Source organism: Micromonospora sp. NPDC004540 (genome assembly GCF_040610095.1).
Classification (GTDB): domain Bacteria; phylum Actinomycetota; class Actinomycetes; order Mycobacteriales; family Micromonosporaceae; genus Micromonospora.
This window is the reverse complement of record NZ_JBEXLR010000030.1, coordinates 1-53,701: the sequence shown is the minus strand read 5'-3', so window position 1 is coordinate 53,701 and position 53,701 is coordinate 1. Positions and strand designations below refer to the sequence as shown.

Below are 53,701 nucleotides of genomic sequence, written 5' to 3'. Positions count from 1 at the left end.
GGCCTGCAGCGGGTGCAGTCCAACGGCTACAGCTTCCAGGTGGAGATGCACTACCTGGCCACCAAGCTGGGGCACACCATCCTGGAGGTGCCGATCCGCTTCGAGGAGCGCCGCGAGGGCGCCTCGAAGATGACCACCGCCACCAAGATCGAGAGCGCGCTGATGCCGTTCAAGCTGCGCACCCGGCACCGCAACCTGGACAGCTGACCCACCGTCCGCTTCCGCGCGGACACTGGCCTCACGCTGCGTCATGACGACGCAGCGTGAGGCTTTGTCGTCGGGCCGCCCCCACCCCGCGCCGGCTTTGCTCTGCAGCCATCACCGCAGCACCTTCCCCACCTGCGCGGACCCGAGCGGCCCGGCCGCCGCGCCGGCACGGGCCGCTCACCGTGCGTTGGTGCTGCGTATGGGGCTGCAGAGCAAAGCCGGTCGGAGAGGGTGCCGGCCGGCCGGCGTCGGTCACGGGCGGTGACCGAGCGCGCCGTGATCCCCGGGCCGGGCCATCGGGTCAGCGGCAGGACGGTCGAGCGCGCATGGCGCGCGCCGCCCGAGCCGTTCGGTCAGCGGTAGACGCTGCGGTGCGCGGCGCCGATCACGCCCGCGTACAGGTCGCCGGTGAGCAGGCGGTCGCGGGCCAGGGCGGCCCGGGCGGCGTTCGCCCCGGGCGCGCCGTGCACCCCGCCGCCGGGGTGCGCCGAGGCGCTGGCAAGGAAGAGCCGGTCCACCGGGGTGTCCGCGCGCCCCAGGCCGGGAATCGGCCGCAGGAAGAGCTGCTGGTACGCGGCCGCGGTGCCGCCGCCCAGCGCGCCGCCGACCAGGCTCGGCTCGGCGGTTTCCAGGTCGGCGGGGCCGGCCACGTGCCGCCCGACGATCAGCGAGCGGAAGCCCGGGGCGGCCTCCTCCAGCACCTCCTCCGTCCGCTCCACGTGCCCGACGACCTCCTCGGCCCGCCAGTGCCGGCGGAACGGCAGGTGCGTGTACGACCAGAGCGACTCGGTGCCCGGCGGGGAGTGGCTCGGGTCGGCCACCGACATCTGCCCCACGAGCAGGAACGGATCGCGGGGCACCTCGCCGCGGGCCAGCGCCCCCGCGTACGCGGTGAGCCCGTCCAGGTCGGCGCCGAGGTGCACGGTGCCGGCGCCGGCCACCGCCCGGTTCTTCCACGGCACCGGCGCCGACAGCGCCCAGTCCACCTTGAGCGTCGAGCCGTCCCACTTGAAGTGCGCGAGGTCCTCGACCAGCCGGGGCGGCAGCGCCGCGGGGCCGACCAGGTCCAGATAGAGCGCCGGGGCGGGGACGTCGGCGAGCACCGCGCGGCGGGCCCGCCAGTCGGCGCCGCCGGCGGTGCGCACGCCCATGGCCCGGCCGCGCGCGGTGAGCACCCGCTCGACCCGGGCGCCGTACTCGATCCGGCCGCCCCGCTCGACCAGCCGGGCCACCAGCGCGTCGGTGATCCGCTGCGCGCCGCCGACCGGCACCGGCCAGCCGACCTGCTGGCCGAGCATGGCGAGCAGCCAGCCGTACACCCCGGAGCCGGCCTCCTCGGGCGACAGGTCGGTGTGCAGGGCGCAGCCGGCCAGCAGCGCCGGCCCGCCCGCGCCGGCGAAGAGTTCGTCGCCGAGCTTGCGTACCGGCACCACCAGCCGGCGGGCCAGCCGCAGCGCGCCGGAGACCTTGAGCCGCCGCAGCAGGGTCAGCCCGCCGCGCACCGGCGGGAACGGGCTGGTGATGGTGTCGAGCATCGGGTCGGCCACCTGGAGCCAGTCCGCGTAGGCGTGCCGCCAGCGGTCGCCGTCGCCGGGGGCGAACGTCTCCAGCGAGGCCGCGGTGACGTCGAGGTCCCGGTTGACCACCGCCGCGCGGCCGTCCGGCAGCAGGTGGGCCAGCACGTCCGGGGCATGGGTCCAGGACAGCCCGTGCCGCTCCAGACCCAGGCCGCGCAGCACCGGCGAGGCGTAGCCGAGCGGGTAGAACGAGCTGTAGAGGTCGCTGAGGTAGCCGGGGGCGGTCACCTTGGCGGAGCGCACCGCCCCGCCGGGGACCTGCGTGGCCTCCAGCACCAGCACGTCCCAGCCCGCGTCGGCCAGCAGGTTCGCGGCCACCAGCCCGTTGTGCCCGGCACCGATGACGACGGCGTCCGCGGTCGAAATCATCCGATCCGCCTACCCGGCCGGTTACCGGGCGAAACGCGTTTGCCTCGCCGGGGTCGGGGCATCCACTGCCGCATGTACACGGTTGCGCAGCTCATTGGTGGAGTCTGGGGTGCCGGTGGCGAGGGGGGCGAGCTGGTCGTACACGATCCGGCCGACGGCTCCCCGGTGACCACCGTGCCGGTGGCGACGGCGGACGAGGTGGCCAAGGCGGTCGAGGCCGCCCGGGGCGCGGCGGCGGAGTGGGCCGGGACCGCCCCGGCGGAACGGGCGGCGGCGCTGCACCGCGCGGCGGACGCGGTCGAGGCCGCCGCCGACGAGTTGGCGCAGGCCACCACGGCGGAGATGGGCAAGCCGCTGGACGACGCGCGCGGTGGCGTGGCGGCGGGCATCGGCACGCTGCGACAGTACGCCGAACTCGGCCCGATGCGCGGCGGGCGGACCCTGCACGGCGCTCCCTCCGCGCTGGACTTCATGGCCGCCGAGCCGCGCGGCGTCGTCGCCGCGATCACGCCCTGGAACGACCCGGTGGCGGTCTCCTGCGGCCTGCTCGGCGCGGCCCTGGTCACCGGCAACGTGGTGCTCTACAAGCCGAGCGAGCGCACCCCGGCGACCGGCTGGCTGCTGGCCCGGGCCCTGGACCAGGCACTGCCGGCCGGGGTGCTGTCGCTGCTCACCGGCGGCGCCGAGGTGGGCGCGGCGCTGGCCGGCCAGGAGGTGGACGTGGTCGCCCACGTCGGCTCCACGGCCACCGGCCGGGCGATCGCCGCCGCCGGCGCCCGTACCGGCGCGAAGGTGTTGCTGGAGAACGGCGGCAGCGACCCCCTGGTGGTGGATGCCGGCGTGGATCCGATCTGGGCGGCCGAGCAGGCCGCGCTGGGCTGCTTCGCCAACGCCGGGCAGATCTGCGTCGCGGTGGAGCGGATCTACGTGCACCGGGACGTCGCCGAGGACTTCGTCGACGCGCTGGTGGAGCGGGCCGAGGCGCTCGCCGTGGGCCCGGGCCGGGACCGGAAGACCCAGCTCGGGCCGCTGGTCGACCGGCGACACCGGGACCACGTGCACGGACAGGTCACCGCGGCCGTGGCCGACGGGGCGCGGGTGCGCACCGGCGGGACCCTGCCGGACGGGCCGGGCGCGTTCTACCCCGCGACGGTGGTCAGCGACTGCCGGCACGAGATGGCGCTGGTCCGCGAGGAGACCTTCGGGCCGGTGGCACCGGTGGTCGTGGTCGACTCGTTCAGCGAGGGGCTGCGCTGCGCGGCCGACTCCCCGTACGGGCTGGCCGCCACGGTGCTGACCGGCTCGATGAGCCACGCCCACCGGGCCTGGCGGGAACTGCCGGTGGGCACCGTCAAGGTCAACGCGGTGTTCGGGGGCGCGCCGGGCGGCGCCGCGCAGCCACGCCGCGGCAGCGGCCAGGGTTTCGGGTACGGCCCGGAGCTACTCGACGAGTTCAGCACGATGAAGGCGGTGCACATCGAGGCCCCGGGCGGCGGCCACTGGTGAGCGGCACGACAACGGGAGCCCGGGACCTGCGCGGTCCCGGGCTCCCGTGTCGTCTCGGGCGGGTCAGCGGCCGCCGCGCGCCTCGCGGGTGGCCTTGTCGTTCGCCTTCTCGATCGCCTTGACCAGTTCCGGCTTGGTCATCCGGGACCGGCCCGGCACGTCGAGCTTCTTGGCCACCTCCATGAGGTGCTCCTTCTTGGCGTTGGCGTCCACGCCGGCGGCCGTGGGGGCACGCCGGGCGGGGCCGCCGCCGGCCGCCTGCCGGTCGCTCGGGCCCTTGCGCCCCTTCGACTCCCAGTGGTCGCCGACCTTCTCGTACTCGTGCTTCACCGCCGCGAAGGCGGTGCGGTGCGCCCGCTCCCCCTCGCCGTACGTCTCCACCGCCGAGTCGTGCGTCTTCTCCCAGGTCCGCTGCGCCTTCGCCGGGGAGCGCCGCAGCGTGCTGGGCAGTACCTCGCGCCCGGGCATCTCGTCCTCCTCCGTCTGCATGGATCCTCTATCCGTTCCCGCCGGCCCGGAGCGCAAACCGGCAGCCGGTTTGTCGATTTCCGCCTTGGGGTACCGCCGGGGCCACGTGGCGGAGGTGCCCGGTGCGCGGAGGAGGCGGCCATGGCGGCGACGACGGATGGGGCGGTCGGCGGCCGGCAGCGGGCCCGGATCCCCCGCCGGGTACGCCAGTTGAGCTGGGCGACCTGGCGCGGGGTGCTGGTCCGCAGCGCCCGCAACTTCGTCAAGGACAACTGCGCCGACTGGGCCGCCGCACTCACCTACTACGGGGTGCTGGCGCTCTTCCCCTCGACCATCGTGGTGGTCGCCCTGGTCGGGCTGGTCTCCGACGGGCCGCGCACGGTCGACACCGTGATCGAGCTGGCCCGGGAGATCGGCGCCGGGTCGGTGGTCGGCAACGACGCCTTCGTCTCGGTGGTGCGCAACGTGGTGGAGCAGCAGGGCTCGGCGAGGGTGCTGCTCAGCTTCGGCCTGCTCGGCGCGCTCTGGTCGGCGTCCGGCTTCATCGGCGCGTTCACCCGGGCCTCCAACGCCATCTACGGCGTCGAGGAGGGGCGGCCGTTCTACCGGCTGCGGCCGATGCAGATCGGGCTCGCCGCGGTGTCGCTGGTGCTGCTCGCCATGGTGGCCCTCGGGCTGATCGTCAGCGGCCCGGTCACCGACTTCGTGGGTGACCGGCTGCACGCCGGCGGGCTGACCCGCACGGTGTGGACGGTGGCGAAGTGGCCGGTGCTCGCGCTGATGGCGATGACGCTGCTGTCGCTGCTGTTCTGGATCGCCCCGAACGTGCGGCAGCCCCGGTTCCGCTGGCTCACCCCGGGTGGCGCGCTGGCCCTGCTCGCCTGGGTGGTCGCCTCCTTCGGCTTCGGCCTCTACGTGGCCAACTTCGGCTCGTACGACGTGACCTACGGCAGTCTGGGCGCGGTCATCGCCTTCCTGGTCTGGCTGTACCTGTCCAACTGCGCGCTCATGCTCGGCGTGCAGGTCAACGCGGAGCTCCAGCGGGGCCGGATGATGCAGGCCGGCGTCGAGGATCCGGACGAGCCGGTGCTGGCGCCCCGCACCCCCGCCGATTCCTGACCGACTTGGCCCGGTTCGGGGCCGATGACCGAATCGGCCGGCAGTCGTCGGTTTACCGGCGGCCCCCTCGGGCATGTCTGTCGGCATGGAACGAGTCAGCAGCAAGCACTCGCCCAGGGTTGACGACAACATGGCTCAGGATGTCAGCGGCCTGGTCCAGGGGCCGGGGGCCGGTGGCTCGCGCGTCGAGGAGTCCCGCCAGCCGGAGCCGGCCGGCGAGGACCAGCCGGAGCCGAAGACCATGACGGCCGGCGCGAGCCGAGGCGGCAACCCGCAGGGAATGAGCATGGACGACGTCGAGGGACGCAGTCGGCTCGGCCGGTTCATCACCATGACCGCCCTGCCCGGCGACCGCGACACGCTGGTGGCCAACGCGCGCGAGAACCAGGCGCCGGCCGACATCGTCGCCGCCCTGGAAAGCCTGCCTGAGGGCACCCGTTACCAGACGGTTTCCGAGGTGTGGGCCGCGCTCGGGCACAAGAACGAGACGACGCGCTGGTGAGCGGGCCCGCCCACGGTCCGCGAGCAGACACCGGCGGGACAGGAGGAAGACGACATGAGCGGCGTTATGGAACACGTGGACGTGGCCGTCCCGATTCGCACCGCCTATGACCAGTGGACGCAGTTCGAGGAGTTTCCGCACTTCATGGAGGGTGTCCAGGAGGTCCGGCAGCTCTCCGACACGATGACCCACTGGACGGTGGAGGTCGCTGGGGTGAAGCGCGAGTTCGACGCCGAGATCACCGAGCAGCTGCCGGACGAGCGGGTGGCCTGGCGCTCCACCGGGGGCACCGAGCAGGCGGGTGTGGTGACCTTCCACCGCCTGGACGAGGGGAACACCCGGGTCACCCTGCAGATGGAGTTCGAGCCGCACGGCGTGGTCGAGAAGGCCGGCGACAAGCTGGGCGTGGTCGACCGCCGGGCCAAGGGCGACCTGGCGCGGTTCAAGACGTTCATCGAGCGGCGCGGTCAGGAGACCGGCGCCTGGCGCGGCACCGTCGACCGGCCGACCCCCTGACATCGCCCCCCGTACGCGAACCCCGATGGCCGCCGGCGCTCCGGCGGCCATCGCCGTGTCCGGGGGCCGTTTGCGATCATCCGGCCCGGGTACCGCAGGGGAATGACCGACAACGACAGCCACGTGTGGCGCGACGAGGAACGCACTCCCCTGCAGGAGCTGGACCGGGCGATCGCCCGGTCGACCCTCGACGGGCAGGCGGACGACGCCACCGGCAACGACGCCGGCGAGGAGGCCGCGTTCGGCCACGGGCCGGAGGCGGTGGACCGGGGCGCCGGCCCGGAGGCCGAGCGCCGGGAGATGACCGACGCCGACCGGGCGTACCGGCCGTCGACCACCGGACGGACGGGCCCGGACGTCTGAGTCCCCCGGGCGGCCCGAGGACGCGACGCGCGGTGCGGCGGTCGCTCAGGACGCCGGCCGAGCCCGGCGGGCGCCGGCGGCGTGCAGGGCGATGAGCGCCACCGCGAGCACCACCAGCGTCGGGCCGAGCGCGGCCACCGAGACCCGGGCCAGCAGCACCCCGACCGCGGCCGGCACCAGGGCGGCGCCCAGGCCGGCCGCGCCGATCTGGAGGCCGATCGTCCGGTCCGCGTGGTCGCGGCCCACCCGTTCCGCCGTGGTCAGGGTGAGCAACGGGAAGACCGGCGCCGCCGCGAAGCCCACCACCAACAGGCCGGCGACCGCCACCCAGCCCGGCGCGGGCAGCGCGATCAGCACCGCTCCCCCGGCCATGCCGAGCAGGCTGCCGCGCAGCACCCGGGTGCTGCCCAGCCGCTCCGCCACCACCCCCTGCACCACCCGCCCCACGAAGAGGCTCCCCCAGTAGCCGGAGACGCAGAGCCCGGCGACCGCGGCGGAGAGCCCGCGCCCCTCGGTGAGCAGCAGGAACGCCCAGAGCCCGGTGGACACCTCGATCGCCACGTAGACGGCGAAGGCGGCCCCGCCGAGCCAGACGGCCGGCAGTCGCAGCGTCGCGCCGATCGAGCTACGCCGCGCGGCCGGCACGGCCTCGGCGGACTCGCCGGGCACCACCTGCGGGGCGATCGGATCGGGCGGCAGGGTCGCGCCGGCCGGCGGACCGCCCCGCCAGAGCCGCACGGTCAACGCGAACGCGGCGGCCAGCGCGAGCTGGGCGGCGGCCACGAGGGCGTACCCCCAGCGCCAGCTCAGGCCGGCGCCGAGCACCCCGGTCATGATGAGCGGCCCGATCGCCACGCCGAGCCCGAAGAACGCGTGCATCCAGTTCATGTGCCGGGGGCCGAAGGCGGCGGCCGCGTACGCGTTGAGCCCGGCGTCGATCGCGCCGGAGCCGAGCCCGAGCACCAGCGCGAAGCCGACCATGACGGCGAGCGCGGGGGTGGACGCGTACCCGGTCAGGGCGACGCCGGCCAGCAGGGTGCTGCCGGCGAGCAACCAGCCGACGCCGAGCCGGGCCAGGGTGAACCCGGCGAGCACGCTGGAGGTGAGATAGGCCACCGTGCCCGCCGTGAGGACCACCCCGACCGCCTCGGTGGGCACGTCCAGGTCCAGCCGGATGGAGGGCCAGCCGACCCCGATCAGGCCGTCGGGCAGCCCGAGGCTGACGAAGGCGAGGTAGGCCAGGAGCAGCAACGACGGGCGGGGCGGAGCGGGGGTGCGGGACACGAGGCCCCATCCTGCCCAGCCCGCGCCCGGCCCGACGGACCGGGTCGGCCCGCCGGTGACCGGGCACTCAACCGAAGGGACAAAAAGTGCGATACGGACGGTTGGGAAAACGGACAGCCCATCCAGAATCGGCCGAACGGCTGACGGCGATGCCTTGGTCCCGCGCAAGACTTTCGGGATGCAACAGGGCTCCGGTTTCCTCTCCCAGCGTCAGCGCCGCCTGGCGTGGCTCGGCTTCCTGCTCGCCGCCATCCAGGCGCCCGTCGCCGCCAAGCTGGTCGACGACAGCTCCTGGCTGTTCAGCCTCGTGGTGGCGCTCATGGTGGCGACCGTGATCATCGCCGACGACGGCGTACGCCGTCGCCCGGCGGAGGCCCGCTCCTCCGACTGATCAGCCCTCGGCCGGGCGCGCCTCGTGCCCCGGCCGCCCCGGGCTGCGGCGCCGTTCCTTCATCTCCGCCTCGTAGAGGTGGCGCCGGCCGCCCACCAACTCGTCGCGGGCCTGCCGGTCCAACTCCCGGAAGAGCGCGTAGTACCCGTCGTCGAAGTCCTCGACGATCTGGAAGGTCCACCGTCCCGCGATGACGTTACGGCCGAGCAGGTCCTCCTCGACCCGCTCGGCGAGCCGCGGGTGCCCGGCGGAGCGGAACAGCGCCACGGCGTCGTCGAGCATCAGGTCGGCGTGCCCGATCAGCTGGTGCAGCGAGTAGAGGTGCCCGCGGGCCCGCTCGACGCACTCCAGCGCCTCGCTGAGCTTGCCCAGGGCCTCGACCGTGGCGTCACTCACGCCGGCCGGCCGGCGGTGCGCCTGGTCCGGTCCGTCCGCCTGCTGTCCCATTCCGTTCCTCCGCGGGGTCGGCTGCGCGGTCTGCGCGGTTTCCCTTCTGCCCCGCGACGCGCGGCTCAATCCCGGCGGGCGAGGCCCGGCGTCAGCCGGACGACCTGGGCATCGGCCGGTCGGCCGAGGTCGACCCGCTCCCGGCGGCGCTAGCCTCGGTCACCATGCGTGTGCCGAACAAGCGGGTGGTGACCCCTTCCGCGGCCGTGGCCGCGAGGTCCAGCCTCACGACGCTCACCGCCGCCGTCGGCACCGCCGGCCTCGCCGCGGCCGCCGCCAACCCCGGCCTGCTCGCCGCGGTCGACCAGCACGCCGCCGCCGTCCGCGACGCCCTGCACGGCGACCGCCGCCCGCTGACCGTGGCGGCGCTCGCCGGCTACGCCGAGGGCGTGCGCGACGCCGCCCGGGAGCACGGCTGGCAGCCGCCGGTCGAGCCGATCGACTGGTCGGAGCCGGACTGGCTGCTCACCCGCCTGCTCGCGGTCTGCCTGCTGACCCGCGCGCTGGATCCCCGCGACCTGGCCTGAGACGCGGCGGAGGGTGCCCGCGATCGCCCCGCGGACACCCTCGTCGCCCCGTTTCCCTCAGCCGTTCGGCCGGCGGAACTGCTGGGTCTCGTCGCCCACGTTGCCGGACCGGTACGTGCCCTGTGCGCCGGACATCGACGACTGCTGCATGGCCGGGCTGGGCTGGCCGCCCCGGTCGGCCATCTGCCGCTCGTAGTCGCTGCGACCGGCGCCCTGCGCCTGGCGCTGCTCCTTGATCGCCCGGGACTCCTCGGCGGCCCGGTCGAGCCAGCGGTCCCAGCGGTTCTGCATCGGCTTGATGAGACCACCGCCCACGCCGACCACCAGGATGCCGGCGATCGTGCCGAGGAACGCGATCAGCACCGGCGTGGTGACCGTGGTGGCGATGCCCACCTGGTTCAGCGCGGCGATCACGCCGAGCGCCAGGATGAAGACCGCCGTCAGGTCGGCCAGCACCCTGCCGTACGAGAGCCCGCCGAGGGCGCCCGCGACAAGGTCCCGCACCGCGTTGGCGATGGCGGCGGCGATGACCACGATGACGATCGCCACGAAGGCCCGCGGCAGCCAGGAGACCACGCCCCGGATCAGGTCACTGATCGCGTTGGGCCCCCACACCCCGAAGGCGAACTGCAGGGTGAACAGCAGGACCGCGTAGTAGGCCAACTTGGCCAGGATGTCGCTGGCGTCGTATCTCGTGCGTTCGAGCGCGCGTTTGATGCCGCCACGTTCGACGGCGCGGTCGAACCCCACCCGTTCCAGTGCCGCGTCCACGATTTTGAGGACGGCTCGGGCGATGAGCCAGCCCACCACGAGGATCGCGATGAACGCGATGGCCCTCGGGATGAAGAGCAGCACCGACCTCCAGAAATCGGTCAGGGCGTCACCGATGTCGGCCTGCCCGACCGCGAGGGTTTTCGGCATGTTGTCCCTCCTGTCGCGTGAACTGCGTCGCCCGCATACCCGGTGGTTTCGGCGGCACGCCGGGCTGCCCGGGGCAATTTCCCGACATGTCCCGCCGAACCGGCCCTGACCTGCCCCAATGCCCGCGCCCGGACGCGCCGGCGGCCGGCGCGCGCCCACGATCGAAACCTGACCGCCAGGCTCCGGTTAGGCTGCGGTCATGCCAGGCACCGTCGGGCGGGTCCCCACGCCATCAGCCCCCACCCCGGGAGCGTCCGCCGGACCGGGCGCGACCGGGTCCGGCGCGGCCGCCGTCCTGGCCCATCCGTGGTCGGACACGCCGCTCGGCGCGCCCGAGGGCTGGGACCCGGCGGTGCGCGCCGTGGTCGACCTGGTGCTGGCCTCGCCGGTGCCGATGGCGCTGCTCTACGGCGAGGATCTGGTCCTGCTCTACAACGACGGGTACGCCGAGCTGATCGGCGACCGGCACCCGGCGGCGCTCGGCCGGCCGGCGGCCGAGGTGTTCGCCGACCTCTGGCACGACCCCGGCGCCGGCGAGGTGGTCACCCGGGTCTACCGGCGGGGCGAGCCCTACCTGGAGCGGGAGGCGGTGCTGCCGGTCGACCGGCACCGGGGCGCCGCCGCCGAGCCGGCGGTGTTCACCCGCGGCCACTCCCCGGTCCGGGACTCCACCGGCCGGATCATCGGCGTGCTCACCGTGGCCGCCCAGACCACCCAGGTCACCCAGCAGCTGCAGAGCCTCAGCGACTTCGCGGCCGCGCTCTCCGGCACCCTCACCCTGGACGACGTCGCCCGGGTCACGCTCCGCTACTGCCTGCACTCCTTCGACGCCGACCGGGTGGCGTTCCTGGTCGACGAGGGCTCCGCCTGGCGGATGGTCCGCCGGGTCCCGGGCGAGCTGCTGGACGAGGCCGACGAGCGGCTGCCGCCGCTGTGGCGGCGGCTCCCCACCGACTCCCCGGTGGGCGCTGTGGTGACCGCGCGCAGCGGCGTGTCGTCCTTCGTCAGCGACGGCCAGCCGCTGCGGGACACCGCGGCGGACCGGCACGACCAGAAGATCAGCGCGCTCGCGTCGCTGCCGCTGCGCTCGACGGTGATCCGCGGCGCGCTGACCGTCGGCTACCAGGCCGCGCGTCCCTGGTCGCCCGCGGAACGGGCGCTGCTCGCCGCCTCGGCGGAGCTGGTCGGCCAGGCCGCCGAGCGGGCCCGCCGCTTCGAGACCCAGCACGGCACCGCCCAGCTGCTGCAACGCAGCATGCTCCCGGAGCAGCTGCCCGACCTGCCCCGGTTGCGGATCGCCGCCCGCTACGACCCCGGCGTCGACGGCAACGCGGCCGGCGGCGACTTCTACGACGCGTTCGTGCTGCCCACCGGCGCGCTCGGCGTGGTGCTCGGCGACGTGGCCGGGCACGACGTGCAGGCCGCCGCCCGGATGGGCCAGGTACGCGCCGCGTTGCGCGCGCTGGCCCTCGCCGACCCCCGGCCGGACGCGGTGCTGGACGGGCTGGACCGGCTGGTCGCCAGCCTGGGCGTCGAGGGCGGCACCCACGAGCTCTTCGTGACCGTGGTGTTCGGGGTGGTCGAGGTCGACCGGGAGCGGATCACCCTGGCCAGCGCCGGCCATCCCGCGCCCCTGATCCGGCGCTGCCCGGCCGAGGGCGAGCCGGTCGCCGAGTACGTCGAGGTGCCGCCCGCGCCGCCGCTGGGCCTGGGCAGCCGCCCGCGGACGGTCACCGTGCCGTTCCGCCCCGGCGACACCCTGCTGCTGTTCAGCGACGGTGTCGTGGAGCGGCGCTGGCAGGACCTCACCGCCGGGCTGGCCGGGCTGGGCACCGCGGTGACCGCCGCGGGCAGCGGCGACCCGCGGGCGCTCTGCGCGGTGGCGACCGCCGCCGTGCCGGGCGCCACCGAGGACGACGTGGCCGTCCTGGCCGTGGAGCACGCGGTCAAGCCCAGCCGGTCAGCCAGCATGGAGGTGCCGGCGGAGCCGACCGCGCCGAGCCGGGTCCGGCACTGGATGACGGCCCAGCTCACCGACTGGCAGGTGCCCGAGGCGGTGGTCGGCGCGGCGGTGCTCTGCACCAGCGAGCTGACCACCAACGCCCTGCTGCACGCCGGCACCGCCGCCCGGGTCGAGATCGACCTGAGCGCGGAGCGGCTGCTGGTCTCGGTCGCCGACACCGGCACCCGGGGGCAGGTGACCCGGGCGCAGACCGACACGCTGAGCAGCCGCGGGCGCGGGCTGGGGCTGATCGAGGAGCTGAGCGACGCCTGGGGCACCGACCCCACGGTGCGCGGCTCGACGGTCTGGTTCGAAATCCTCCTCCCCGCCGGGTGAGTCGCGCGTCGGCGTCGGCCAGCGGGGGTAGAAGGGGAGCCATGGCTGACGACAACCGTTGCGGCGTCCTCTTCGACGTGGACGGCACCCTGGTCGACACCACGTACCTGCACACGGTGAGCTGGTGGGAGGCGCTGCGCCAGGGTGACCACCGGGTGCCGATGGCGCGGATCCACCGGTCCATCGGGATGGGTTCGGACAAGCTCCTCGACCATCTGCTCGGCGCGGAGCGGGACCGGGCCGCGGACGGCAAGCTGCGCGACACGCACGACGCCCTGTACGCCGAGTACTGGGAGCGGCTGGCGCCGCTGCCCCGGGCGGTGGAACTGCTGCGCGCCTGCGCGGCCCGCGGGCTGCGGGTGGTGCTGGCCACCTCGGCGGCCGAGCACGAGGTGGCCGCCCTGCGGGCCGCCCTCGACGCGGACGACGTGATCGACACGGTCACCTCCTCGGCGGACGCCGAGGAGAGCAAGCCGGCCCCGGACATCCTGGAGGCCGCACTGGCCCAGTCGGGGCTGACCGCCGAGCGGGTGGTGTTCGTGGGCGACTCGGTCTGGGACGTCGCCGCCGCCGGCAAGCTGGACGTGCCCTGCATCGGCCTCACCTGTGGTGGCACCAGCCGCGGCGAGCTGGCGGGCTCGGGCGCAGTGGCGGTCTACGACGACCCGGCCGCCCTGCTGGACGGCCTCGCCGACAGCGCGATCGCCGCCCTCACCGATCCGGCGAGGTCGGTCCGCGCCCCGCGCCGGGCCGGCGACACGGTGACCGGTCCCACCGGGGAGAAGACGGACACGGAGGCATAGCCGACTCCTCCACGGGGCACTGGTGACCACCTGCCCGCACCGCGGGCGGCGGAAGGGTGGTGCCGTGGAACCGGTCGATGTCGCGTTCGCCCTGGTGGGCGTCGGTGCGCTGCTGGCGGGGATCCTGCCCCGGGTGCTGGAACGCCGGCCGCTGTCGATGCCGATCGCGTTCCTCGGCCTCGGCATGCTGGTCTTCCTGGTGCCCACCGGGCTGCCGTCCCCGGACCCGCTGCGCTGGCCGGAGCTGACCACCCACCTCACCGAGGTCGGCGTGATCGTCGCGCTGATGGGCGCCGGTCTCAAGATCGACCGGCCGTTGAGCTGGGCGCGCTGGTCGTCGACCTGGCGGCTGCTGGCCGTCGCCATGCCGCTGTGCATCGCCGCGGTGGCACTGCTCGGCTGGTGGTGGGCCGGTCTGGTGCCGGCCGCGGCGCTGCTGCTGGGCGCCGCGCTCGCCCCGACCGACCCGGTGCTCGCCTCCGACGTGCAGGTGGGCGAGCCGACCGACGTGGAGGACTCGGAGGACGAGGTGCGCTTCGCGCTCACCTCGGAGGCCGGGCTGAACGACGGGCTGGCCTTCCCCTTCGTGTACGCGGCCATCGCGATCGCCACCACGAGCCTCGCCCCGGCGGACTGGCTGGCCCGCTGGCTCGCCGTCGACGTGTTCTACAAGCTCGCCGTCGGGGTGGGCGGCGGGCTGCTCGTCGGCTGGCTGCTCGGGAAGCTCTTCTTCCGGGCCCCGAGCGAGCTCCGGCTGGCCCGGCACGCCGAGGGCTTCCTGGCCCTCGCCGCGACCTTCCTGGCGTACGGGCTGGTCGAGGTGGCCGGCGGGTACGGCTTCCTGGCCGTCTTCGTGGCCGCCCGGGCGATCCGGGCCGCCGAGCGCACCCACGAGTTCCACTCCGTGCTGCACGACTTCGCCGAGCAGGTCGAGCGGCTGCTCACCGTGCTGTTGCTGCTGCTCTTCGGCGGCGCGGTGATCGGCGGCCTGCTCGCCCCGCTGACCTGGCCGGCGGCCCTGGTCGGGCTGGCCCTGGTCTTCGTGGTCCGCCCGCTGGCCGGCTGGTTGTCGCTGCGCGGCGCGCCGGGCCGCCCGGCCGAGCACTGGGTGATCTCGCTGTTCGGCATCCGCGGCGTCGGCTCGTTCTACTACCTGGCGTACGCCACCAGCAAGACGGAGTTCCCGCAGGCCGAGCTGGTCTGGGCCACGGTCGGCCTGGTGGTGGTGGTCTCGGTGGTGGTGCACGGGATCGCCGCCACCCCGGTCATGCAGCTGCTGGACCGGGCCGGCGAGCGGACCCGGGACGCCTCAGAGCGGGGCCGGGCGGACGAACCCGCGCTGGGCGGCGTCCGGGGCTGACCGGGGCACCGGCACCCGGGCGGCCGGCAGCTCCAGGCGCAGCCGCACCGTGGTCGCCCCGTCGGCGACGTGCACGTCCACCAGGTCGCAGAGCCGGTGCACCAGCAGCAGCCCTCGGCCGCGCACGCTGGCCACCGGCGGCGGGATCCGGCCGGCCAGAGGGTCGGACAGCTCACCCGGGCCGCTCACCTCGCAGATCAGCTCGCCCGCGGCGGCCCAGCACCGCGCGACGGCCGGTCCGGTGCCGTGGGTGAGCGCGTTGGAGGCCAGCTCGGTGACGGCGATGCGCAGGTCGTCGACCCGCTCCGCGGCGAGACCGGCGGCCTCGGCGACGGCGGCGACCGCCGCGCGCAGTGCCGAGAGCCGGTCGGGCCGGACCGGCTCGGTGAGCACGCCAACGGGCGGCGGGGGCAGCGGGCGGGCCAGCCGGCGCAGCACCGCCCGGGGCGGCCGGTAGCCGGCGTTGGGCCGGGCCACTCCCCCGCTGACCAGCCAGGGATGGGTCCGGGCGACGTCGTCCAGCGTCGCGGCCGGCAGCCGGGACCGGTCGAACAGGCAGCGCAGGGTGAGCGGCTGGTCGGCGAGGCCGAGGTTGATGATCGCCTCGTGCTCGACGCAGTGCCGGTACGCGGCCGGCCGGCGGCCGGGCCAGAGCGGCTCCCCCACGACGCGGACGCGGCGACCGGGGAACCGGTGGACGAAACTACGCAGCGTGGTGGCGATGATGGCACCCGGATTGCGCCCGATCACCGCCATGTCGGCCAGCTCGACACCGTCGAGCGGGTCGAGCAGTGGCCGGACCAGGGACAGCCGGTCGGTGGGCACGGCGACCAGCACCGGCTCGCCGGCGGCCAGCCCGGCCTCGACGAACTGGGCCACGGCGGCGCGGTAGTCCCGGTCGTCGGCGTAGAGCAGGGCGTCGTGGCGCAGCCCAGCGTCCGGGAACGTCGACCGGTCGCCCCCGGTCGTGCCGTCCCCCGGCCGACCGCCGGCGCCGTTCACTGCTCGTACACCTCCGGGACGAAGGATACCCGTGGGTGACGAGCCGCCTGCGCGCAGTGGCACCGGTCAGCCACGGTCCGCGAGCAGTCGCGCGGCCAGGGCCCGGCCGAGGTCCCGCCCGGAGCGCCAGGCGCCCTGCACCCGGGGCCGCCCGAACGCGTCACCGGCCAGCCCGATCCCGTCGTCGTCCAGGTGGTAGGCGCCGTCGCCGCCGGCGGCGGGCCTGGCGTACGTCCAGCGGTGCACGTGGGTCAGCTCGGCCGGCTCGGGCAGGCCGAACAGGTCGCGGACGGCCTGCTCGATCGCCGGGCCGGCGGCGGTGGGCTGGAGCAGGTGCCCGGCGGCGAACTCGGGGGTGGTGTGCGCGACCAGCACCGGGGCGCCGTCGCCGCGCCGGTCGCCGTCGTCGCAGACCACGCTCAGCACCGGGTGCCCGTTGACGAACGCGCCCCGGAAGTCCGGCCAGCGGCGGGCGGGGAAGCGCAGCACCCCGGCCAGCGCGGAGGACCAGCGCTGGGCCGCCACCGCCCGGGTGGCCGCCGCCAGCGCGGGGTCGAGCAGCAGGGCGGCCTGAGGGCCTGGCATGGCCAGCACCACCGCCTCGGCGGCCCGCCCGTCCACCCGGGGGCCCGGCTCGACCATCATGACCAGCCGGTTGTGCGCCACCGGCAGGTCCCGGGCCAGGTGCTCCACCAGCGAGCGGAGCCCCTGCGGGGCGGCCCAGCGCACCGGGCCGGCCACCTCCTCGCGCCCCCCGGGCCCGTACGCGACCAGCGTGTCGGTCCACTCCCGGGCCAGGCCGGCGGCTCGCCACCCCTCGACCACGGCGGCGAAGTCGGGGTCGTCGAGGGTGAAGTAGGCGGCGCCCAGGTCGGCGGGGCGGCCGTCGAAGCGCTTGGTGGCCATCCGCCCGCCGGTCACCCGGGCCCGCTCGCGGACCTCCACCGGGATGCCGGCCCGGGCCAGCTCCGCCGCGCAGGCCACCCCGGCGATGCCCGCGCCGACCACCACCACACCCGCCCGGTCCGCAGCCACCGGATGATCGTAGGCAAGCGGCCGGCATGAAGACCGCGGGACGGGGGTAGTGGTACACCTGTTCGAGGAGAGGTGATCACGATGGCCGACCGCAGCAACGGCAGCAACAGCCCCGTCAACCCGGACGCCGCCGTCAAGGACCCCGACGACTGGGTCACCGGCGACGAGCCGCCGACCGCGGCGCAGGAGTCCTACCTGCACACCCTGGCCCGGGAGGCCGGCGAGGAGGTCCCGGACGGGCTGACCAAGGCCGAGGCGTCCCGCCGGATCGACGAGCTCCAGGCGGAGACCGGTCGCGGCCGGTGAGTCAGCGCGGGGGCAGGCGGTGCAGCTCGACCCGGTCGAGCCGCCCCGCCGCCACCCGCGCGGTCAGGTAGGTCGCGTGCGGCTGGGCCCGCCGGTCGGTGGGTGAGCCGGGATTGAGCAGCCGCAGGCCGCCCGGGGCCACGCTGTCCCACGGGATGTGGGAGTGCCCGAAGACCAGCAGGTCGCAGTCCGTGAAGGCGGCGGCGCAATGCTCCTCCCGCCGGGTCTTCGGCCCGGTCTCGTGCACCACGGCGACCCGCAGCCCGGCCAGCTCGACCCGGGCCACCTCGGGCAGCCGGGCGCGCAGCTCCGGCCCGTCGTTGTTGCCGTACACCCCGACCAGCCGGCGGGACCGGGCCGCCAGGGCGTCCAGCAGGGACACGTCCACCCAGTCGCCGGCATGCAGCACCACGTCGGCGGCCTCGACCGCCGACCAGAGCGGCGCCGGCAGGTCCCGCGCCCGCTTCGGCACGTGCGTGTCGGCCATGATGACCAGCTCCATCCGCCGATCCTGCCCCGCCGCCCGGCCCGCTGTCGCGCGGGCGCGCTCAGGCGCCCTGGCCCTGGTTCTGCATGAGGCCGCCGTCCATGAAGTACGTCGACCCGGTCACGTAGTCGGCGTCGTCGCTGGCCAGGAAGACGGCCAGCTTGGCGATCTCCGACGGCTGCGCGGCCCGCTTCCAGGGGATGCTCTGCACCTGCTCCTCCAGGTACGCCGGGTCGTCGATGGCCCGCTGGTTGAACGGGGTGAGCACCATCCCCGGCCCGATGTTGTTGACGTTCATCCGCATCGGCGCGACCTCCAGCGCCAGGCTCTTGGCGAACTCCAGCATGGCGCCCTTGCTGGTGTCGTAGTCGGCGCCGCCGGCCCGGGCGACCTCCTGGTGGATCGAGGTGATGTTGATGATCCGCCCGCCGCCGCCCTGGTCACGCCGGTGCCGGACGAAGCGGCGGGAGCAGAAGAAGGCCCCGTAGACGTTGGTCCGGATGCACCGGTCCCAGGTCTCGGTGTCGAGGTCGGCTACCGGGATGCCGGAGGCGTCCACCCCGGCGTCGTTCATCAGCACGTCCAGCCGGTCGAACTCGGCGAGGGCCTCGTCGAACATCGCCTCGACCTGGTGTTCGACGCTGATGTCGCCCTGCACCACCATGGCCCGCCGGCCGACCTTCTCGATCTCGGCCCGGGTGTGGTTGGCTCCGGCGTGGTCGTGCAGGTAGTGCACCACCACGTCGGCGCCCTCCCGGCCGAACTCGATGGCCGTGGCCTGTCCGATGCCCGAGTCGGAGCCGGTGATCAGGGCGGTCCTCCCTGCCAGGCGTCCGGTCATCCGCGTACTCCCTCCGTGGTGGTCGCGCCGGTAGGCACGGCCGGTCGGTCGGTCCGGTCGCCGAACCGCTCGGCGGCCGCGGTGATCCGGCCCGCGGCGTTGATCAGGCCGATGTGCGAGAAGGCCTGCGGAAAGTTGCCCAGCTGCTCGCCGGTGACCTGGTCGATCTGCTCGGCGTACAGGCCGAGATCGTTGACCCGGTCGGCGAGCTGCCCGAACAGCCGTCGGGCCCGGTCCAGCTCGCCGGCCTCGGCCAGGCAGCCGGCCAGCCAGAACGAGCAGATCACGAAGCCCGCCGGGTCGTCGTTCCAGCGACGCAGCAGGCCGTTGCGGGACAGCCGGCGCTCGACCACGTCGATGGTGGCGCGCATCCGCGGGTCGTCGGCGGGCAGGAACCCGACCAGCGGCATGATCAGCACCGAGGCGTCCAGATCGTCGGAGTCGAACGCGCCGGTGTACGCACCGACCCGGTCGCTCCAGCCCCGGTCGAGCACCGCCGCGCGCACCTCGTCGCGGGCGGCCGCCCAGCGCGCCACGTCGGCGGGTTCGCCGATCCGGGGCCCGAACCGGACGGCGCGGTCCAGCGCCGTCCAGCACTGCACCTTGGACGACAGGTAGTGCCGCTCGACGTCGCGCGCCTCCCACATCCCGGCGTCGGGCCGGCGCCACTCCCGCGCCGCCTGGTCCGCGAGGGCGTGCAGCAGGTGCCGCACGTCGGCCGACATCGGGTCGAGGTAGTGGCGCATCAGCCACGCCGCGTCGAGGACCTCGCCCAGCACGTCGGTCTGCCGCTGCCGCCAGGCGTCGTTGCCGACCAGGACCGGCCGGCTGCCGGCGTACCCGGCGAGGTGGTCGAGGCGGTGCTCGGTGAGGTCCCGCTCACCCTCGACGCCGTACATGATCGGCACCGGCTCGTCGTCGATCCGGCCCATCGCCCGGGCCACCCAGCTGAACTGCCGATCGGCCTCGTCGGGGCAGGCGGCCAGCCAGAGCGCCTGGAGGGTGAGGCTGAAGTCGCGGAGCCAGACGAAGCGGTAGTCGTAGTTGCGGTCCCCGCCCAGCTCCTCCGGGAGCGAGGTGGTGGCCGCCGCCACCACCGCCCCGCTGGGCGCGTAGGTCATCCCCTGCACCACCATGGCGCTGCGGCGGACCAGGTCGCGGTGGAGGCCGTGGTATTCGTGCAGGTCGGCCCAGGACCGCCAGCCGGCGACGGTGTCGGCCAGCACCTGGTCGGCGTCGGGCAGCGCCGGGGCGCCGGCCCGGTAGGTCGGGGCGTATCCGAGGGTGAAGTGGTGGGTGCTGCCGGCGCGGGCGGTGAACCGCCCGGACGCGCCGCCCTCGCCGCAGGTCAGCGGCACGTTGGCGCGCAGTTCCAGCCGGCACGCGCCGGCCGTCGCCCCGATCACCCCGTCGTCGTCGGTGAGGTAGGCGCGGACGCGGCCGTACTCGAAGCGGGGTGCGTAGTCGACCCGCATCGGCACCTGGCCGGTGAGCCCCTCGACCACGCGGGCGAGCACCCGCGGCGACCGCAGCCCGATGTGGTGCCCGCGCGCGCCGGGCTCCAGCGCCAGGGCGTCGGTGACGGCCGCCGTCCCGGTCGCGGTGCGGAAGACGGTACGCAGCACGAGCGCGTCCTCCAGGTAGGACCGGGTGCTGGTGAACTCGCCCGCGGGCCGGATGCTCCAGTGCCCCGCGTCATCGTCGAGCAGCCGCCCGAACACCGACGGCGCGTCGAAGCGGGGCGGGCACCACCAGTTCACCGAGCCGGTCCGGTCCACCAGGGCCGCGCTGTGCCCGTCGGCGAGGAACCCGTGCTCGCTGATCCGTCCTGTCCGCACGGCGATGGCTACCCGGCCCGGCGGCCCCCATGCGCGCCGCCATCCGTAGGCGCCGGCGTGTTACCCGCCGACGGCGGTGGGAACGCGACGGGCTGACGAAGGAGGATGCTCATGACCAGACCCTCGAGTCCGACCGCGGCCTGGCGGCCCGGGATGCCGGGCAGCGACAACCTCCCGTCCGGTCCGAGCGGTCGTCCGTTGCCGCCGAGCGGGGACGGACACGGGCCGCAGGCCGGCGCGCCGACCGTCACGATCGGGTCGTACCCGGACTATCCGTCCGCCCAGCGGGTCGTGGACTATCTGGCCGACAACCGGTTCCCGGTGGAACGGACCGCGATCGTGGGGACCAACCTCACCCTGGTCGAGACCGTGATGGGCCGGCTCACCACGGCCCGGGCGGCCCTGGTGGGCGCCGGCACCGGCGCCTGGTTCGGCCTGTTCATCGGGTTGCTCTTCGGCATCTTCACCGCGGGGAACTGGGTCGCGGTGATCCTCGTGGGCCTGGTGATCGGCGCGATCTGGGGCGCCGTCTTCGGCGCGGTGGCCCACGCCATGACCGGGGGCCAGCGGGACTTCACCTCGGCCAGCTCGCTGCGGGCCAGCCAGTACGCGGTCACCGTGGACGCGGACGTGGCCGACCAGGCCCGGCAGCTGCTCGGCCGGATGCACCTGACCCCGACCGGCGCCACCGCCCGCTGACCGGTCGGTCCGAACGCCCCGGCGCGCCCGTCGCGCCGGGGCGCCACCGGTTCAGTGGTAGGACCGCTCGCCGGCGCGGATGGGGACGTCGACCCGGTTCTCCGGCGGGGCCAGCGGGCAGGCCCACCGGTCGTCGTAGGCGCAGCTCGGGTTGTAGAGGTAGTTGGCATCGAGTCGGACCCGGTTGCCGGGCAGCACGGTCAGGCCGCGCCCGAAGGTCCCCTTCACCGTGTCGGTCAGGTAGCGCCCGCCGCCGTACGCCTCGGTGCCGCAGGTGGCGTCGCGCAGCGGAAGGAACAGCCCACCCCCGTACGCCTCGATCCACCACAGCGTGAGCGGCCCCCACGGCGTCTCGGCGACCGCCACCCGCCGGTACCGGACCACTCCGTCGGGGCCGCCGGTGTCGATCGTCTCGGTGCCCGAGGCGGGGCGCAGCGGGGCCTCGACCACGGCGGCCGGGTCGGGCGGGAACCAGCGCAGCCCGGTGAAGCCCGGGCGGTCGGCGGGCGGCAGCGGGCTGCTGGGATGGCTGCGGAACAGCTCGTCCCGGGCGGCCCGGAAGCCGGCCAGGTCGAGGTCGGAGAGGTAGAGCCGGGCCACCCGCTCCCGCCAGTCCTGCACGTCGAGATCTTCCACTCCCCGACCCTATCCGGGATGCGCGCTTCAGATTTCAATGTCACCGCCATCAAGCATCGCTGTTGCGCGGCTCACCACCGAGGCAGACCACTTGTTTAAATTTTAAATAGTGCTACTGTCTTGGCCATGACCGAGAGCCTGGATCCCGAGCGGATGGCGTGCTGGCGGGCCTACATCGAGGCGAGCCAGCGGCTGTTCACCCAGCTCGAGGACGACCTGCGCGCGGACAGCGAGCTGAGCTTCGCCGACTACCACGTGCTGGTGCTGCTCTCCGAGGCGCCTGGGCAGCGGCTGCGGATGGGCGAGCTGGCCGGCCGGCTGGTGTTCTCGCCGAGCCGGCTGACGTACCAGATCTCCTCCATGCAGAAGCGCGGCCTGGTGGCCCGGGAATCGTGCCCGGACGACCGGCGCGGCAGCGAGGCGGTGCTCACCGCGGCGGGCCTGCTGACCCTGCGCGAGGCCGCGCCGCACCACCTGCGCTCCGCGCGCACCCACCTGATGGACGACCTCGACGACGCCGAGGTCGCCTGCCTCACCCGGGTCTTCGAGCGGCTCGGCCGGCGCCTGCGCGCCGACCGCGACGCGTCGTCCACCCCGGCCGACAAGTAAGGAGCCCGAGATGCCCGCGATCACCGTCGACGACGTCCTCGTCCTGCCCCGCCTGCCGGAGCTCGCCGAGTCCACCAGCTACCGCCCGGTCCGCCGGGTGACCACCGCGCCGAGCGGCTACGAGGGCGAGGGCTTCCCCGTCCGCAGGGCCTTCGCCGGGGTCTCGATGACCGACCTGGACCCGTTCATCCACCTCGACCAGATGGGCGAGGTCGACTACGCGCCGGGCGAGCCGAAGGGCACCCCGTGGCACCCGCACCGGGGCTTCGAGACGGTTACCTACATGATCGACGGGATCATGGACCACCAGGACTCGCAGGGCGGCGGCGGCACCATCACCGACGGCGACACCCAGTGGATGACGGCGGGTCGCGGCCTGCTGCACATCGAGGCGCCGCCGGAGCACCTGGTGATGAGCGGCGGCCTCTTCCACGGCCTCCAGCTCTGGGTCAACCTGCCGCGGGTGGCGAAGATGAACCCGCCGCGCTACCAGGACATCCGCGGCCGGGAGTCGGCGCTGCTCACCACGCCCGACGGCGGCGCGCTGATCCGGGTGATCGCCGGCGAGATCGCCGGGCACCGGGGCCCGGGCTCGACCCACACGCCGATCACGATCGCGCACGTGACGCTCCAGCCCGGGGCCGAGCTGAGCCTGCCCTGGCGGCCGGACTTCAACGCGCTGGTCTACGTGCTGGCCGGCCGGGGCACCGTCGGCACCGACCGGCGGCCGATCCACCTCGGCCAGCTCGCGGTGCACGGCGCGGGCGACGCGCTGCGGGTCACCGCGGACGCACGGCAGGACGCCAACACCCCGGCGCTGGAGCTCTACATCATGGGCGGCCAGCCGATCCGCGAGCCGGTGGCGCACTACGGCCCGTTCGTGATGAACACCCGCGCCGAGCTGATCCAGGCGGTCGAGGACTACCAGGCCGGCCGGCTCGGGGTGATCCCGGCCGGGCGGGTGCCGCACAGCGGCGGCGAGGGTGACCGCCCCTGACCGCGCGATCCGACGGGCGTCCCGGTTCTCCGGGGCGCCCGTCGCCGGTCTCAGGAGACGGCGAAGATGCCGGCCACCCCGAGGATCACCATCAACAGGACCGCCACCAGCGCACCCCGTTCCCCCTCCACCGCCTGCTCGCGGTATTCGGTCACGGTGTTCGTCGTCTCGGCGGGCATGCTATGGCCTCCTCGGTTTCGCGATCCAGGGGTCCGGCGCACCCCCACGCGAGCACCCCGCCGACCTGGGGCGGTCGGCGTGCAGGGCCGTGCCGGGGGTCCTACCGTGAGGACGTTGTCGACCTCGGGAGGTTGGAACGTGACGATGCGGCACTGGTTCCTCTCCGCACAGGAACGCGCCAACCCAGGGTCTGAGTTACCCGTCTGGACGAGCGGAAACCTCGTCGAGCCGTTAATTCACGGCGGCGCGTACTTCGACCGGCTGGTCAGTGAGGTCGAGCAGCTCCGGGCCGGCGACCACATCTTCTTCACCGACTGGCGCGGCGACCCGGACGAGCGGATGCGGCCGGACGGCCCGACCGTCGTGCAGCTCTTCGCCCAGGCCGCGCAGCGCGGGGTGGTCGTCAAGGGCCTGATCTGGCGCTCCCACCTCGACGCGCTCTCCTACAGCGAGGAGGAGAACCGCGACCTGAGCGAGGCGATCTGCGCCGCCGGCGGCGAGGTGCTGCTCGACCAGCGGGTCCGCCGCGGCGGCTCGCACCACCAGAAGCTGGTGGTGCTGCGCCGCCCCGGCGCACCGGAGCGGGACATCGCGTTCGCCGGCGGAATCGACCTCTGCCACAGCCGGCGGGACGACGCGGCGCACGCCGGCGATCCGCAGCCGGTCGCCATGTCCCCGCGGTACGGCCCGCGCCCGCCCTGGCACGACGTCCAGCTCGCGCTCCGCGGCCCGGTGGTCGGCGCGCTGGACACCACCTTCCGGGAGCGGTGGACCGACCCGATGCCGCTCGACTCGGAGAACCCGATGGCCTACCTGCGGGACCGGCTGCGCGGCGCGGACCTGAGCCCGGACCCGCTGCCCGACCAGCCCGCCGATCCGCCGCCCTGCGGGCCGCACCACGTCCAGGTGCTGCGCACCTACCCGGCGGTGCGCCCGCGCTACTCGTTCGCCCCGGACGGCGAGCGGACGGTGGCCCGCGGCTACACCAAGGCGGTCCACCGGGCCCGCCGGCTCATCTACCTGGAGGACCAGTACCTCTGGTCGACCGAGGTGGCCGACCTCTTCGCCCGGGCCCTGCGCGAGCAACCGGAGCTGCACCTGGTGGCCGTGGTCCCCCGGCACCCGGACGTGGACGGGCGGCTGGCGCTGCCGCCGAACATGGTCGGTCGCGCGCAGGCCCTCGAGCTCTGCCACCGGGCCGCCCCGGACCGGGTGCACGTCTTCGACGTGGAGAACCACGAGGGCACCCCGGTCTACGTGCATGCGAAGGTCTGCGTGGTGGACGACGTCTGGGCCAGCGTGGGCAGCGACAACTTCAACCGCCGCTCGTGGACCCACGACAGCGAGCTGTCCTGCGCGGTGCTGGACGAGACCCGCGACGAGCGGGCGCCGACCGACCCGGCGGGGCTGGGCGACGGGGCCCGGGTGTTCGCCCGCGACCTGCGGCTGCGGCTGTGGCGGGAACACCTGGACCGGGACCCGGACGGCGAGGCGGACCACGACCTGCTCGATCCGGCGGACGCGGTCGCGGCGATCACCTCGGCGGCCGAAGAGCTGGAGCGGTGGCACGGATCGGGGCGCACCGGGCCCCGCCCGCCGGGGCGGCTGCGACCGCACCGGCCCGAACGGTTGTCCTGGCACACCCGGCTCTGGGCGCTGCCGGCGTACCGGCTGGTCTACGACCCGGACGGCAGGCCGCTGCGGGCCCGGCGCGCCGGCACCTGGTGAACCTCCGGGAGGGCGTCGCCGGTGGGCAGCGGCTCGTCCAGCGCGTTCGGCCGGGCCGGGTACGCGAACGACACCCGGGGCGAGTAGAAGCCCCAGCAGACCTGTAGCGGGTTGGCCGGCCGGAGCGCGTAGACCGGGTGCTCCGGGGCGAGGAACTCCACCGACTCGACCTCGAACGGCGACACCGGCTCGGCCACGTACGGGTAGTCCGCGACGATCAGCTCGCCGTCGCGGGCGGTCAGGTAGCGGTGGTGGCCGTTGTACGCCTCGGTGCCGGTGTGCCCGACCCCGGCGGTGACCTGGATGAGCGGCCGCCCGTCGGCCCAGGTCTCGGCGGTGAGCCGCCCGCCCCGGACGTCGACCAGGGTCTGCCCCGGCGCGGCCGGGGCGCCCCGGGCGGACGCGTACTGCCGGACCCGCGGGCTGGACGCGAGGTAGTGGGTCCACCAGCCGCCGGGTGTCTCGCCGTCGGGCGGCTCCATGTCCGCGAGCGAGACACCGAGGAAGGTGAGCGAGTACGCGTCGAACCCGGAGGTCTGGGTCTCGTCGTCCACCACGTACTGGCAGAGGAAGACCTGGCGGTCGGGGTGCGGGCGGAGGCCGGCCGGAACGAGCGCCGCGACCGCGTCGGGGTCCGCCGGGAGCCAGCTGAACAGCAGGGTCCGGGCGTTGACGACGAGTTGCGGAGCGGCGGGATCCAGCAACGGTGCCTCCGTAGACGTGTACACCTGACGCTACGGGCGGTCCCATCGGCGGGACAACGACGGAAAGGTGACAGTGTGAGCCGACTGTCGGGTTTCATGTTGACCGGTCGGCCCCGGGATCCATCCGTCCGGCCAGCCGGGCCCGACCGCCTCGCCCCGCGCTGCGGGTCGGGCGCACGAGGGGTTTCTGCCCCGATTCAGGCCCTTGAGGGCGTGACGCGGCATAAGTACATCGTACTTTCGGCTAGATTTCCTCCGGCCGATCGGGCTAAGGTGGCTTCCGAACGGCTTAACTGAAGCTAAACCGAAGCGTCACGTCTTTTTGTTTCGCGGACGAGGTGCAGGGAGGACCACCCATGACCGCGCACACGATCAGCGAGCCGGCGACGACAGCGACCACCTCCGAGAAGCTCGACCCGCGAGCGCTCACCGACAGCGCCGCGGACCTGCTCAACGCCATGGCGGCGCTGCCCGCCCAGCACCCGTCCCGCGCCGCGCTGCGCGACAGGGCGATCGAGGCCTGGCTGCCGCTCGCCAACCACCTCGCCCACCGCTACAGCGGCCGGGGCGAGCCCACCGACGACCTGGCGCAGACCGCCGCCGTCGGCCTCATCAAGGCGATCGACAAGTTCGACCCGTCCCGCGGGGTCGACTTCGCCGGCTACGCCATCCCGACCATCATCGGCGAGCTGAAGCGGCACTTCCGCGACCGCACCTGGGACATCCGGGTGCCGCGCCGCCTCCAGGAGCTGCGGCTGGCCATCTCCGATGCCAACAGCACCCTGTTGCAGACCCTCGGCCGCTCGCCGACGGTCGCCGACATCGCCGCCCACCTCAACCTCACCGAGGAGGAGGTCCTGGAAGGCCTGGAGGGTGCCCGCGCCTACAACGCGGTGTCGCTGTCCACCCCCACGGGCGACGGCGACCGCGCCACCGAGCTGGGCGACATGCTCGGCGGCGAGGACGGCGAGTTCGAACTGGCCGAGCTGCGGGTCGCCCTCGGGCCGGCGCTGGCCACGCTCGACGAGCGCGAGCAGAAGATCCTCACGCTGCGCTTCTACGGCAACCTGACCCAGTCGCAGATCGCCGAGCAGATCGGCGTCTCGCAGATGCACGTGTCCCGGCTGCTGGCCCGGGCGCTCACGAAGCTGCGCGGGCAGCTCGACGGAACGTACTAGGGGGGTGGCGACGGTGGCCGGGTCGGCGGGCCCGGCCACCGTCAACGTCACGCAGGCCCGGTCGGCGGTGCGCCGGCCGGGCCGTTCCGTGCTCAGCGCAGCACCAGCAGGTCCAGCGCGTCGACCACCGGGGCGTCCGGGGCCAGCCGCGCCGCCGCCCGCAGCCGGCGTAACCCCCGGTCGTAGTCGGCGTCGTCGAGCAGCGCCAGCGGCGTGTGCGCGGCGCGCCGCAGCCCGTCGGCCGCCGCCCGCAGCGAGGGGGCGCTGACCTGCGGCACCGGCTCCAGCGCCACCGGGGCGAACCCGGCCGGCTCGAACGCCGCGCAGACCTCGGCGACCGACGGATAGCCGTCCACCACCCGCAGCGCCTCCGGGAACCAGCGGAACAGGCTCACCCCGCCGCCCCGACCGGCGAAGACCGACCGGATCAGCACCGGCGCGCCGGGCCGCAGCACCCGGCGCAGCTCGGCGGCGACCGCCGGCAGGTCGGGCAGGTGGTGCACCACCGTGGAGAGCCACGCGCCGGCCAGGCCGGCCGCCGCCAGGGGCAGCGACTCCGCCCGCCCGGCCACCATCCCCGGGTACGCCGAGCGGGCCCGCATCGCCGCCGCCGGCTCGACCGCCACCACGTCCACCCCGTACCAGGCACGGAAGGCGGTCGCCCAGGCGCCGGTGCCCGCGCCCAGGTCGAGCACCCGGTCCCCGGGTCCGACGGGCAGGTGCCGGGACACCGCGGCGCGCCAGCTCGCCAGGCCGTCGGCCGGCAGGTGCCGGGTCGCCGCGAAGGCGGCGGCCGAGGCGTCGTCGTACGCCATCATCGCCATGACCGTCACTCCACGCCAGGAAACGGTCACGGTCAATGTGAGAAGTCGAACAGGACCCCGCGCCGGCCGCCCGGCCGGGGGTGCGAGAGTGGGTCGTGCTCTCCGACGTCTCCCTGGACCTGCCGGTCCGGCCGGTGCTGCCGGCGCTGGTCGAGGCGCTGGGCGGGGCCGGCGCGGCGGTCCTGGTGGCGCCCCCGGGCACCGGCAAGACCTCGCTGGCGCCGCTCGCGGTGGCCGCCGAGGTCACCGGCCGGGTGGTGATCGCCCAGCCCCGCCGGGTGGCCGCCCGGGCCGCCGCGCACCGGATGGCCGCCCTGCTCGGCGAGCGGGTCGGCGAGCGGATCGGGTACGCCGTGCGCGGCGAGCGTCGGGTCGGCCCGCGGACGCGGGTCGAGGTGGTCACCACCGGCCTGCTGGTCCGCCGCCTGCACCACGACCCGGAGCTGCCCGGGGTCGGCGCGGTGCTGCTCGACGAGTGCCACGAGCGGCAGCTCGACGCCGACCTGGCGCTGGCGTTCACCGTGGAGGCGCGCGGCGCCCTCCGGCCGGACCTGTGGCTGCTGGCCATGTCGGCCACGCCTCGGGCGGACCGGTTCGCCGCGCTGCTCGGCGGGGGCGCTCCCGCGCCGGTGGTCCGGGCCGAGGCCGCCCTGCACCCGGTGGACCGGGTGTGGACGCCGCCGCCCCGCCCGGTCACCGCGCCCGGCGCCGGCCGGGTGGACCCGGCCCTGCTGGACCACGTGGCGGCGACGGTGCGCCGGGCGCTGCGCGAGCGGGACGGCGACGTGCTGGTCTTCCTCCCCGGCGCGGGCGAGATCGCCGCCGTCGCGGGTCGCCTGGCCGACCTGCGCGACACGGTCGCCGTGCTGCCGCTGCACGGCCGGCTCCCCGGCGCCGCGCAGGACGCGGCGCTGACCCCGCTGCCGGGGCGGCGCCGGGTCGTGCTGGCCACCGCCGTGGCGGAGAGCAGCCTGACCGTGCCGGGCGTCCGCGTCGTGGTGGACGCCGGGCTGAGCCGGGTGGCCCGCACCGACCTGGCCCGCGGGCTGGGCGCGCTGGTCACCGTGCCGCTGTCCCGGGCGGCGGCCACCCAGCGTGCCGGCCGGGCCGGGCGGGAGGCGCCCGGGGCGGTCTATCGGTGCTGGTCGGAGGCAACCCACGCCCGGCTCGCTCCGCAGCCCGAACCGGAGATCGCCACCGCCGACCTGACCGGGTTCGCGCTGGAGCTGGCCGCCTGGGGCACCCCGGACGGGGCCGGGCTGGCGCTGCCCGATCCCCCGCCGCCGGCCGCGCTGGCCGTCGCCCGGGAGACGCTTACCACGCTGGGCGCGGTCGACGCGGACGGTCGGATCACCGACCGGGGGCGGGCCATCGCGGCGGCCGGCGCGCACCCCCGGCTGGCCCGGGCGCTGCTCGACGGGGCGCAGCGGGTCGGCGCCGACCGGGCAGCCGAGGTGGTGGCGCTGCTCGCCGAGGAGACGCTGGGCGGCGCCGGGGACGACCTCACCGCGTTCTGGCGCCGGCTGCGCACCGGCGCCGACCCGGCCGCCACCGCCCGTTGGCGCGCCGAGGCACGCCGGCTGCGCACCGCGCTGTCCGCCGGGCACTCCGCGCCGGGCCGCCTGACCGACGATCTGGCGGCGGGGCTGCTGGTCGGGCTGGCGTACCCGGAGCGGTTGGCCCGGGTGCGGCGGGCCGGCGGGTCCGCGTACCTGATGGCCGGCGGGACCGCCGCGGAGCTGGCGGGCGGGTCGGGGCTGGTGGGGTCCGAATGGCTGGCCATCGCGGTGGCCGACCGCTCCCCCGGCGCGCCGACCGCCCGGGTCCGGCTGGCCTCCCCGGTCGACGAGGCGACCGCCCGGGAGGCCGGCGGGCCGCTGCTGCGTGCCGCGCGCGAGGTCGGCTGGTCCGGTGGGGACGTGGTGGCCCGGGAGGTGGTCCGGCTCGGCGCGATCGAGCTGGTCGACCGGCCCCTCGCCGCGCCGGACCCGGCGCGGCTGGCCGAGGCCGTGCTCGCCGGGCTGCGCCGGGACGGCCTGGCGCTGCTCACCTGGACGCCGGAGGCCACGGCGCTGCGCCGGCGGCTGGCCTTCTGCCGGCAGGCGCTCGACGACGGGTGGCCGGACGTCTCCGACGCCGCGCTGCTCGCCGCCGCACCCACCTGGCTGGGCCCCGAGCTGGCCCGCGCGCGCCGTCGGGCGGACCTGGCCCGGGTCGACGTGGCGACGGCGCTGCGCCGGCTGCTGGACTGGCGGCAGGCGGCCCGGCTGGACGAGCTGGCGCCGGAGCGGCTCCCGGTGCCCAGCGGATCGCGGATCCGGCTGGACTACGCCGACCCCGCCGTCCCGGTGCTGGCGGTGAAGCTCCAGGAGACGTTCGGCTGGCGGGACGCGCCGCGGATCGCCGACGGCCGGGTGCCGGTGCTGCTGCACCTGCTCTCCCCCGCCGGCCGGCCGGTCGCGGTCACCGCCGACCTGGCCTCGTTCTGGCGGACCGGTTACCCGCAGGTGCGGGCGGAGCTGCGCGGGCGCTATCCCCGCCACCCGTGGCCGGAGGACCCGACCACCGCCGAGCCGACCCGGCGCGCCAGCCCGCGCCGGCGCTGACCCGGCTACTCGTCGACCACGTCCGCGATCACCACGGTGACGTTGTCCGGGCCGCCGGCCCGCAACGCCAGGTCGATCAGCTTGGCCGCGCACGCCTCCCGGTCGGGGTGGCCGCCGAGCACCTCGGCGAGGGTGTCGGGGCGGACCACGTTGGAGAGGCCGTCGCTGCACAGCAGCCAGCGGTCGCCGGCCCAGGGCACCATGGTCGCGTAGGTCGGGGAGACCTCGTCGCCCTGCAACGCCTGGGTCACCACGGCCCGGCGGGGGTGGCTGCTCGCCTGCTCGGGGGTGATCACGCCCTGGTCGACCAGCATCTGCACGAAGGTGTCGTCCCGGGTGACCTGCTTCAGCACGCCCTCCCGGAACAGGTAGGCCCGGGAGTCGCCGACGTGCGCCAGCGCCAGGCAGCTGCCCGTGCGGGCGAAGAGCAGCGCGGTCAGGGTGGTGCCCATGCCCTGGCGTTCCGGGTCCTCCTCGACCGCCTGCCGGATCCGCGTCGTGGCCAGCTCTATGCCGCCCTGGAGCGCGGCGACCAGCGCGTCCTCGGGGGTCTCCACGTCCAGCGGCACGACCGCGTCCATCGCGATACGGCTGGCCAGGTCACCGGCGGCCATGCCGCCCATGCCGTCGGCGACGGCGACCAGCCAGTTGCCGGCGTGCTGGGCGTCCTGGTTGCCACTGCGGATCAGCCCACGGTCGCTCGCCCCGACGGAACGAAGCTTCAGGGTCATGGGAGGCAGCCTGCCAGTTGGAGGGCTCGGTTGTCTCTAGGAGATCAGGACCATGCTACGTGGCGCGGCGAATCTCACTGTCGACGGCTACCGGCGAGCCATCGGGCCAGACCGATCGACAGCGGCGGAACGCGCCGGAAACGAAGCCGCCCCGGTACGGTCCCGGGATGGCGTACGTGTTCCTGCTGGCCGCGATCACCGCCGAGGTGATCGGCACCAGCCTGCTCAAGGCGACCGACGGCTTCACGCGGCTCTGGCCGACCGTCGGCCTGGCGGTGGCGTACCTGTCGGCGTTCGGGCTGCTCGCTCTCGCGGTGAAGGACATCCCGGTCGGGGTGGCCTACGCGATCTGGTCCGGGCTCGGCACGGCGGCCATCATGGCGATCGGCGCGGCGTTCCTCGGTGAGCCGCTGAGCGTGGCGAAGGTCGTCGGGGCCGGCCTGGTGATCGCGGGCGTGGTCGTGCTCAACCTCGGCGGGGCGCACTGAATCGTCGAGGAAATACCGGTGGGGCGTGTCGGATCGAGGCAACGGCGTTCGTAGCAGGGGTGAACGGCGGCCCGAGGGGCGGCCACACGACGACAGGAGATGACCCGATGGCGCAGTACCTGATGTCCGTTCTCTACGACGCGGCCGACCTCGCCACCGCGGAGGAGATGGCCGCGATCGATGTCTTCAACGACCAGCTCCAGGCCGAGGGCCACTGGGTCTTCGCCGGCGGCCTCGCGTCGCCCAGCTCGGCCACCGTCGTCGACGGCCGGGACGGGGAGCCGGTGTTCACCGACGGGCCCTACGTGGAGTCGAAGGAGCACGTCGCCGGCTTCTGGATCATCGAGGCTCCCCACCTCGACGTGGCGCTCCGGCTCGCCGCCCTGGGTTCGAAGCACTGCAACCGGAGGGTCGAGCTCCGGCCGTTCCTGGGCTGATGACCGACGTCGGCGAGGTGATCACCCGGGTCCACCGCGCGGAGTGGGCCCGGGTGGTCGCGACCCTGACCAGGCGCTTCGGGGACCTCGACATCGCCGAGGAGATGGCCGCCGAGGCGTTCGCGACCGCCGTCGAGCGCTGGCCGGTCGACGGCGTCCCGCCGAGTCCCGGCGCGTGGCTCACCACCACCGCCCACCGCAAGGCGATCGACCGCCTCCGGCGCGAGGCCAGGCGCGAGGAACGGCACAGGGAGGCGCTGATGCTCGCCGACACTCCCGAGCCGCTCGGTGCCATCGACGACGACCGGCTCCGCCTCATCTTCACCTGCTGCCACCCCGCTCTCGCCATGGAGGCGCGGATCGCGCTCACCCTGCGGATGGTCGGTGGGCTCACCGTGCCCGAGATCGCCCGGGCGTTCCTGGTCCAGGAGACCGCCATGGGCCGGCGGATCACCCGCGCGAAGGTGAAGATCAAGGCAGCGAGGATCCCGTACGGCGTGCCGTTACGGGAGGATCTCCCGGCGCGGGTCACCGGGGTGCTCGCCGTCCTCTACCTGATCTTCAACGAGGGCTACCTGGCCTCCGACCCCGAGAAGGAGGCGGTCCGCAGCGACCTGACCGCCGAGGCGATCCGGCTGACCCGGCTGGTCCGTGCCCTGCTGCCGGCGGACGGCGAGGTCGCCGGGCTCCTGGCGCTGATGCTCCTGACGGAGGCGCGCCGGGCCGCGCGGGTGTCGGCGAGCGGTGAGCTCGTCGCCCTCAACGAGCAGGACCGCGGCGCGTGGGACCGCGAGCTGATCGCCGAGGGCCACGCCCTGGTCCGCGCGCGCCTCGCCGCCGGCCAGGCGCCGGGGCGCTACCAGATCCTCGCCGCGATCAACGCCGTCCACACCGACGCCCGCGACGTCCGGGACACCGACTGGTCGCAGATCGTCGCGCTCTACGACCAGTTGGTCCGCCTCGACCCCTCGCCGATCGTGCGGCTCAACCGGGCGATCGCGGTCGCCGAGCTCGACGGCCCGGAGGTCGCCCTGGCAGTGGTGGACGGCCTGCCGCTGGAGAGCTACCACGCCTACCACGCCACCCGCGCCGACCTGCTGCGCCGGCTGGGCCGGAGCGAGGAGTCGCGGGCGGCGTACGACCGGGCCATCGGGCTGGCCGGGAACACCGCCGAGACGGCGTACCTCATCCGTCGCCGCGACCAGCTGGCCGGTCGGTGACGGCGGCGACGGCGTCCCGGCGTAACCCGGTGGCGAGCGGGGGGCGGCGTACGCGAAGGTGACGGCTGTGCCGGAGAACAGCGCGGAGAGTCGGGTGTGGGCGGCGCTGCCGCCCGGCACCCGCGCCGCGCTGGCCGGCCTTCCCGCCGCCGACCTGCGGACGCTGCTGCTGGCGGTGGCCCGGGACCGGGCCGCGGCCGCGCGTCCCGCGGACGTCGTACGGCGTTGGCGCGAGGACCGCTTCGTCCGCCCGTCCGGCATCGACCCACGCACCCTGTCCCGACTGGAGGGGCGCATCTGGGAGCTGCTGCCGGCCGACGTGGCGAGGCTGGAACTGTCCCCGGTCGCGCCGCTCGGCACCTGCGCGACGGTCGCGCCGGTGAGCCAGAACCGGATCGTCACCACCATGCGCGGCACCGAGGTGCTGAGCGACCCGACGAACGCGCTGGCCGTCGAGGCGGCCGTGCGCCGCCGGCAAGCCGACGAGGTGCACCTGGCCGCCGCACACCGGGTGCTCCGCGCACAGGACTTCGGCCCGGGCGCGGCGGCCCACTTCCGGCTCTTCACGCTGGTCTCCAGCGCCCGGGACTCGGGGTCGGGGCGGACCGAGGCCCGGCTGCTCGCCCGGCACCTGACGTTCTGGCGCACGGTGCTCGCCGAGCTGGCCGGGTCCGCCGCGCCCGCGCTGCACGTCACGGTCCTCGACGACGCGGTCCTGGCCGACCGGCTCGCCGACACCGTCCGCCCGGCTCTGACGGGTGACGTGGTGCCACTGCGCGACGAGCCGGAGCGGGAGCGGGGACGCGGCTACTACCGCGGCGTCGCGCTGCGGCTCACCCTCGCCGACGGCGCCCGGGAGGTGGGCGACGGTGGCCTCACCGACTGGACGGCGCGGCTGACCGGGGACGCCAAGGAGCGGTGCCTGGTCTCCTGCCTGGCCACCGAGCGCCTGGTGGAGCCGTGACCGGCCTCGTGGTCCAGCGGATCCGGGTGCGCTGGACCCGGAACCGGCGTCAGGCCAACGGCCGGCGCATGGCGACCCGGTCGGCCGGGTCCAGCCCGAGCGCCGCCTCGGCGGCCAGCAGCCCGGCCAGCCCGGGCGTCACCTCGGCCCCGGTCAGCTCCCGGAACCCGCAGCGCGCGTAGTACGGCCCGTTCCACGGCACGCTGCGGAACGTCGTCAGGGTCAGCGCAGGCAGTCCCTCCCCAGCGGCCCACCCGGCCACGTCGTCGAGCAGGCCGCGGCCGATCCCCCGCCGGGCGTACGCCGGATCGACGCTGAGCTGCTGCACGTGCGCGCAGCCGTCGACCAACTCGACCACGGCGAAGGCCACGGTCCGGTCCGCGGCGTCGACCGCGACCCGGAGCCGTCCGGCCCCCTGGGCGGCGGCCAGCACCTCCCGCGGCAACGGCGGCATGTCGGCCACGTCGGCCATGCCGATCTCCCGGAACGGGGCGCCGGAGGCCACCTCGATCCGCTGCACCTCGGTCACCTCGTCGGCCCGTGCGGTCCTGCTGCGCATCACGGCACCGACCCAACCAGAGCAGCCGCACGTCAAGCCAGCGCATTCCGGGGGCCCGCTGCCCGCCAGGCCGGCGAGGTGCCGTGTTCAGTGCGCCTTGATAGATACCGCCACCTCCGCGACCCGGTGTCGGTCAGGCGCCGCTGTGACGGGCGTCGCGTGGTTCGGGGCCACCGGCTCGGCGGCGCCCTGCCTAGGGTCGGAGCCATGACCGTCAACGGGGACGTCAGCGTCGATCTCGCCGCCGTGCGCGCCGCGGTCGCCCGGCAGGCCGCCCGGGTGACCGAGGGCATCGCCGACATGGACCGCTACCTGGCCGCGCAGGTGGCCGACGAGTCGCACCGGGAGGTGACCGGGCCGCTGCTGCCGGGCACCGGGGCGAGCGGCGTGATCCGGCACCGGGGCGAGGTGCTCGCCACCTGGGGCGATCCGGCGACGCCGGAGATGCTGTTCAGCGGCACCAAGGCGGTCGTCGCCACCATCGCCGGGGTGGCCTTCGACCGGGGCCTGCTCGATCCTGCCGCGCCGGTGCTGGAGACCGTCGACCACCCGGTCCTCGCCGGCCTCGGGATCGAGGAGATCACCTGGGCGCACCTGCTCCAGCAGACCAGCGGGTGGGTCGGCGAACTGTGGGGCAAGCCGACCGGGGTGGACGCGCAGAGCCGCCGCGAGGGCTTCGAGCGGGAGGGCCCGGCGGGCACCGGCTGGGCGTACAACGACGTCCGGGTGAACCTGCTCTGCCTGGCGCTGACCCTGCTGTTCCGCCGGCCGCTCGGCGACGTGCTGCACGAAGCGGTGCTCGAACCGCTCGGCGCCTCGACGTCCTGGTCCTGGCACGGCTACGCGGACTCGCAGGTCGACCTCGACGGGGTTCGGGTGCCGGTGGTCAGCGGTGGTGCGCACTGGGGCGGCGGGCTCTGGATCTCCGCCGCCGACCTGGCCCTGCTCGGCGAGGTCTACCGGGGTGGCGGCGCCTGGCGGGGCCGGCGACTGCTCAGCGCCGAGTGGATCCGGCGGGCCTGGTCACCGTGCGACCTCAACCCCGACTACGGCTACCTCTGGTGGCGCAACGACTCCGGGAACGTGCAGCCGGGCGCTCCGCGGACGGGCCGCTGCGCGCGTGGCAACGGCGGCCGGCACCTGCTCTGGGTCGACCCCGACCGGGACCTGGTCATCGCCTCGCACTGGGGCGACCGGGTCGCCGAGCTGATCACCGAGGTGTCCCGGGCCGTGCCGCCCGTGGCGCGGTGAGCCGCTGGTCGCGCCTCTCGCCGGTCCCGCCGCCCGGGCGGCTGCGCACGCTGTCCCTGGCCACGTTGGCCAACACCGTCGGCTCGGGGCTGTGGCTCACCGGCGGTGCCCTCTACCTGACCCGGGACGTCGGGCTCTCCCCCGCCTCCGTGGGCGCCGGACTCACCCTCGCCGGTCTGGTCGGCCTCACCGCGAGCGTGCCGCTCGGCGCGCTCGCCGACCGGCGGGATCCGCGTACGCTCCGCGCGCTCGTGCAGCTGGGTCAGGGCGCCGCCGCCGCGGCGTACCTGCTGGTCGACTCCTTCCCGGTGTTCCTCGCGGTGGCGGTCCTCGAGATGCTGCTCGCCTCCGGCAACCTGGCGGTCCGCGCGGCGCTGGTCGCCGCGGTCGCCGGGCCGCAGGGCCGCGTCCACGCGTTCGCCACCCTGCGTGCGGTGGCGAACCTGGGCATCGCGGTGGGGGCCGGGCTGGCCGGGTTCGCGCTGGCCGCGGACAGCCACCTGGCGTACCAGCTGCTGGTGGCCGGCAACGCGCTCACCTACCTGCTGTCGGCGGCGCTGCTGCTGCGGCTGCCGGCCTACCCGCCAGCGGCCGGCGGGGGACGCGGGCCGGGCGGCGGGTCCCGGGGCCGGGCGCTCCGGCCCGGCGCCGCGCTGCGGGACGTGCGGTTCCTCACCGTCAGCGGGGCGTCGGCCGTGCTCGCGCTGCACTGGACGGTGCTCGCGCTCGTGGTGCCGCTGTGGACGGTGACCTGGGCCGGGGCGCCACCGCCGGTCGTGTCGGCGGTGCTCCTGACGAACACCGTGCTCACCGTGCTGCTCGCGGTGCGGCTCAGCCGCGGCGCCGATGACGCCGCCCGGGCCGCCCGGTCGATGCGCCGAGCCGGGCTGGTGCTGGCCGCGGCGATGCTGCTGTACGCGGCCACCGCCGGCCTGCCGCCCGCCGCGTCGGCCACCCTGCTGCTGGCCGCGACCGTGGTCTACACCTTCGGCGATCTCTGGCACGGCACCGCCGCGGCGGGCCTGGCGTACGACCTGGCCCCACCGGACGCGATCGGCGCGTACCAGGGGGTGGACGGCATGATGGCCGGCCTGTCCCGGGCGCTCGGCCCGGCCCTGCTGACGCTGCTGGTGCTCCACGGCGGCGTGCCGGGCTGGCTGGCGGTCGGGGCGCTCTTCGCCGGCGTCGGCCTGGCCGTCCCGGCGCTGACCCGGTGGGCGCTGGCCGCGCGAGCGGCGCCGGACGGGGTCGCTCGGGTCGGCATCCCGGCCGGTCACGCCGGCTGAACGGAGCGGCCGCGATGATCAGGTCCGGGTGGCGGATGGCAGCATGACCGGCATGACGGACCAGCAGACCATCGCCATCCGCCCGGGCGGGCCGGGCGACGCCGCCACCGTGCTGCGGCTGCTCGACAGCGCCACCGCCTGGCTCGTGGCGCAGGGCCGGACGGGCCAGTGGGGCACCGAGCCCGCGTCGACCGACCCGCGCCGGATCGGCCAGGCCGAGGCGTGGGCCACCGGCGGCGGGCTCCACCTGGCGATGCTCGGCGACACGGCGGTGGGCGCCCTGGTGGTCGGGTCGGCCACCGAGTACGTGCCGCCGGCCATCGAACCCGAGCTCTACGTCAACCTGCTGGTCACCGACCGCGCGTACGCGGGTCACGGGATCGGGGCGCGGCTGCTGACGTACGCGGCGAAGCTGGCCCGGGACCGCGGCCTCGGGCTGCTCCGGGTGGACTGCTACGGCGGGGACGACCGGGCGCTGGTCCGGTTCTACGAGCGCTGCGGCTTCACCGCCACCGACCGGTTCACGGTCGAGCGCCCGGGGCGGCAGCCCTGGCCCGGCCAGGTGCTGGAACGCCGCCTCGGCTGACCGGTCAGCCGATCTCCTCGTCCACGAAGCACCAGCGCCAGGTCTCGCCCGGCTGGACCGAGCGCATCACCGGGTGCCCGGTCGACTCGAAGTGCTTCGTGGCGTGCGTGTAGGGCGAGGAGTCGCAGCAGCCCACGTGCCCGCAGGTGAGGCAGCCTCGCAGGTGCACCCAGTCGTCGTTGCCGATGGCCACGCAGTCCGGGCACTCGGTCGTGGTCGCGAACTCGGCGTCGCCCGCCTCGGTCAGGTGTGCGCAGCTCACTCGTCGGCCTCCTGTCGCAGCAACGACTCCTCCAAGTCCAGGTCACGGTAGGCGCGGACCAGCACCTCCTCCGGGATCTTCCCGGAGTCGCGGGCGGCCCGGAACACCTCCCGCTCCGCGTCGATCATCTCCTGCCGCAGCCGACCGTACGCCTGGGACGGGGTCTCCCGCACGTCGCCCCCGAGTCGTTCCCAGGCCAGGTTGGTGCGGCTCTGCACCAGCCGGCGCAGCCGTTCCACGACGGCCTCCGGCGCCCCCTCGGCGAGTTCCTCCAGGCGCTCCCGGGCGGCCCGGCTGGCCTGCTGCTGCACGGCGGCGGCGGAGAGCGCGTCCTGCACCGGGTCGTCCGGCGGCAGGTTCGCCGCCCGGGCCACGGCCGGCAGCGTGGCGCCCTGCGCGACCAGGGTCACCACGATCACCGCGAACGCCAGCCAGATGAACAACTGCCGCGGGTACGCCCGGTCGTCGGCCAGGGTGAGCGGCAGCGCGAGGGCGGCGGCGAGGGTGACCACGCCGCGCATCCCGGCCCAGCCGATGACGAGGGGGACCTGCACCGGGGGCGACCCCTCCCGACGGCGCAGCCGGGGCACCAGCCGGCCCAGGTAGGTGGCCGGGAGGAGCCAGACGAACCGGGTGAGCACGACGGCGGCCAGCACCGCCGCCGTGATGCCGACCAGCCGGCCGATCGGCTCGTCCAGGTCCCGGAGCACCTCGGGCAGTTGCAGGCCGACCAGCAGGAAGACCAGCCCCTCCAGCAGGAACTGGATGAGCCGCCAGAACGCGCCCACCTGGAGCCGGGAGGCGGCGGACATCAGCAGCGGCTGCTTGTGTCCGATGCCCAGCCCGGTCACCACCACGGCGACCACCCCGGAGGCGTGGATCTCCTCGGCGGCGAAGACCACCGCGAACGGCACGATCAGCGACAGCGCGTTGTCCAGCACCGGGTCGCTGATCCGCTTGTGCAGGGAGCCGAACAGCACCACGCCGAGCAGCCCGACCAGGACGCCGCCGCCGGCCGAGACCAGCACCTCGCGCGCCACCTCGCCGACCCCGACGTGACCGCCGGCCACGGTGGCCGCGGCGACCGCCACCCGCAGCAGCACCAGCGCCGTGGCGTCGTTGAGCAGGCTCTCCCCCTCGAGGATCGTCACGATCCGCCGGGGCAGGCCCACCCGCCGGGCCACCGCGGTGGCGGCGATCGCGTCCGGCGGTGCCACCACCGCGCCGAGGGCCAGGCAGATGGCGTACGGCACGCCGGGCAGGAGCAGGTAGACGACGGTGCCCACCACGAAGGCCGTGAAGAGCACCAGCCCGACGGCGAGCAGCAGGATCGGCCGGAGGTTGAGCCGGAACGCCGGCACCGACGTCTTCAGCGCCGCCACGTAGAGCAGCGGCGGCAGGATGCCCACCAGCACCAGTTCCGGGTCGAGCCGGACTTCCGGGAAACCGGGCACGAACGACAGGCCGAGGCCGAGCACGACCAGCAGGATCGGCGCGAGCAGGCCGAGCCGCCGGGCCAGCGCCGCGCCGAAGGTCGCGATCGCGAGAAAGACCACGACCTCGATCAGAGCTTCCATGGGGTACGAGCCTAGGCGGCCCGTCGCCCCGACGTGATCACGTAGCGGTTCGGAGTTTCGGCAGCACCTCGGCCCCGAACGTGTCGATGAAGGCGCGCTGCTCCTGCCCGACATGGTGCAGGGCGATCTGGTCGAAGCCCAGCGCCACGTACTCCTCCAGCCAGCCGACGTGCCGGCCCGGGTCGGCGGAGATGTTGACCACCGAGGTGACCCGTTCCATCGGCACGTCCTCGCTGACCACGTCGAAGTGGTCGGTGAGCTCCAGGTCCCAGCAGACCGGCGGGGCGAACACGTTGCTGCGCCACTGGTCGTACGCGATCGCCTCGGCCTCGGCCTGGTCGGGCGCCCAGCTCACGTGCACCTGGAGGTGCAGCGGCCCGCGCCCGCCGGCGTCCCGGTAGGCGTCGACCATCCGCCGCAGGTGCGCCACCGGCGCGTTGACGGTGATCAGGCCGTCGGCCCACTCGGCGCACCAGCGGGCGGTCTCCACGCTGACCGCCGCGCCGATCAGCGCGGGCGGCTGCTCGGGCCGGGTCCACAGCTTCGCCCGGTCGACGGTGACCAGCCCGTCGTGGCTGACCTCCTCGCCGGCGAGGAGCGCCCGGATGACGTCCACGCACTCGCGCAGCCGGGCGGCGCGGACGTCCTTGCGTGGCCAGCCGGCGCCGGTGATGTGCTCGTTGCTCGCCTCGCCGGTGCCGAGCGCGGCCCAGAACCGGCCCGGGTACATGGCGGCCAGGGTGCCGATGGCCTGCGCGATGATGGCCGGGTGGTAGCGCTGGCCGGGCGCGTTGACCACGCCGAACGGCAGGTTGGTGGCCTGGAGCGCGGCGCCGAGCCAGGACCAGGCGAAGCCGGAGTGGCCCTGCCGGGCGCTCCACGGCGAGAAGTGGTCCGAGGACATGGCGGCGTCGAAGCCGGCCCGCTCGGCGTGGATCACCGACGCCAGCAGCTTGGCCGGGTGGATCTGCTCGTGGGACGCGTGGAAGCCGAACACCGTCATGGGCGCATCTCCTACCCATGACGGCGTCCGACCAATCGCGACTACTCGGAGTGCGACCCGGCCCCGGCGCCGGCCTCCCCCTCGCCGACCCAGACGGTCTTGGTGTTGCAGAACTCGCGCATGCCCACGGCGGACAGCTCGCGCCCGTACCCGGAGTTCTTCACCCCGCCGAAGGGCAGCTCCGGATAGGACGTGGTCATGCCGTTGATGAAGACGTTGCCGGCGTCCAGGTCGACGGCGAAGCGCTCCTGCTCGGCCGGGTCGCTGGTCCAGGCGTTGGAGCCGAGGCCGAAGTTGGTGCCGTTGGCCACCTCGATCGCCTCCTCGTAGGAGTCGACCCGGTAGAGGCCGGCCACCGGCCCGAACACCTCCTCGGCCCACATCCGCATGCCCGGCCGCAGGTCGGTGACGACGGTCGGCGGGTAGTACCAGCCGTCGCCGGACGGCTTCTCGCCGCCGCACAGGGCGGTGGCGCCGTTGTCCACCGCGTCCCGCACCTGGGCGTGGATCTCGTCCCGGCCGCCCTCGCTGGCCAGGGGGCCGACGTCGGTGTTCCCGTCCATCGGGTCGCCAACCCGCAGCGCCGACATCCGGGCGGCGAACTTCTCGGCGAACGCGTCGAAGACGTCGGTGTGCACGATGAACCGCTTGGCGGCGATGCAGGACTGGCCGTTGTTCTGGCAACGCGCCGTGGTGGCCACCTCGGCCGCCTTGTCCAGGTCGGCCGAGGGCATCACCACGAACGGGTCGCTGCCGCCCAGCTCCAGCACGGTCTTCTTGAGCTCCCGGCCGGCGATCTGGGCGATCGAGCGGCCGGCCCGCTCGCTGCCGGTGAGCGTGGCGGCCCGGACCCGGGGGTCGCTGAGGATCCGGTCCACCGCGTCGGAGCCCACCAGCAGGGTGGTGAACGCGCCCTCCGGGAAGCCGGCCCGGCGGAACAGCTCCTCCAGATAGAGCGCGGTCTGCGGGACGTTGGAGGCGTGCTTGAGCAGGCCGGTGTTGCCGGCCATCAAAGCCGGGGCGGCGAACCGCATCACCTGCCAGAGCGGGAAGTTCCACGGCATCACCGCGAGCACCGGGCCGATCGGCTGGTGACGCACGTACGCCCGCTTCGCCTTGACCGCGGCGGCGTCGGCGGGCTCGTCGGCGAGCATCTTCGCGGCGTTGGCGGCATAGAAGCGGCAGGCCGTGGCGCACTTGGTCACCTCGGCCTGGGCGGCGGCGTACGTCTTGCCCATCTCGGTGGTCATCAGCCGGGCGGTCTCGTCCCGCTCGGCCTCCAGCAGGTCGGCCGCGGCGATCAGCCACCGGCCCCGCTCGGCGATCGTGGTCCCGTGCAGTTGCTGGAAGGCGAGGTCGGCCCGCTCGATGGCCGCGTCGATCTGCTCGTCCGACATCGGGTCGAACGTCTTGAGCACCTGCCCGGTGGCGGGATTGGTGGTGGCGATGGGCATGTCGTACTCCTGTCACTCGAACAGCGAGTGCCGCACGCCCGGCTCCTCCCGGTGGCGCGCGGCGCGGCGGCGCTGGATGACGATCAGGTCGACCACGGCCACCACGGCGAGGATCGCGCAGACGACGCCCAGCCAGGCCACCCCGGCGGCGAACGCGAGCACCGCGAAGACGGTCATCACGACCAGGCCGAACAGGGCGAGGGCGAGCCGCAGGTTCAGCGCGCTGTACGCGTGGCCGACCGTGCCGCGGGCACGGCGGGGCTGTGATCGCGTCATTCCTCCGGGCTACCCCGGCACGGGCCGGGCTAACCGGCTCCCGTCGCGGCCGGTGATCCCGGACACCAGGCGGGTACTCGGCGGATGCGCCCGGCCGGACGGTGCGTTACACCGGTCTGCGGCGACCGGCGGAGATCCCGGCGGCGGCGGAGAGGATGGCCATGACCACGACGCACGCGGTGCCGGTGACCGTCGCCGTCTCGCGGCGCGCCGATCCGGCGCGCACCGACGAGATGGTGGCGTGGATGCGGGCCGGTACGGCGCTGGCCGAAAGCTTCCCGGGCTTCCTGGGCGCCGGGTTCGTCCGCAGCGCGCCGGGGTCCGCCGAGTGGCACGTGATGTACCGCTTCGCGAACCAGGACACGCTGCGCGGCTGGGAGGACTCCCCGCAGCGGCACTGGTGGCTGACCTCGGCGCAGGGCATCGTCGAGCACACCCGGGTCGAGCGCCGCACCGGCATCGAGGGCTGGTTCGACCCGCCGGTGGACCACGTGGTCGAGGCCCTCGCGGCCGGCGACGCCGAGCCGGCCGCGCCGGCCGCCCCGCCGCGCTGGAAGCAGGCGGTCACCATCTGGCTGGCGTTCTTCCCGCTCAGCCTCACCGCCACCCTGCTCACCGCCCGGTTCATCGCCGACGTGCCGCTGGCGGCGCGGACGCTGCTCATGACGCTCTGCCTGACCCCGCTGATGACCTACCTGGTGCTGCCCCGGATCACCCGGGCGCTGCACTGGTGGCTGCACGGCCAGCCCGCGCCGTGGCGCCGGGTCACGAACCGGTCGTAACACGCTCATGTGAACGACGGTTGTCGATGCTGGAAAGGTGACAGATCCCCCGTCCGGACGGCCGAGGCGCATAGGGTCGACGCGCCGCTTCATGCCGCCGGACGGGGGACGGTATGCCTCGACGTTGGGTCGCCGCGCTGGCCTGCCTCGCGGCGCTGGTCGCGCTCGCCTGTGACGGCTCGGGCTCGGCGTCGCCCCGCCCGTCGGGCTCCGCGCCCCCCGGCGCACCGAAGGTGCTGACCGCCCTCGGCGACTTGGTCACCACCGGCTTCGGCTCCTGCCTGGTGCTGGTGAGCTGCGAACGCAACTCCTGGTCCAGCGGCGACGGCCTCCGGGTGCGGAGCCTCTACCGGCGGCTGCACGAGGACAACCGCGCGCTGCGGTCGTACAACCGGGCGGTGCCGGGCGCCCGCGCGGCCGGCCTCGCCGACCAGGCCCGGGCCGCGGTACGCGACCGGGCCGATCTGGTCACCGTGCTGATCGGGGCCAACGACGCCTGCCGGAACGACATCGCCGAGATGACCCCGGTGGTCACGTTCCGCAAGCAGGTCGACGCGGCCCTGGCGGTGCTGCGCAAGGGCCGGCCGAAGGCGCGGGTGCTGGTGGTCAGCCTGCCGGACCTCCACCGGCTCTGGGAGCTGGGGCACACCGAGTCCCGGGCGGTGCGGGCCTGGTCGCGCGGTGTCTGCCCGGCGCTGCTGGCCGACGCCACGTCGACCGCGCCGGCCGCCGTGGCCCGGCGGGCCCGGTTCCGGGAGCGGATCGACGCCTACGACGCGCAGCTGCGCGCCGCCTGCCGGGCGTACGGGTCCCGCTGCCGCTGGGACGGCGGCGCGGTGCACCGGACCCGGTTCGGCCTGGACGAGGTGAACGCGCTGGACTGGTTCCACCCGAACGCCGCCGGCCAGGACCGGCTCGCCGACGTCACCTGGGACGCGGCCGGCTGGGCCGACTGAGGGTCAGGGCCGGCGCGGGCCGGGGAGCTGGCGGGGGCCGCCCCGGTAGAGGGCGCGGGCCCGGTCGGCCAGATCCTTGGTGGCCGACGAGTTGGCCCAGGTGCCGAGGATGATCGCCGCGCCGGGGATCACCTTGGCGAACATCCGCTTGGCGGCGCGCACCCCGGCCATCCGGGCCAGCCGAACACCGAGCTGGAGCATCACCCGGCCCAGCGGGCGCTCGCCGCCCATGCCGAACAGCGCGCCGGCCCGCTCCCGGCCGGCGGCCACCCCGAGGGCGAGCCGGGCGCTCTCGGCGACCTTGTGCACCTGCTGGAGCACCAGCAGGTCGGTGGCCCGGTCGGGGTGGACCGGGTCGACGCCGTACGCGGCCGCCACGTGCAGCACCAGCCGGGCCTGCGTCCAGGCCAGCACGCCCACGTCGAGCACCGCGCCGGGCAGCCCGGCCGCCCCGGAGACCGCGCCGGAGAGCCGGGCGTGGTTGACGAACTTGCGCACCGCCTGGTCGGCCAACTCGTCGGCGGGGACGTCCGGCCGCAGGGCCCGCTCGCGGTCGGCCCACTGCGCCGCCTCCGGCCCGAGCCGGCGCACCGCCTCCAGGGCCAGGTGCTCGGGGGCGTACTGCGGGTCGTCCCGCATCCGGTCCCAGAGCTTGGCGGGGGGCGCCTCGGGCGCCTCCAGCGGCACGGCCGGCTTTGCGGGGACGGGCTCGCCGTCGACGGGGGCGGGGTCGGTCACGAGAGGGCTCCCGGGGGTCGGAACTGCGGGGGCGGAGCGGTCAGCGCCGGCGGGACGACAGCCGGCTGGCGAGCTGCCTGAGCTTCGCCTGGTTCTCCGGCTTGGCCAGCTCGCGCCGGCCCCGGTCGACCAGCTGCTGGCCGCGGGGCGACCGCAGGAAGGCGCTGAGCCGTTGCATCAGTGACATGACGTCCTCCTGTCCGCGGTCCCCTCTCATGTGTACCCGGGACCGGCAAGTCCCTGGTACCCGGACCGCCCCGCCGGCAACCCGACCGCGGGTCAGCCCAGGATCTCCTTGACCACCGCGTTGGCGCGCCACTCGTGCTGGGCGTACGCGTCGGGGAACGCGGAGACCTGGACGGCCTGGGCGGCAACGGTGAGCGGCAGGTCCTGCCAGCCGGGGATCTGCTCCAGGGCGGAGAGGAACGCCTTGGTGGCGTAGTCCGGGTCCATCAGCTCCTCGACGGTGCCCCAGCCGCTGCTCGGCCGCTGCTGGAACAGCCCGACCGAGTCGTGGTCCCAGCCGATGGCCTGGTGCGGGTAGTTCTGCGACTCGGGCAGCACGCCGCTGGCGTAGTTGAGCAGGGTGCTCTCCTGCATGGCGGTGGCCACGGCGATGACCAGGCCGCGACGCGGCACGCCCATCTCCCGGCCGGCCTGCACGATCTTCTTGGCGTTGTTCATCTGGGTCTGGTCCAGGCCGGCGACCGGGACGATCACGCGCGGCTTCGGCTTCGCCTTGGGCTTGGGCTTGGTGGTCGCCGAAGGGGTGGCCGAGGGGCTGGCGCTCGGGGTGGCCGGGGCGGTGGTCTCGCGGTCCAGGCCGCGGGAGGCGGCGTCGACGGCCGCGCGCTGGGCGACCTCGGCCGAGGCGGCCGGGCTCGGGGCGTCGCCGGCCGCGCGGGCGCCGATCTGGGTGAAGCCACCCACCAGGCCGAGGCAGCAGACCGCGCCGGTGGCCACGGCCATCTTCGTCCGGCCCGGCCGGGCGGCCATGGGGTTAATCAGGGCGTCGAAGCGGGTACGCAGGAAACCACGGGAAGTGCAGGTCTCCGCGGAAGCGGTCGACTGAACGGTCGAGGGGGTATCGTCCGAACGGTCAGCCGAGCTGTCGAGGCCGTACTGGTCGTCGAGGGTGCCGTCGTCACGCATTCGACGAGGCTAGACAGGGCAAACCGGGATCACCCAGGCCCAAAGGGTGGCCCTCGCCACAGTTCGTCCTGGCGGAACCGGACATCCGTCCGCGGTTCGGGGCGGTGGGTGATGGACCTCGCGACCCGGGAAAACCTCCGGTCCACCCCGGGGCGCGCCGCCCCGGGCAGGAACCTCGCACGCTCTCCACCGTCGCCCAGTGATCGACTAACTCATACTTTCGGTTGATCCCGACCCGGGCCGGCAGGAGGAGCGAATCCGGCGCCGTCGCCGAATTGTGATCATCAGTCGGCCCGTAACGGAATGGACCACGAGGGCCGGTACGTTGGCCGAACGGGGCGCCGTGCACGCACGGCCCACCCGTACGCGTCGACAGGAAGGTCCGAACCGGTGCTCGACCCACACGAGCTCTACGAACTCAGCGACGATCTGCCCGACCTCGGCCAACCGGTGCTGATCCAGGCGCTCACCGGCTTCGTCGACGCGGGCAGCGCCACCCGGCTCGCCCGGGAGCAGCTGCTCACCTCCCTGGAGGCGCGGCCGATCGCCCGCTTCGACGTCGACCAGCTCTTCGACTACCGCTCCCGGCGGCCGGTGATGACCTTCGTCGAGGACCATTGGGCCGACTACGACGCCCCGGCGCTGGAGCTACACCTGCTGCGCGACGACGACGAGACCCCGTTCCTGCTGCTCACCGGCCCCGAACCGGACCTCCAGTGGGAGCGCTTCGTGGCCGCGGTCGCGGCGCTCTCCGCCCGGCTCGACGTCCGGCTCACCGTCGGGCTCAACTCGATCCCGATGGCCGTCCCGCACACCCGGCCCAGCGGCGTCACCGCGCACGCCACCCGGCGGGAGCTGATCTCCGGGTACGAGCCCTGGCTGCAGAAGGTCCAGGTGCCCGGCAGCGTCGGCCACCTGCTGGAGTACCGCCTCGGCGAGCAGGGCCGCGACGCCCTCGGCTTCGCCGCGCACGTGCCGCACTACGTGGCCCAGACCGAGTACCCGGCCGCCGCCGAGGCGCTGCTCGCCGCGGTGTCCCGCAGCACCGGGCTCCTGCTGCCCCGCGACGGCCTGGGCGCCGCCGCCGAGGTGGTGCGGGTGGAGATCGACCGCCAGGTCGCCCAGACCGAGGAGGCCGCCACCCTGGTCCAGGCCCTGGAGGAGCAGTACGACGCGTTCGCCCGCGGCCGCGGGGAGAAGAACCTGCTCGCCCCGGAGACCGGCCCGCTGCCCACCGCGGACGAGCTCGGCGCCGAGCTGGAACGCTTCCTCGCCGAGCAGACGCGGCCCGGAGACACTCCGGAACGCTGAGCCGAAGGCGCCACCCCGCCGGGCTGACCCGGCGGGGTGGCCACGGATGGGGCAGGCTGGAGACATGCGCCTGGCGACCTGGAACGTCAACTCGGTGAAGGCCCGCCTCCCCCGGCTGCTCGACTGGCTGGCCACCACGAAGCCCGACGTCGTCTGCCTGCAGGAGACCAAGTGCCCCGACGGGGCCTTCCCGGTCGCCGAGGTGGGCGAGCTGGGCTACGAGGCGGCCAGCCACAGTGACGGCCGGTGGAATGGCGTCGCCGTCCTGTCCCGGGTGGGGCTGTCCGACGTGGCGGTCGGCTTCCCCGGCGAGCCGGGCTTCCCCCTGCCGGAGGCCCGGGCCATCTCGGCCACGTGCGCCGGCCTGCGGGTCTGGTCGGTGTACGTGCCGAACGGTCGCTCCCCCGACGACCCGCACTACGCCTACAAGCTGGCGTGGTTCGCGGCGCTGCGCGACGCCCTGGAGCCGGAGCTGGCCGGCGGGCTGCCGCTCGCGGTCTGCGGGGACTTCAACGTCGCCCCGACCGACGCCGACGTCTGGGACCCGGCGCTCTTCGTCACCTCCACCCACGTCACCCCGGCCGAGCGGGCCGCCCTGGCCGCGCTGCGCGACCTCGGGCTCAGCGACGTCGTGCCCACCCCGATGAAGGGCCCGCACCCCTACACCTACTGGGACTACCGGGCCGGCATGTTCCACCAGAACAAGGGCATGCGGATCGACCTGGTCTACGCCTCCGCGCCGTTCGCCCGCGCGGTCACCTCGGCGTACGTGGACCGGGAGGCGCGCAAGGGCAAGGGCCCCTCCGACCACGCCCCGATCGTGGTCGACGCCGACCTGGTGCCGGCCGTCGAGACGTTCTGACCTGGTTAGGGTGGAGCCATGGCAGTCGTGAAGATCAACGCGATCGACGTCCCGCCGGGCGCCGGCGAGGAGCTGGAGAAGCGGTTCGCGGCCCGGGCCGGCGCGGTGGAGAACTCCCCCGGCTTCCTCGGCTTCGAGCTGCTCCGCCCGGTCGCCGGCGAGAGCCGCTACTTCGTCTACACGCGGTGGGAGACCGAAGAGGCCTACCAGGCGTGGGCGCAGGGGCCCTCCCGGGCCGCGCACGCCGGCGGCGAGGGCGGCGAGCCCCGCAAGCCGGTCGCCACCGGCGCCACCCTGCTGGAGTTCGAGGTCGTGCAGCAGGTCGCGGCCAAGGGCTGACCGCCCGTCAGCTCGAGAGGCCCGTGGCCACACGCTCCGGTCGGCCGCCTTCTGCTCAGCGCCTACGAACTTGATGTCGCAGGTGACTCATTACCGGCGCCGCCGGCGCCAGGCCGGGTGAGTCATCCACGTCATCAAGTTCGTAGCGGCTCTTCAGCCATGCCCGGACCGCCCGGAAGCGGAGCGCGCCTCGACGGCGTGGCCCCCCGGATCGGGGCGCGGAGCTCACGGAGAGTCGCCCGGGAGCCGGCGTCAGGGGTTGCGGGTGTCGAGGAGGGAGGCGAAGGCGATCACGTTGTCCTGGTAGCCGGTGCGGCCGCCGACCCAGTCGCCGCCGCAGGTGATCAGCCGCAGTTCCGCCGGGCCGGAGTCGCCGTAGACGCGGTCGGCGGGGAGGTTGGCCTTGTCGAAGTACTCGACGGTGTCGACCTTGAAGGCGACCACGCTGCGGTCCTTCCGGGTCACCTCGATCCGGTCACCCGGCTTCAGGTCGTGCAGCCGGTAGAAGACCGCCGGCCCGCTCTTGGTGTCGACGTGACCGACGATGATCGCCCGGCCCGGCTCGCCGGGCACCGCCCCGCGGTTGTACCAGCCGGTCTGGTGGTGCTGGGTCAGCGGCGGGACGTCGATCGAGCCGTCCCGCGCCTGGCCGACCGGGGTCACCGGGGCGGTGACCTTGATGGCCGGCACGGCGAGGCGGACCGGGAGGCTGGCCGGCTCCCGCGCCCGGGTCGGCTCGGCGCTGCGCCGGTTCGACCCGGTCGCCGCGTCGGCCCAGTCGAACGGTCCGGCGGTCCGGCCCAGCCCGGCACCGGTGGCGAAGACCCCGACCAGCACCAGCAGCACGGCGAGCGGGGCCGACCACGGGCTGCGGTCGCGGGCCCGGGCAGGCCGGGCGGTGGACTGGGGAGTGGGGTTCGCGGCCATGGCGGGGCTCAGCGCCGGGCGGCGCCACGGAGGGTACGGGGCAGGCGGCGGGACGCGGCCACGCCGACCACGGCGCCGACCACGGTCAGCCCGAGCCCGACCGGCACCAGCAGCCCGCCGAGGCCGCCTTCGGCCGTGCCGCCGAAGCCGGTCGCCGGCCCGCGGCTGGGCTGCACCCGCTTGACCACCTGGAGCATGGTGGACGCGGTCTGCCCGCCGGGGCACTCCAGCTTGACCCGGTAGTTGCCGGGCCGGGTGCGCTCCCGAACCATCGGCGAGGCGGTGAGCAGGCCACGCTGCGGCTGCACCTGGATCCGGCCGAACGCGTCGGAGACCACGGTCGCCGGCACCGTGTTGTCCCGGCAGCTCGCCCGGATGCCGACCAGGAAGCCGGCCTCGACGGTGCTCGGGGTGACCTCCACGAAGATCACGTCGGCGGGCGACGGCTGCGTCTCGGGCTGCCCGGGCACGGGCTCGGCGCCGAGCACCGCGCCGGCAGCGGGAACCGCGCCGGCAGCGGGAACCGGGACGGCAGCGGGCAGCAGGGCGGCAACGGGCGGGCCGGCCTGTGCGGGCACCGCGCCGACCAGCGGGGCGGTGCACGCGGCGGCCGCGACCAGCAGCCCCGCACGTCCCGTGACTGACACCATGACCCCTCCCGGCGCCCGCGTAGGCAGTGCCGGGCGGCGGGCCACCCGTCCTGCCGTACGGGATGAATCCTCTCACCCCCGGCCGCACATCACATCCGATCCGCTCCCGCGGTCGCGTACGCTCGGGTCGCTGTGACCTCCACCGACTTCAGCGCCTCGCCGCCGGCCCACGCCGCCCGTATCCGCACCTTCCACCCGCGTCGCGGGCGGATGAGCGACCGGCAGCGCGACGCGCTGGCCCGGCTCTGGCCCGCGTACGGCCTGGAGATCGACGACCTGGACGGGCCGTGCGATCCGACGGCGCTGTTCGAACGGCGGGCGCCGCTGGTGCTGGAGATCGGCTCCGGCATGGGCGACGCCACCGCGGCGATGGCGGCCGCCGACCCGGACCGACACTATCTGGCGGTTGAGGTGCACACGCCCGGAATCGCCAACCTGCTCGAACTGGTCGAGCGGCACGCCCTGGGGAACGTGCGGGTGGCCAAGGGCGACGCCCTGGACCTGGTCCGCGCCATGCCGGAGAACTCCCTGGACGCGGTGCACGTCTTCTTCCCCGACCCGTGGCCGAAGTCCCGCCACCACAAGCGGCGGATCATCCAGCCGGCGCACGTGGCGCTGCTGCGCTCCCGGCTGGCCCCCGGCGGGACGCTGCACTGCGCCACGGACTGGGCCGAGTACGCCGAGTCGATGCGGGAGACGCTGACCGCCGACCCGGGGCTGGACGACGTGCACGGCGGCTACGCGCCCCGCCCCGCGCACCGGCCGGTCACCAAGTTCGAGCGCCGGGCGCTGACCGCCGGGCGCGAGGTCTTCGACCTGATCCACCGGCGGCGCTGAACCCGGTTGGCGCAGCGGCCCATGATCCAGGCACGATGGGAGCCGCCATGACTCTCACCGCCGCGCTGCCGAAGAGCGCCGACCCCGACACCCTCTACGACGCGTTCGCCGGCTGGGCGTCCGAGCGCGGTCTCGACCTCTACCCCCACCAGGAGGAGGCGGTCATCGAGATCGTCTCCGGCGCGAACGTGATCATGAATACGCCGACCGGCTCGGGCAAGAGCCTGGTGGCGATCGCCGCGCACTTCGCGGCCCTGGCCGACGACCGGACCACCTTCTACACCGCGCCGATCAAGGCGCTGGTCTCCGAGAAGTTCTTCGCCCTCTGCGAGGTCTTCGGCGCGGAGAACGTCGGCATGCTCACCGGCGACGCCAGCGTCAACGCCGACGCCCCGATCATCTGCTGCACCGCCGAGATCCTGGCCAACCTGGCGCTGCGCGAGGGCGCGCGGGCCGACGTCGGCCAGGTGATCATGGACGAGTTCCACTTCTACGCCGAGCCGGACCGGGGCTGGGCCTGGCAGGTGCCGATCATCGAGCTGCCGCAGGCGCAGTTCGTCCTGATGTCCGCGACGCTCGGCGACACCACCCGCTTCGTGGACGACCTGACCCGGCGCACCGGGCGGCCCACCGCCGTCGTCCGCTCGGCCGAGCGACCGGTCCCGCTCCTCTTCTCGTACGCGATGACGCCGCTGCACGAGACCCTCGAGGAGCTGCTGGCCACCAAGCAGGCCCCGGTGTACGTCGTGCACTTCACCCAGGCCGCCGCGCTGGAGCGCGCCCAGGCGCTGATGAGCGTGAACGTCTGCACCCGGGCCGAGAAGGACATGATCGCCCAGGCGATCGGCAACTTCCGGTTCACCTCGGGCTTCGGCAAGACGCTGTCGCGGCTGGTCCGGCACGGCATCGGCGTGCACCACGCCGGCATGCTGCCCAAGTACCGCCGCCTCGTGGAGACCCTGGCCCAGGCCGGGCTGCTCAAGGTCATCTGCGGCACCGACACCCTCGGCGTGGGCATCAACGTGCCGATCCGCACCGTGCTCTTCACCGGCCTGTCGAAGTACGACGGCACCCGGACCCGGCTGCTCAAGGCGCGCGAGTTCCACCAGATCGCCGGCCGGGCCGGGCGGGCCGGCTTCGACACCCTCGGCCGGGTCGTGGTGCAGGCCCCCGAACACGTCATCGAGAACGAGAAGGCCCTGGCCAAGGCGGGCGACGACCCGAAGAAGCGCCGCAAGGTGGTGAAGAAGAAGCCGCCGGAGGGCTCGATCGGCTGGGGCGAGCCGACCTTCCAGCGCCTGGTCGAGGCCGAGCCGGAGCCGCTGACCTCCAGCTTCCAGGTCAGCCACTCGATGCTGCTCAACGTCATCGGCCGCCCCGGCGACGCGTTCGCCTCGATGCGGCACCTGCTCACCGACAACCACGAGGACCGGGCCGCCCAGCGGCGGCACATCCGCCGGGCCATCGCCATCTACCGGGCGTTGCGGGCCGGCGGCGTGGTCGAGGAGCTGCCCGAGCCGGACGAGCAGGGCCGCCGGGTCCGGCTCACCGTCGACCTCCAGCTCGACTTCGCGCTCAACCAGCCGCTCTCCCCGCTCGCCCTGGCCGCCATCGAGCTGCTCGACCGGGAGTCCCCGTCCTACGCCCTGGACGTGCTCAGCGTGATCGAGTCGATCCTGGACGACCCGCGCCAGGTGCTCTCCGCGCAGCAGTTCAAGGCCCGCGGCGAGGCGGTCGCCGCCATGAAGGCCGAGGGCATCGAGTACGAGGCCCGGCTGGGACTGCTTGACGAGGTGACCTGGCCGAAGCCCCTCGCCGAGCTGCTGGAGTCGGCGTACGAGATGTACCGGCAGGGCCACCCCTGGGTGGCCGACCACCAGCTCTCCCCCAAGTCCGTGGTCCGCGACATGTACGAGCGGGCCATGACGTTCCCCGAGTACGTGCAGTTCTACGGGCTGTCCCGCTCCGAGGGGCTGGTGCTGCGCTACCTCGCGGACGCGTACAAGACGCTGCGGCAGACCGTCCCCGAGGACGCCAAGACCGAGGAGCTGGTCGACCTCATCGAATGGCTCGGCGAGCTGGTCCGCCAGGTCGACTCCAGCCTCATCGACGAGTGGGAGCGGCTGCGCAACCCGTCCGACGTCGCGGAGGTGGCCGCCTCGCTGGACGACCGGCCGCCGGCGGTCACCCGCAACGCCCGGGCGTTCCGGGTGCTGGTGCGCAACGCCCTGTTCCGCCGGGTCGAGCTGGCCGCCCTGCGCCGCTGGGACCTGCTCGGGGAGCTGGACGCCGAACACGGGTGGCACGCGGACGACTGGGCGGACGCGCTGGAGCCGTACTTCGAGGCGTACGACTCGATCGGGGTGGGGCCGGACGCGCGCGGGCCGGCGCTGCTGATGATCGAGCAGGGCCGGGAGAAGTGGTCCGTCCGCCAGATCCTGGACGACCCGGAGGGCGACCACGACTGGGGCATCAGCGCCGAGATCGACCTCGCCGCCTCCGACGAGACGGGCGCGGCGGTCGTGCGGATCATCGACGTCGGCCAGCTCTGAACTCGCTCGCGCCGCGGGGGCGGGGGGGGGGCCGGCCCCCCCCCCCCCCCCCCCCCCCGGGGGGGGGGGGGGGGGGGGGGGGAGAACCAAGCAGAAAAACAAAAAACAAACCAGAAGAAATGGGGTGGGGGGT

General features: G+C 74.7%; 58 protein-coding genes (1 of these 58 cut by a window edge). 32 read left to right on the top strand and 26 right to left on the bottom strand.

Annotated elements, in window-relative coordinates; translation table 11 throughout:
- On the top strand, positions 1–207 hold the end of the coding sequence (locus tag ABZV78_RS13360; protein ID WP_355638255.1) for a polyprenol monophosphomannose synthase. It extends 561 nt beyond the left edge of the window; 207 of the gene's 768 nt are visible here — the last part of the coding sequence; its start codon lies off the left edge, out of view; it ends in the stop codon at positions 205–207.
- Between the two features lie 353 nt (positions 208–560).
- Here ABZV78_RS13360 and ABZV78_RS13355 read toward each other — a convergent pair whose 3' ends face one another.
- Positions 561–2,153 carry an NAD(P)/FAD-dependent oxidoreductase gene (locus ABZV78_RS13355; protein ID WP_355638253.1) on the bottom strand — a complete coding sequence of 531 codons (1,593 nt, stop codon included), beginning with the start codon at positions 2,151–2,153 and terminating at the stop codon, positions 561–563.
- Between the two features lie 72 nt (positions 2,154–2,225).
- Here ABZV78_RS13355 and ABZV78_RS13350 point away from each other — a divergent pair, with 72 nt between their 5' ends.
- On the top strand, positions 2,226–3,659 hold the full coding sequence (locus ABZV78_RS13350; RefSeq protein WP_355638251.1) for an aldehyde dehydrogenase family protein: 1,434 nt from the start codon (positions 2,226–2,228) through the stop codon (positions 3,657–3,659).
- 63 nt (positions 3,660–3,722) lie between these two features.
- On the opposite strand, the gene ABZV78_RS13345 is transcribed toward ABZV78_RS13350, so the two are convergent.
- On the bottom strand, positions 3,723–4,127 hold the full coding sequence (locus ABZV78_RS13345) for a ChaB family protein (protein ID WP_355638263.1): 405 nt from the start codon (positions 4,125–4,127) through the stop codon (positions 3,723–3,725).
- A gap of 141 nt (positions 4,128–4,268) precedes the next feature.
- Between ABZV78_RS13345 and ABZV78_RS13340 the strand changes: the two genes are divergently transcribed.
- The 4 genes from ABZV78_RS13340 to ABZV78_RS13325 all read left to right on the top strand — a co-directional run bounded on the left by ABZV78_RS13340 (position 4,269) and on the right by ABZV78_RS13325 (position 6,627).
- Positions 4,269–5,246: a YihY/virulence factor BrkB family protein gene (locus ABZV78_RS13340; RefSeq protein ID WP_355638250.1), complete on the top strand. Its 978-nt coding sequence runs from the start codon at positions 4,269–4,271 to the stop codon at positions 5,244–5,246.
- An 85-nt stretch (positions 5,247–5,331) separates the two neighbouring features.
- A complete protein-coding gene (locus ABZV78_RS13335) occupies positions 5,332–5,748 on the top strand; it encodes a DUF2795 domain-containing protein (RefSeq protein WP_355638248.1) in 417 nt (138 codons plus the stop codon).
- A 54-nt stretch (positions 5,749–5,802) separates the two neighbouring features.
- Positions 5,803–6,264 (top strand): SRPBCC family protein, encoded by a 462-nt coding sequence (locus tag ABZV78_RS13330; RefSeq protein WP_355638246.1) that lies wholly within the window; start codon positions 5,803–5,805, stop codon positions 6,262–6,264.
- Between the two features lie 102 nt (positions 6,265–6,366).
- A complete protein-coding gene (locus ABZV78_RS13325) occupies positions 6,367–6,627 on the top strand; it encodes a hypothetical protein (protein WP_355638244.1) in 261 nt (86 codons plus the stop codon).
- Between the two features lie 45 nt (positions 6,628–6,672).
- On the opposite strand, the gene ABZV78_RS13320 is transcribed toward ABZV78_RS13325, so the two are convergent.
- Positions 6,673–7,911, bottom strand: coding sequence for an MFS transporter (locus ABZV78_RS13320; protein ID WP_355638243.1), 1,239 nt, complete (start codon positions 7,909–7,911; stop codon positions 6,673–6,675).
- Positions 7,912–8,089: 178 nt separating this feature from the next.
- On the opposite strand from ABZV78_RS13320, the gene ABZV78_RS13315 reads away from it, so the two are divergent.
- Entirely contained in the window at positions 8,090–8,302 is a 213-nt protein-coding gene (locus ABZV78_RS13315; protein ID WP_355638241.1) for a hypothetical protein, read from the top strand.
- Here ABZV78_RS13315 and ABZV78_RS13310 read toward each other — a convergent pair whose 3' ends face one another.
- The gene (locus tag ABZV78_RS13310; protein ID WP_355638239.1) at positions 8,303–8,749 is read right to left on the bottom strand and encodes a hypothetical protein; all 447 of its coding nucleotides are present in this window, start codon (positions 8,747–8,749) and stop codon (positions 8,303–8,305) included. It abuts the gene before it with no gap.
- Between the two features lie 164 nt (positions 8,750–8,913).
- On the opposite strand from ABZV78_RS13310, the gene ABZV78_RS13305 reads away from it, so the two are divergent.
- A complete protein-coding gene (locus ABZV78_RS13305; RefSeq protein ID WP_355638237.1) occupies positions 8,914–9,276 on the top strand; it encodes a DUF6401 family natural product biosynthesis protein in 363 nt (120 codons plus the stop codon).
- Positions 9,277–9,333: 57 nt separating this feature from the next.
- On the opposite strand, the gene ABZV78_RS13300 is transcribed toward ABZV78_RS13305, so the two are convergent.
- A complete protein-coding gene (locus ABZV78_RS13300) occupies positions 9,334–10,197 on the bottom strand; it encodes a hypothetical protein (RefSeq protein ID WP_355638235.1) in 864 nt (287 codons plus the stop codon).
- Positions 10,198–10,396: 199 nt separating this feature from the next.
- Here ABZV78_RS13300 and ABZV78_RS13295 point away from each other — a divergent pair, with 199 nt between their 5' ends.
- The 3 genes from ABZV78_RS13295 (at position 10,397) to ABZV78_RS13285 (ending at position 14,698) form a co-directional block, all read left to right on the top strand.
- Positions 10,397–12,535: a SpoIIE family protein phosphatase gene (locus tag ABZV78_RS13295; RefSeq protein ID WP_355638233.1), complete on the top strand. Its 2,139-nt coding sequence runs from the start codon at positions 10,397–10,399 to the stop codon at positions 12,533–12,535.
- A 41-nt stretch (positions 12,536–12,576) separates the two neighbouring features.
- The gene (locus tag ABZV78_RS13290; protein WP_355638231.1) at positions 12,577–13,338 is read left to right on the top strand and encodes an HAD family hydrolase; all 762 of its coding nucleotides are present in this window, start codon (positions 12,577–12,579) and stop codon (positions 13,336–13,338) included.
- 64 nt (positions 13,339–13,402) lie between these two features.
- On the top strand, positions 13,403–14,698 hold the full coding sequence (locus tag ABZV78_RS13285) for a cation:proton antiporter (RefSeq protein WP_355638229.1): 1,296 nt from the start codon (positions 13,403–13,405) through the stop codon (positions 14,696–14,698).
- On the opposite strand, the gene ABZV78_RS13280 is transcribed toward ABZV78_RS13285, so the two are convergent.
- Together ABZV78_RS13280 and ABZV78_RS13275 are read right to left on the bottom strand one after the other, a co-directional pair.
- Complete coding sequence (locus tag ABZV78_RS13280; RefSeq protein ID WP_355638227.1) at positions 14,648–15,700, bottom strand: anti-sigma factor RsbA family regulatory protein; 1,053 nt, start codon at positions 15,698–15,700, stop codon at positions 14,648–14,650. The two genes, ABZV78_RS13285 and ABZV78_RS13280, sit on opposite strands and share 51 nt — an antisense overlap.
- Positions 15,701–15,766: 66 nt before the next feature.
- The gene (locus tag ABZV78_RS13275) at positions 15,767–16,714 is read right to left on the bottom strand and encodes an FAD-dependent oxidoreductase (RefSeq protein ID WP_355638261.1); all 948 of its coding nucleotides are present in this window, start codon (positions 16,712–16,714) and stop codon (positions 15,767–15,769) included.
- A 102-nt stretch (positions 16,715–16,816) separates the two neighbouring features.
- Here ABZV78_RS13275 and ABZV78_RS13270 point away from each other — a divergent pair, with 102 nt between their 5' ends.
- Entirely contained in the window at positions 16,817–17,041 is a 225-nt protein-coding gene (locus ABZV78_RS13270; protein ID WP_355638225.1) for a DUF3072 domain-containing protein, read from the top strand.
- A 1-nt stretch (position 17,042) separates the two neighbouring features.
- Here ABZV78_RS13270 and ABZV78_RS13265 read toward each other — a convergent pair whose 3' ends face one another.
- The 3 genes from ABZV78_RS13265 to ABZV78_RS13255 are packed head-to-tail and all read right to left on the bottom strand — an operon-like array spanning position 17,043 to position 20,207.
- Complete coding sequence (locus ABZV78_RS13265; RefSeq protein WP_355638223.1) at positions 17,043–17,543, bottom strand: metallophosphoesterase; 501 nt, start codon at positions 17,541–17,543, stop codon at positions 17,043–17,045.
- A 46-nt stretch (positions 17,544–17,589) separates the two neighbouring features.
- Entirely contained in the window at positions 17,590–18,369 is a 780-nt protein-coding gene (locus ABZV78_RS13260; protein ID WP_355638221.1) for an SDR family oxidoreductase, read from the bottom strand.
- Complete coding sequence (locus ABZV78_RS13255) at positions 18,366–20,207, bottom strand: glycoside hydrolase family 15 protein (RefSeq protein WP_355638219.1); 1,842 nt, start codon at positions 20,205–20,207, stop codon at positions 18,366–18,368. Before ABZV78_RS13255 ends, ABZV78_RS13260 begins: the two co-directional genes overlap by 4 nt.
- 111 nt (positions 20,208–20,318) lie before the next feature.
- Here ABZV78_RS13255 and ABZV78_RS13250 point away from each other — a divergent pair, with 111 nt between their 5' ends.
- The gene (locus ABZV78_RS13250) at positions 20,319–20,906 is read left to right on the top strand and encodes a general stress protein (RefSeq protein ID WP_355638217.1); all 588 of its coding nucleotides are present in this window, start codon (positions 20,319–20,321) and stop codon (positions 20,904–20,906) included.
- Positions 20,907–20,957: 51 nt separating this feature from the next.
- On the opposite strand, the gene ABZV78_RS13245 is transcribed toward ABZV78_RS13250, so the two are convergent.
- A complete protein-coding gene (locus tag ABZV78_RS13245) occupies positions 20,958–21,542 on the bottom strand; it encodes a DUF1684 domain-containing protein (RefSeq protein ID WP_355638215.1) in 585 nt (194 codons plus the stop codon).
- A gap of 126 nt (positions 21,543–21,668) precedes the next feature.
- On the opposite strand from ABZV78_RS13245, the gene ABZV78_RS13240 reads away from it, so the two are divergent.
- Together ABZV78_RS13240 and ABZV78_RS13235 are read left to right on the top strand one after the other, a co-directional pair.
- Positions 21,669–22,151, top strand: coding sequence for a MarR family transcriptional regulator (locus ABZV78_RS13240; RefSeq protein ID WP_355638213.1), 483 nt, complete (start codon positions 21,669–21,671; stop codon positions 22,149–22,151).
- Between the two features lie 10 nt (positions 22,152–22,161).
- Positions 22,162–23,148: a pirin family protein gene (locus ABZV78_RS13235; protein ID WP_355638212.1), complete on the top strand. Its 987-nt coding sequence runs from the start codon at positions 22,162–22,164 to the stop codon at positions 23,146–23,148.
- A gap of 50 nt (positions 23,149–23,198) precedes the next feature.
- On the opposite strand, the gene ABZV78_RS13230 is transcribed toward ABZV78_RS13235, so the two are convergent.
- A complete protein-coding gene (locus ABZV78_RS13230; RefSeq protein ID WP_255509960.1) occupies positions 23,199–23,327 on the bottom strand; it encodes a hypothetical protein in 129 nt (42 codons plus the stop codon).
- A gap of 139 nt (positions 23,328–23,466) precedes the next feature.
- Here ABZV78_RS13230 and ABZV78_RS13225 point away from each other — a divergent pair, with 139 nt between their 5' ends.
- Complete coding sequence (locus tag ABZV78_RS13225) at positions 23,467–25,056, top strand: phospholipase D-like domain-containing protein (RefSeq protein WP_355638210.1); 1,590 nt, start codon at positions 23,467–23,469, stop codon at positions 25,054–25,056.
- Here ABZV78_RS13225 and ABZV78_RS13220 read toward each other — a convergent pair.
- Positions 25,005–25,760, bottom strand: a complete 756-nt coding sequence (locus tag ABZV78_RS13220) for a hypothetical protein (RefSeq protein WP_355638208.1) — start codon at positions 25,758–25,760, stop codon at positions 25,005–25,007. The genes ABZV78_RS13225 and ABZV78_RS13220 overlap by 52 nt on opposite strands.
- Before the next feature lie 356 nt (positions 25,761–26,116).
- Here ABZV78_RS13220 and ABZV78_RS13215 point away from each other — a divergent pair, with 356 nt between their 5' ends.
- Positions 26,117–26,938: a SigB/SigF/SigG family RNA polymerase sigma factor gene (locus ABZV78_RS13215; protein WP_355638206.1), complete on the top strand. Its 822-nt coding sequence runs from the start codon at positions 26,117–26,119 to the stop codon at positions 26,936–26,938.
- A 92-nt stretch (positions 26,939–27,030) separates the two neighbouring features.
- On the opposite strand, the gene ABZV78_RS13210 is transcribed toward ABZV78_RS13215, so the two are convergent.
- Positions 27,031–27,762 carry a methyltransferase domain-containing protein gene (locus ABZV78_RS13210; RefSeq protein WP_355638204.1) on the bottom strand — a complete coding sequence of 244 codons (732 nt, stop codon included), beginning with the start codon at positions 27,760–27,762 and terminating at the stop codon, positions 27,031–27,033.
- 95 nt (positions 27,763–27,857) lie between these two features.
- Between ABZV78_RS13210 and hrpB the strand changes: the two genes are divergently transcribed.
- Entirely contained in the window at positions 27,858–30,368 is a 2,511-nt protein-coding gene (gene hrpB / locus ABZV78_RS13205) for an ATP-dependent helicase HrpB (RefSeq protein ID WP_355638203.1), read from the top strand.
- A gap of 5 nt (positions 30,369–30,373) precedes the next feature.
- Here the strand turns inward: hrpB and ABZV78_RS13200 are convergent, their stop codons facing one another.
- The gene (locus ABZV78_RS13200) at positions 30,374–31,099 is read right to left on the bottom strand and encodes a protein phosphatase 2C domain-containing protein (RefSeq protein ID WP_355638201.1); all 726 of its coding nucleotides are present in this window, start codon (positions 31,097–31,099) and stop codon (positions 30,374–30,376) included.
- A 167-nt stretch (positions 31,100–31,266) separates the two neighbouring features.
- Between ABZV78_RS13200 and ABZV78_RS13195 the strand changes: the two genes are divergently transcribed.
- From ABZV78_RS13195 to ABZV78_RS13180, 4 genes are all read left to right on the top strand, one after another.
- Positions 31,267–31,587: a multidrug efflux SMR transporter gene (locus ABZV78_RS13195; protein WP_355638199.1), complete on the top strand. Its 321-nt coding sequence runs from the start codon at positions 31,267–31,269 to the stop codon at positions 31,585–31,587.
- Positions 31,588–31,694: 107 nt separating this feature from the next.
- Complete coding sequence (locus ABZV78_RS13190) at positions 31,695–32,024, top strand: YciI family protein (RefSeq protein WP_355638197.1); 330 nt, start codon at positions 31,695–31,697, stop codon at positions 32,022–32,024.
- Positions 32,024–33,244 (top strand): DUF6596 domain-containing protein, encoded by a 1,221-nt coding sequence (locus tag ABZV78_RS13185; protein WP_355638195.1) that lies wholly within the window; start codon positions 32,024–32,026, stop codon positions 33,242–33,244. Before ABZV78_RS13190 ends, ABZV78_RS13185 begins: the two co-directional genes overlap by 1 nt.
- 67 nt (positions 33,245–33,311) lie before the next feature.
- Entirely contained in the window at positions 33,312–34,208 is an 897-nt protein-coding gene (locus ABZV78_RS13180) for a hypothetical protein (protein ID WP_355638194.1), read from the top strand.
- Between the two features lie 49 nt (positions 34,209–34,257).
- Here the strand turns inward: ABZV78_RS13180 and ABZV78_RS13175 are convergent, their stop codons facing one another.
- Positions 34,258–34,767, bottom strand: a complete 510-nt coding sequence (locus ABZV78_RS13175) for a GNAT family N-acetyltransferase (RefSeq protein WP_355638192.1) — start codon at positions 34,765–34,767, stop codon at positions 34,258–34,260.
- A 207-nt stretch (positions 34,768–34,974) separates the two neighbouring features.
- Between ABZV78_RS13175 and ABZV78_RS13170 the strand changes: the two genes are divergently transcribed.
- From ABZV78_RS13170 to ABZV78_RS13160, 3 genes are read left to right on the top strand one after another with little or no spacing between them, the layout of a single operon-like run.
- A complete protein-coding gene (locus ABZV78_RS13170) occupies positions 34,975–36,018 on the top strand; it encodes a serine hydrolase (RefSeq protein WP_355638190.1) in 1,044 nt (347 codons plus the stop codon).
- On the top strand, positions 36,015–37,304 hold the full coding sequence (locus ABZV78_RS13165) for an MFS transporter (protein WP_355638188.1): 1,290 nt from the start codon (positions 36,015–36,017) through the stop codon (positions 37,302–37,304). The genes ABZV78_RS13170 and ABZV78_RS13165 overlap by 4 nt, the downstream gene beginning before the upstream one ends.
- Positions 37,305–37,356: 52 nt before the next feature.
- A complete protein-coding gene (locus tag ABZV78_RS13160; protein ID WP_355638186.1) occupies positions 37,357–37,890 on the top strand; it encodes a GNAT family N-acetyltransferase in 534 nt (177 codons plus the stop codon).
- 4 nt (positions 37,891–37,894) lie between these two features.
- Here ABZV78_RS13160 and ABZV78_RS13155 read toward each other — a convergent pair whose 3' ends face one another.
- Genes ABZV78_RS13155 through ABZV78_RS13135 form a run of 5 tightly spaced genes read right to left on the bottom strand, consistent with a single transcriptional unit; the run spans position 37,895 to position 42,462 of the window.
- Positions 37,895–38,152, bottom strand: a complete 258-nt coding sequence (locus tag ABZV78_RS13155) for a UBP-type zinc finger domain-containing protein (protein WP_355638185.1) — start codon at positions 38,150–38,152, stop codon at positions 37,895–37,897.
- A complete protein-coding gene (locus ABZV78_RS13150) occupies positions 38,149–39,729 on the bottom strand; it encodes a Na+/H+ antiporter (RefSeq protein ID WP_355638183.1) in 1,581 nt (526 codons plus the stop codon). The genes ABZV78_RS13155 and ABZV78_RS13150 overlap by 4 nt, the downstream gene beginning before the upstream one ends.
- A 37-nt stretch (positions 39,730–39,766) precedes the next feature.
- Entirely contained in the window at positions 39,767–40,732 is a 966-nt protein-coding gene (locus ABZV78_RS13145; RefSeq protein ID WP_355638181.1) for a TIGR03885 family FMN-dependent LLM class oxidoreductase, read from the bottom strand.
- Between the two features lie 41 nt (positions 40,733–40,773).
- A complete protein-coding gene (locus ABZV78_RS13140; RefSeq protein ID WP_355638179.1) occupies positions 40,774–42,186 on the bottom strand; it encodes an NADP-dependent succinic semialdehyde dehydrogenase in 1,413 nt (470 codons plus the stop codon).
- A gap of 12 nt (positions 42,187–42,198) precedes the next feature.
- Positions 42,199–42,462 (bottom strand): DUF6343 family protein, encoded by a 264-nt coding sequence (locus tag ABZV78_RS13135; protein ID WP_355638178.1) that lies wholly within the window; start codon positions 42,460–42,462, stop codon positions 42,199–42,201.
- A 161-nt stretch (positions 42,463–42,623) separates the two neighbouring features.
- Here ABZV78_RS13135 and ABZV78_RS13130 point away from each other — a divergent pair, with 161 nt between their 5' ends.
- Positions 42,624–43,244 carry an antibiotic biosynthesis monooxygenase gene (locus tag ABZV78_RS13130; protein ID WP_355638176.1) on the top strand — a complete coding sequence of 207 codons (621 nt, stop codon included), beginning with the start codon at positions 42,624–42,626 and terminating at the stop codon, positions 43,242–43,244.
- A 113-nt stretch (positions 43,245–43,357) separates the two neighbouring features.
- Complete coding sequence (locus ABZV78_RS13125; protein WP_355638174.1) at positions 43,358–44,200, top strand: GDSL-type esterase/lipase family protein; 843 nt, start codon at positions 43,358–43,360, stop codon at positions 44,198–44,200.
- 3 nt (positions 44,201–44,203) lie between these two features.
- Here the strand turns inward: ABZV78_RS13125 and ABZV78_RS13120 are convergent, their stop codons facing one another.
- The 3 genes from ABZV78_RS13120 to ABZV78_RS13110 all read right to left on the bottom strand — a co-directional run bounded on the left by ABZV78_RS13120 (position 44,204) and on the right by ABZV78_RS13110 (position 46,090).
- A complete protein-coding gene (locus ABZV78_RS13120) occupies positions 44,204–44,938 on the bottom strand; it encodes an EcsC family protein (protein WP_355638172.1) in 735 nt (244 codons plus the stop codon).
- A gap of 40 nt (positions 44,939–44,978) precedes the next feature.
- Positions 44,979–45,125, bottom strand: coding sequence for a hypothetical protein (locus ABZV78_RS13115; protein WP_355638170.1), 147 nt, complete (start codon positions 45,123–45,125; stop codon positions 44,979–44,981).
- A 92-nt stretch (positions 45,126–45,217) separates the two neighbouring features.
- Positions 45,218–46,090 carry a peptidase M23 gene (locus tag ABZV78_RS13110; RefSeq protein ID WP_355638168.1) on the bottom strand — a complete coding sequence of 291 codons (873 nt, stop codon included), beginning with the start codon at positions 46,088–46,090 and terminating at the stop codon, positions 45,218–45,220.
- A gap of 390 nt (positions 46,091–46,480) precedes the next feature.
- On the opposite strand from ABZV78_RS13110, the gene ABZV78_RS13105 reads away from it, so the two are divergent.
- The 3 genes from ABZV78_RS13105 (at position 46,481) to ABZV78_RS13095 (ending at position 48,602) form a co-directional block, all read left to right on the top strand.
- Entirely contained in the window at positions 46,481–47,401 is a 921-nt protein-coding gene (locus tag ABZV78_RS13105) for a PAC2 family protein (protein ID WP_355638166.1), read from the top strand.
- 64 nt (positions 47,402–47,465) lie between these two features.
- Positions 47,466–48,263, top strand: a complete 798-nt coding sequence (locus ABZV78_RS13100; RefSeq protein WP_355638164.1) for an exodeoxyribonuclease III — start codon at positions 47,466–47,468, stop codon at positions 48,261–48,263.
- A gap of 18 nt (positions 48,264–48,281) precedes the next feature.
- On the top strand, positions 48,282–48,602 hold the full coding sequence (locus tag ABZV78_RS13095) for an antibiotic biosynthesis monooxygenase (protein ID WP_355638162.1): 321 nt from the start codon (positions 48,282–48,284) through the stop codon (positions 48,600–48,602).
- A gap of 252 nt (positions 48,603–48,854) precedes the next feature.
- Here ABZV78_RS13095 and ABZV78_RS13090 read toward each other — a convergent pair whose 3' ends face one another.
- Together ABZV78_RS13090 and ABZV78_RS13085 are read right to left on the bottom strand one after the other, a co-directional pair.
- Positions 48,855–49,529, bottom strand: a complete 675-nt coding sequence (locus ABZV78_RS13090; protein ID WP_355638160.1) for a class F sortase — start codon at positions 49,527–49,529, stop codon at positions 48,855–48,857.
- Between the two features lie 8 nt (positions 49,530–49,537).
- Complete coding sequence (locus tag ABZV78_RS13085; RefSeq protein ID WP_355638158.1) at positions 49,538–50,179, bottom strand: hypothetical protein; 642 nt, start codon at positions 50,177–50,179, stop codon at positions 49,538–49,540.
- Positions 50,180–50,311: 132 nt separating this feature from the next.
- Between ABZV78_RS13085 and trmB the strand changes: the two genes are divergently transcribed.
- Both trmB and ABZV78_RS13075 read left to right on the top strand, forming a co-directional pair.
- Positions 50,312–51,016, top strand: coding sequence for a tRNA (guanosine(46)-N7)-methyltransferase TrmB (gene trmB / locus ABZV78_RS13080; RefSeq protein WP_355638157.1), 705 nt, complete (start codon positions 50,312–50,314; stop codon positions 51,014–51,016).
- 47 nt (positions 51,017–51,063) lie between these two features.
- Positions 51,064–53,568, top strand: coding sequence for a DUF3516 domain-containing protein (locus tag ABZV78_RS13075; RefSeq protein WP_355638155.1), 2,505 nt, complete (start codon positions 51,064–51,066; stop codon positions 53,566–53,568).
- Positions 53,569–53,701: the final 133 nt, after the last annotated feature.

Coding starts and splice junctions, on each gene's coding strand:
- ABZV78_RS13355 (WP_355638253.1), bottom strand. CDS start 2,153: ATGATTTCGACCGCGGACGCCGTCGTCATCGGTGCCGGGCACAACGGG.
- ABZV78_RS13350 (WP_355638251.1), top strand. CDS start 2,226: ATGTACACGGTTGCGCAGCTCATTGGTGGAGTCTGGGGTGCCGGTGGC.
- ABZV78_RS13345 (WP_355638263.1), bottom strand. CDS start 4,127: ATGCCCGGGCGCGAGGTACTGCCCAGCACGCTGCGGCGCTCCCCGGCG.
- ABZV78_RS13340 (WP_355638250.1), top strand. CDS start 4,269: ATGGCGGCGACGACGGATGGGGCGGTCGGCGGCCGGCAGCGGGCCCGG.
- ABZV78_RS13335 (WP_355638248.1), top strand. CDS start 5,332: ATGGAACGAGTCAGCAGCAAGCACTCGCCCAGGGTTGACGACAACATG.
- ABZV78_RS13330 (WP_355638246.1), top strand. CDS start 5,803: ATGAGCGGCGTTATGGAACACGTGGACGTGGCCGTCCCGATTCGCACC.
- ABZV78_RS13325 (WP_355638244.1), top strand. CDS start 6,367: ATGACCGACAACGACAGCCACGTGTGGCGCGACGAGGAACGCACTCCC.
- ABZV78_RS13315 (WP_355638241.1), top strand. CDS start 8,090: ATGCAACAGGGCTCCGGTTTCCTCTCCCAGCGTCAGCGCCGCCTGGCG.
- ABZV78_RS13310 (WP_355638239.1), bottom strand. CDS start 8,749: ATGGGACAGCAGGCGGACGGACCGGACCAGGCGCACCGCCGGCCGGCC.
- ABZV78_RS13305 (WP_355638237.1), top strand. CDS start 8,914: ATGCGTGTGCCGAACAAGCGGGTGGTGACCCCTTCCGCGGCCGTGGCC.
- ABZV78_RS13300 (WP_355638235.1), bottom strand. CDS start 10,197: ATGCCGAAAACCCTCGCGGTCGGGCAGGCCGACATCGGTGACGCCCTG.
- ABZV78_RS13295 (WP_355638233.1), top strand. CDS start 10,397: ATGCCAGGCACCGTCGGGCGGGTCCCCACGCCATCAGCCCCCACCCCG.
- ABZV78_RS13290 (WP_355638231.1), top strand. CDS start 12,577: ATGGCTGACGACAACCGTTGCGGCGTCCTCTTCGACGTGGACGGCACC.
- ABZV78_RS13270 (WP_355638225.1), top strand. CDS start 16,817: ATGGCCGACCGCAGCAACGGCAGCAACAGCCCCGTCAACCCGGACGCC.
- ABZV78_RS13265 (WP_355638223.1), bottom strand. CDS start 17,543: ATGGAGCTGGTCATCATGGCCGACACGCACGTGCCGAAGCGGGCGCGG.
- ABZV78_RS13260 (WP_355638221.1), bottom strand. CDS start 18,369: ATGACCGGACGCCTGGCAGGGAGGACCGCCCTGATCACCGGCTCCGAC.
- ABZV78_RS13250 (WP_355638217.1), top strand. CDS start 20,319: ATGACCAGACCCTCGAGTCCGACCGCGGCCTGGCGGCCCGGGATGCCG.
- ABZV78_RS13240 (WP_355638213.1), top strand. CDS start 21,669: ATGACCGAGAGCCTGGATCCCGAGCGGATGGCGTGCTGGCGGGCCTAC.
- ABZV78_RS13235 (WP_355638212.1), top strand. CDS start 22,162: ATGCCCGCGATCACCGTCGACGACGTCCTCGTCCTGCCCCGCCTGCCG.
- ABZV78_RS13230 (WP_255509960.1), bottom strand. CDS start 23,327: ATGCCCGCCGAGACGACGAACACCGTGACCGAATACCGCGAGCAGGCG.
- ABZV78_RS13215 (WP_355638206.1), top strand. CDS start 26,117: ATGACCGCGCACACGATCAGCGAGCCGGCGACGACAGCGACCACCTCC.
- ABZV78_RS13210 (WP_355638204.1), bottom strand. CDS start 27,762: ATGGCGATGATGGCGTACGACGACGCCTCGGCCGCCGCCTTCGCGGCG.
- ABZV78_RS13200 (WP_355638201.1), bottom strand. CDS start 31,099: ATGACCCTGAAGCTTCGTTCCGTCGGGGCGAGCGACCGTGGGCTGATC.
- ABZV78_RS13195 (WP_355638199.1), top strand. CDS start 31,267: ATGGCGTACGTGTTCCTGCTGGCCGCGATCACCGCCGAGGTGATCGGC.
- ABZV78_RS13190 (WP_355638197.1), top strand. CDS start 31,695: ATGGCGCAGTACCTGATGTCCGTTCTCTACGACGCGGCCGACCTCGCC.
- ABZV78_RS13185 (WP_355638195.1), top strand. CDS start 32,024: ATGACCGACGTCGGCGAGGTGATCACCCGGGTCCACCGCGCGGAGTGG.
- ABZV78_RS13175 (WP_355638192.1), bottom strand. CDS start 34,767: ATGCGCAGCAGGACCGCACGGGCCGACGAGGTGACCGAGGTGCAGCGG.
- ABZV78_RS13170 (WP_355638190.1), top strand. CDS start 34,975: ATGACCGTCAACGGGGACGTCAGCGTCGATCTCGCCGCCGTGCGCGCC.
- ABZV78_RS13160 (WP_355638186.1), top strand. CDS start 37,357: ATGACGGACCAGCAGACCATCGCCATCCGCCCGGGCGGGCCGGGCGAC.
- ABZV78_RS13150 (WP_355638183.1), bottom strand. CDS start 39,729: ATGGAAGCTCTGATCGAGGTCGTGGTCTTTCTCGCGATCGCGACCTTC.
- ABZV78_RS13145 (WP_355638181.1), bottom strand. CDS start 40,732: ATGACGGTGTTCGGCTTCCACGCGTCCCACGAGCAGATCCACCCGGCC.
- ABZV78_RS13140 (WP_355638179.1), bottom strand. CDS start 42,186: ATGCCCATCGCCACCACCAATCCCGCCACCGGGCAGGTGCTCAAGACG.
- ABZV78_RS13135 (WP_355638178.1), bottom strand. CDS start 42,462: ATGACGCGATCACAGCCCCGCCGTGCCCGCGGCACGGTCGGCCACGCG.
- ABZV78_RS13130 (WP_355638176.1), top strand. CDS start 42,624: ATGACCACGACGCACGCGGTGCCGGTGACCGTCGCCGTCTCGCGGCGC.
- ABZV78_RS13125 (WP_355638174.1), top strand. CDS start 43,358: ATGCCTCGACGTTGGGTCGCCGCGCTGGCCTGCCTCGCGGCGCTGGTC.
- ABZV78_RS13115 (WP_355638170.1), bottom strand. CDS start 45,125: ATGTCACTGATGCAACGGCTCAGCGCCTTCCTGCGGTCGCCCCGCGGC.
- ABZV78_RS13110 (WP_355638168.1), bottom strand. CDS start 46,090: ATGCGTGACGACGGCACCCTCGACGACCAGTACGGCCTCGACAGCTCG.
- ABZV78_RS13100 (WP_355638164.1), top strand. CDS start 47,466: ATGCGCCTGGCGACCTGGAACGTCAACTCGGTGAAGGCCCGCCTCCCC.
- ABZV78_RS13095 (WP_355638162.1), top strand. CDS start 48,282: ATGGCAGTCGTGAAGATCAACGCGATCGACGTCCCGCCGGGCGCCGGC.
- ABZV78_RS13090 (WP_355638160.1), bottom strand. CDS start 49,529: ATGGCCGCGAACCCCACTCCCCAGTCCACCGCCCGGCCTGCCCGGGCC.
- ABZV78_RS13085 (WP_355638158.1), bottom strand. CDS start 50,179: ATGGTGTCAGTCACGGGACGTGCGGGGCTGCTGGTCGCGGCCGCCGCG.
- ABZV78_RS13075 (WP_355638155.1), top strand. CDS start 51,064: ATGACTCTCACCGCCGCGCTGCCGAAGAGCGCCGACCCCGACACCCTC.